This is a genomic window from Flavobacterium panacis (assembly GCF_024649945.1).
GTDB lineage: Bacteria > Bacteroidota > Bacteroidia > Flavobacteriales > Flavobacteriaceae > Flavobacterium > Flavobacterium panacis.
In genome coordinates this window covers 230,014-287,684 of the sequence record NZ_JANKMS010000007.1, presented here as the reverse complement: position 1 = coordinate 287,684, position 57,671 = coordinate 230,014, and the positions used below count along the sequence as shown (strand labels likewise).

Sequence of the window (57,671 nt, the reverse complement as noted above, 5' to 3'; positions counted from 1 at the left end):
GAAAATCAGATTGGTACAATTTTTCATTAAAGACCAAAACACCGCAAGTTCCTGGTCCGCCTAAAAATTTATGAGGCGAAAAGAATATTGCATCCAATTGTTCTTCTGGATCTTTAGGATGCATATCAATTTTGACATAAGGCGCAGACGCAGCAAAATCTACAAAACACAATCCAGCGTTTTGATGCATGATTTTAGCCAATTCATGATAGGGCGTAATAATTCCAGTAACATTGGAACAAGCCGTAAACGAACCAATTTTTAAACTTCTGTCTGCATATTTTTTAAGTGCTTTTGAAAGTGCTTTTGGATCGACTAAATTATTTTCGTCAGGTGGCAAAATCACTACTTCGGCATTCGTTTCGTACCAAGGAACCTGATTCGAATGATGCTCCATGTGTGTGATGAAAACTACAGGTCTGTCTTCTTCATAAGAAGTTCTCAAACCCATAATACGTTGCAGTTTTGATAAAGCAGCGGTCATTCCTGTTCCTGTAGTAACCAAAACATCCGACTCATTTGCATTTACGTGTTTTTTAATACTTTCTCTGGCGTATTGATAAGCATAAGTTGAAGCTTTTCCAGTCTGACTGGAAAATGAATGCGTATTGGCAATCATTGGACCCATTTTGTTGAGCATGATATCCTCGATCGGAACGTATAATCTTCCGCTGGCCACCCAATCTGCATAAACTAGATTCTGTTCGCCATAAACCGATTCAAAAGTATGATCAATTCCTACTGTATTTTCTCTAAATTTAGAGAAGTAACACTCTAACTCAATTGGTTCTGTTGTTGTCTCAATAGCATTCATTTCCTTATCCTTTTTAATTAACTAATATTCTATTATTGTTTTTTATCAAATTTTATTTCCTAAAAGCGATTTTAAAGTCGATTGTAATTCTTCTCCTTGAAGATTTTTAGCCACAATTATTCCGTTTGAATCGACTAGATAATTACTCGGAATTGCTCGAATTCCATACAATTTCGCAACGGCACTGTTCCAGAAAAGCAAATCAGAAACATGCTGCCATGATAAATGATCATCCTGAATTCCTTTAATCCAGTTTTCTTTCTTTTTATCTAAGGAGATTCCGATAATGTTGAATCCTTTATCATGAAATTCTTTATAGGCTGCCACAATATTTGGATTTTCTCTTCGGCAAGGTCCACACCATGAAGCCCAAAAATCAACTAAAGTGTAGCCTTTCAGATTTTCATAAAAATGGATTGGTTTTCCCTGCGGATCGTTGGCCGTAAAATCGGGTGCTTTTTTTCCAACTGCTAATCCGTCCAAAACAAGAGCCAAATCTTTTAGTTCTTTCACATAAGTGGTATTTTGAAGCGTTTTATCCAGTAAAGTGATGTTTTCTCTAATTTGTTCTGGTGATAATCTGTACGACCAATTTCTGTACAACACATAAGCAGCAACAATAGATTTCGGATTTTCTGTAATGAATTTACTGATTTCGATATCTTTTGATTTCTTGTAAGCCTCAAATAAATCTTGAGAAACAGAACCTTCAACTACAGAATTGCTGTAATATTTCTTCGGATTTAATTTCACTGTAATTGGGCCTTTTTCAAGAAAAATAAACAACGGACTACTTGCTGTATTGACACTTAAACCATATAAATCTGGCGTCTTAACTTTAGTTTTAAAACTAAAATTCCCATCTTTCACTTTTACCGAATCAATTGTGGTAAACATTTTATTGTGAAATTTTTGCAGATAAACATATTGAGCGACCGTATCCACAACAGTTCCTTTCAACTGTAAATTATTTTCCTGAGCCTGAATCTGAAAAGCTCCAAGAAGTAGCGCAAAACCTAGTAATATTTTTTTCATTTTATTTTGATTTTTAGTTTAGGATTGGACAAAAGAATTCCCGAGACCAATATTAAAAATGGTCTTTAGACATTACTGTTTTAAAAAAATTATTGGAAAATTTAGTGTCTTTACATTCGAAAGAAAGCAAGACTATTTTCTTCGAACATTAAATTCAAAAGTTCGTAACCGGCGTATAAAATGGATTCTGTTTTCATTTCAATAAATAAAAGTTTAGACTTAGATGAACTTATTCAGATTACGAGGAAATCTTTTCTTATCTGTCCGCTTAAACGGAAGGATGTAGCACCTTATTCGGCAACAGGTTGCTAAGACGTCAATGGGCCTATTCCCTCGGTCTTTCTGGATAAGTATCATTCAGAACTTTTCTGTGGTACAAATATATATATTAATTCTATCAAATTAGTAGTATTTAATAATATTTTTTAGAAAATAATTTGACAAAAGCCCAAAACGCTCCTTAAACCCACTTAAAAACAAGCGTTTAGATTCAAAATATATTATTTACTTTTTTAAATTTTAAAACAAAAATTCGCATAAAAAAACTCATTTCGTTTTGGAAATGAGTTTAAAATCTGTCGTTCTAACTTATTTATTTTTTCTCTTTTTAGCACTTTCTGTCTGCAGTTTCACACTGTCTTTTTGGACTCCTTTTGCCGGCGTGTAAGTTGAACCATCTTGTACGCTTTCACCTGGTCCGCTTCCTCTGCCTGCTGTACTTAGAGAATCTGTATTTCCATTTGCAGCGGTTGGAGTTTGTGTGGTTGTAATATTGGTTGAAGTTGTCGAAGTATCTTGAACTGTTGCTGTACTATCTTCGGGAACGATATTAGTTTCGATTTTATCACTATAACCATCGTTCTTTTTACAAGACGACAATCCCATTAAAACGGCAAAAAGTATGATATTAAATTTCAATAAAGCTTTCATAATAAATGTTTTAAATTTTCACAAAAGCTAAGTTCTTACTTCTAAAACGGTTTATTTTATAGTATTTCTATTAATTCTTACATAACCGCAATTTGAGTTTATTGTAAATGAAAAAAGCCCGTAAATCGAAATTTACAGGCTTTCTTCACTAATAAAGTAATTTAAAAAGTAACTAATTTAACTCCTAAGGTAAACCATCTTGATGGCAGAGGCACTGCTCCTACTTCAAAATAAGTGGCATTAAATATATTCTGTGCATCAAAAAAGATCGTGAATTTATTAATGGACTGACTTACTCTAAAATCATTGATCCAGTAAGAAGGTCCCGTAATTCTTTCGTTAAAACGTGTTGCAAACAAAATAGAGAAATCTTTGTATTGATAATCTATTGTATTGGTAATTTGATGTTTTAAAGACGAAATAAGATATTTAGAATAGATTTCTGTTCTTGAACTTTTAAACTCAGAATCTAAATAAGTGTAAGCTAACAGAATGTTTAATCTAGAATCTTTAGAGAAATCAAATCTGTAAGTACCACGTAAATTGATTCCGTTAGTATTTAAATCTCCCGTGTTTTGACTTTGCCAAGGCTGTGTTGTCAGATTACGCATCCAATCGATATAATTGTCAATTTTTCTGTAGAAATAATTCGCGTTGAAGCTTAAAGCTTTTTTATTGTATTTAAAACCAATTTCACTTTGAAAAGCATTTTCAGAATCTAAATCGGTATTTCCAATGTTTCCTGTTTGTTTCAAATACAAATCTGTAAACGATGGAATTCTTTGGCTTGTACCAATATTACCAATAATTTTAAAGGCATCTGTAATGGCATAACTGGCATCGATTCCTGGATAAATCTGCCATTTGTAATCTGAATTGTAATTCAAATACGTTCCAATATTTACGTCTAATTTATCTGTAAAACTCGTTCTGTATTCTGCATACACTCCTAGATTTTCGCGATCGTGATCTCCAATATTTGAAGAGTGAATGTTTTCGTTTCTAAATTCTGCTCCAAAACCAATTTCACCTTTAGACAATTTCACGGTAGAGTTTAATTCTCCCGCAATAGAATTGGTATAATGCTGACTTCTACCTACGGCCAAATTTGAGTTTCCTAAGTAACGATAATCATCATAATTGTATCTGTACGTTACTCTTGGCATAATTTTCCAGTTTTCTGTAATCGCATGTTTTGACTGAATGTTAGCAAAAGTCGTTTGAATAATTTCTGTCGAATTAATATCGCCAGGCGCTGCGTAAAATCCGTTAGCACCAAAACCATTGTTTATATAACCTGCAGAACCTAAAATCTCATTAGAATCGTTGATTTGAACATTTCCTTGGTAGAAAATTTTATTGTTTTCAAATGCCGTATTATAGCGATATCCGTTGCTTTTGTCATGCGAAGCAAAAATTAAATGCTGTTGTTTTTCTTTACCTAAAACAGCTCCAGCTTGAACTCCAGTTCCGTAAAAAGTATCGCCAGTATCGCGAGTATCTTTTTCAAAATTTGAACCTGCATATGTGCTTACTAAAAATCCAGAATCTGTTGGTTTTTTAGTGATAATATTGATTGCTCCTGTTAAACTATTGATTCCGTAAATTCTTGCAGCCGGTCCGCGAACTACTTCAATTCTTTCAATAACTTCAATCGGAAGAGGCAGATTCAACATATTATGAGCGGTTTGAGAATCTATAACTTTTGCTCCGTTCAATAAAACCACAGTCTGCTCAAAACTTCCTCCATCCACACTAATATCAGCCTGCGTTCCAAACGGTCCTCTTTGTCTGATGTCTACTCCATTTGCATATTGTAATACTTCCTGTAAAGTTCTTCCTGGAAGTTTTTTTATAGTTTCACTCGAAATCACATACACATTTCTATTTTGTTTCGAGATCGGGGTATTAAAACGGTTTTCATTAATGATTACCTCGTTCATTTCGTTTATCGAATCCTTTTTGGACTGTGCATAAACGTTAGAACAAATTACTGCAAGAGCAGCAAAGTAGATTTTTTTCATTTGGTCAATTTTTTTTGGCAAAAGTAGTACCTTGCCGTACTAATCAAGTATACCAGTTTTGTAATTATGAATAGTCCGGTTGAAATTCCTTTTAAAAGCTTTATTCAGCTTAAGTTTGAAGAAAATACGGCGCTTTATCTTCAAATTGTTTTTGAATTTATCAAAGCCATTCAAACAGGTTTTCTTCCTGAAGGAACCAAACTTCCTGGTACAAGGATTCTTTGTAAAGTTCTTGAAGTGAATCGCAACACCTTGATTAAAGCTTTTCAGGATTTAGAGTCACAAGGCTGGATTGAAACACTTCCGAATAAAGGGACTTTTATTTTATCACAACAAAAGCAAAAAAACAAAGCTGAAATTTCGATTTTAAAAGAACCTAATCAATCAGCACTCGATATTGGGTTTACTTTTCAACGTTCTACTATTCTTGAAAACCCAATCGAAATCAGCAATCTCCCTTATCAATTTAATGACGGAATGCCCGATTTAAGATTGGTACAAACAGATGTTTTGGCACGATTGTATGTTTCCAAATTAAAAAGACATAAAACCTCTAAAACCTACGAACAGATTCAGCTTCGATCACATTCGAATTTTAAAACTCAATTTGCTAATTATTTAAATCTTACTCGAGGAATTCGAATTTCGACTTCCAATCTCTTAACAGCGAGCAGTCACGAAATTGCCTTATATCTGGTTACAAAAGTGCTTATTAATGCAGGAGATAAAGTAGTTGTGGCTTCGCCTGGATATTATATGTCGAATATGACATTAACGAATACTGGTGCTCAAATTATTTCTATTCCGGTAAATGAAGATGGAATTGATACTAAAAAATTAAAAGAAATCTGCGAAAATTCTAAAATCAGAATCTTATATCTTACCTCCAATTATCATTATCCAACAACGATTCTCATGAGTGCCAAAAAGAGAATTGAAGTTTTGGAATTAGCTAATCAATACGGTTTTGTCATTCTGGAAGACGATTATGATTTTGATTTTCATTATGACCATAATCCAGTTTTACCTTTGGCTGCTTTCGATACCAATCAACGTGTGGTTTACATTGGTTCTTTTGGAAAATCACTTCCTTCTGGTTTCAGCTATGGTTTTGTTGCCGCTCCAGCCGAATTTATCAAAGAATTAGAAAAACATCAAAACATTCTCGAACCCGGAATTGATGTCATGAAAGAACAAGTTTTAACCGAATGGATTTCTGAAGGTGAAGCCCATCGTCTTTCTAAAAAAAATAAAAAAATCTACAAAGAACGTCGGGATTACTTTGTTTCATTACTTAACGAAAATTTGAAAGGTAAAATTAGATTTAAAGTACCACCAAGAGGACTCGCAATTTGGGTAGAATGGCTTGCCGATTTTAATCTTATCAAGTTTCAGAAAGAATGTCTGAATAACGGATTATTTTTACCCAAAACCATTTTATATCAAACCAAAGATTTAACTGCCACACGTTTAGGATTTGGACATTTAGAAAATGAAGAAATGGAAAAAGCTGTCTCCATTTTAAAGCAATCTTTAGAGGCCATCCTGTAACACAAAAACGTTACTTACTGATAATTATATAATTAGAAAATTTAATAGTATAAAGAGCTCCCGATTTTTGGATTTAACTTTGAAATACGTTAGACCTCAAATCCTAAATCTTATGCCATTTTATGTCATTTTACAATTGATATTTATTTCAATTACCGCGACATCAGCTATGACGTGGTTTAGCTATGCAATATCAAAAAGTTTTAGGGAATTGTATAAAGAGCCTGTACTATTAATATACGCCATTGACAAATTGAAAATAGATCACTCGGCACGATCAAAAAAAACTTGGGGCTGGTTAACACATTACATAATCGGTTTTTTGTTTGTACTTGGGTATCACATTATTTGGGTAAAGAATATATTACCAATTTCGCCATTAAGTGCTCTCCTACTAGGAGTAGTTAGTGGTTTAATTGGTATCTTCAGCTGGATAATTATTTTCAAAATGACCCGTCATCAACCCCCGATTGATTTTAAGGGCTATTACATTCAGCTGTTCTTTGCCCATATAATTTTCGCCATCGTCGCAACTGCCGTCTATTCTCTTATGCTAATATTATAAAAACAAAAGCTATGTCATTATCTAAATACAATCAGAAAAGAGATTTTAAGCAAACACGCGAGCCAAAAGGAAAGGTTGAAAAATCGGCTGATGCATTAATTTTTGTGGTTCAAAAACACGCTGCTTCTCATCTTCATTATGATTTTAGATTAGAAATGAATGGCGTTCTCAAAAGTTGGGCAGTTCCAAAAGGTCCCTCTATGGATCCAGAAATAAAACGTCTTGCCATGATGGTCGAAGATCATCCGTACAGTTATAAAGATTTTGAAGGAACAATTCCGGAAGGAAATTATGGTGCTGGAAATGTGATTGTCTGGGATAACGGAACATACACTTCTGATGAAAAAACAGCTTCACCAGAAAAACAATTATCAGCTGATTTAAAGAAAGGACGTTTGAGTTTTATTTTAAAAGGAAAAAAACTCAAAGGAGAATTTTCATTGGTAAAACTCCACGAAAAACAAGAAAACGCTTGGCTTTTAATTAAAAAAGACGACCAATATGCCATTACAGATCTAGATATTTTAGAAAAGAATAAATCGGTTATTTCTAAAAGAACTTTGGAAGAATTGGAAGCTAAAGCGGAAAAAATAGCTTCTAAAAATGAAGAGGATAAAGACGTAAAAAAAAAGTCTAAACCGAAAATCGTAAAAGCGTCTTTCTTAAAACCCATGCTGGCCAAAACGACAGAAAAGCCTTTTGATGATGACGAATGGATTTTTGAAAACAAATACGATGGTTACCGAACCATTTCGATTATAAATCCAGATCAGATCGAATTATTCAGTCGAAACCAAATTTCATTTAATATTAATTTCAAACCCATTGCAGACGAATTAAAAAAAATAGATCACACTGTAATTTTGGATGGTGAAGTGGTTGTTGAAAATGATTCTGGAAGAGCCGATTTTCAGATGCTTCAAAACTATATTAAAACCGGAATTGGAAACCTAAAATACTATGTTTTTGATTTACTACATCTGGACGGAAACGATATAACAGAACTGTCTTTACTGGAAAGAAAAGAACTCTTAAAAATCTTATTCAATAAATATTCTTTTTCCAATGTTTTCTATTCGGAACATACTATTGGAAACGGAATTCAACAATTTGAAAAGGCCCGAAAAAACAATAGCGAAGGTATTATCGCCAAAAAAGCAAACAGTTCATATACCGTAGGAAACCGAAGTAGTAATTGGTTGAAAATTAAAATTTCGAATGAAGAAGAAGCCATTATCATCGGAATTACCGAACCTAAAAATTCCCGAAAATATTTTGGCGCGATTTTGCTCGGACAATACAACGGAAACGAATTGCAATACATTGGAAAATGCGGAACTGGTTTTACAGAATCGATTCTGCAAGAACTTCATACCAAATTGAAACCTCTTTTTATAGAGCAATCTCCTGTAAAAGAAAAAGTTCCGTTACGAGATAAAATTCAATGGGTAAAACCGAAAATGGTTTGTCAGGTTAAATATTCAGAATGGACACAGGATCATCATTTGCGACATCCCGTTTATCTTGGATTGAGAGTTGATAAAAAAGCGTCTGAAGTGAATTTCAATGGAAATATCAATAGCAATGACAATAAAAATGCTAATCTCAGCAAAATGAAACACTCAAAAGAGCATAAAACCGAAAATGATTACGATTTAAAAATTGGAAAAACGACGTTGCATCTAACTAATCAGAACAAGGTATATTTTCCTAAAGATGGAATTACCAAAGGTGATGTTGTACAATACTACAATGAGGTTTCATCACTGATTTTGCCTTATTTAAAAGATCGTCCGGAATCTATGAATCGTTTTCCTAATGGAATTGATGCGCCGAGTTTTTATCAGAAGGATGTTGACGTTGACAAAGTTCCGAAATGGCTTAAAACCAAGAAAATTTTCTCTGAATCAAATAATGCAGATATTGATTATCTGATTTGTAATGACAAAGAAACTTTACTTTATATGGCAAATCTGGGTTGTATCGAAATGAATCCTTGGAACTCGACTATAAAACATATTCAAAATCCAGATTGGCTGGTAATAGATTTAGATCCATCAGGTAATGACTTTAGTCCAGTAATAGCAACAGCTTTGGTTGTAAAAGAAGTTTTAGACGAGTTAGAAACAGAATGTTTATGCAAAACTTCTGGAGCTTCTGGATTGCATATCTACATTCCGCTTGGTGCGCAATACGATTATGAGTCTATCAAAATTTTAGGCGAGTTAATCGCGCAGGAAGTGCATTCCAGAATTCCCGATATCACTTCTATGGAAAGAAGCATCAAAAAAAGAAAAAACAAACTATATATTGATTTTCTACAAAACCGAAGAGGACAAACTTTGGCTGCACCTTATTCTGTTCGTCCAAAACCTGGGGCTACCGTTTCAACACCATTAGAATGGAATGAAGTCAATGAAAAATTACATCCTTCACACTTTAAGATTCAAAATGTATTGAAACGTTTTGAGAAAAAAGGAGATTTATGGAAACCTGTTTTATCCAAAGGAGCTAACATCAAAAAAATTATCCTGAAATTGGAAGAAAGACAACACGAAGTTTAAGAGGATTTCTTTGTTTTAGATTTGTTCTCTAAACTCGCTTTTAACATTTCCATCAAATCGTCGCTTTGTTTGTGTACGACTTTCAATTTTGGTGAAGCTTTCTGAGTTTTCCCTTTGGCTTTCTTTTTAATAATATCCAAAAGTTTGGCGGTATATTCGTCTTTAAAACCAGTAATATCAAATTTCTCGGTAAGCTGATCGATCAGTTTTTCGGCCATATCCATTTCTTTAGTAGCTTTTTTAGAGATAGGCGGTAATTTTAATTCGCTTGTACTTCTAATTTCCTGTTCAAATCGAATTCGGTTTAAAACAATTACATTTTTGTAAGGTTTTAGAATCGCAAGACTTTCTTTATTTCTTAAAACAAATCTGGTCACACCGACTTTTCCGGAAGCTTGAAGTGCATCACGAAGTAATCCGTACGCATTCATAGCGCCTTTGTCTGGTTCTAGATAATACGGTTGTTCGTAATAAATGCTTTGAATTTCTTTTTCGAGAACAAAACTTTCAATAGCGATAGTTTTGGTTTTTATGGCATCTGCAGCTTCAAAATCGCTATCGTCTAGGATTACATATTTATCATCGATTTTATAACCTTTTACGATATTTGCAAAATCAACTTCTTTTCCCGTATTTTCATTAACACGTTTGAATTTGATATTGGCATGATCTTTTTTGTCCAGCATGTCCATATCAAGACTGCTTTCTTCTACTGCTGAAAAGATTTTTATCGGAATATTAATTAATCCAAAACTTACCGAACCTGTCCAAATTGATCTCATGGTTTCTTGTTTTTTAATTGAACTCTAAATTTAGTTCAACTAAAAAAAGTAACTCTTACAAAATCAATCCATTATTTTATAATTTTTAAAGCTTTTTTATTTTTCGCTAATAATAAATATTCAGGACGATCCTCGTTTTAGAAGAGTCAATAATCTTTTCTAATTTCTTGAAAAAAGCTTCACTTACCATTGGACAGCCTTTACTGTTTGAAATATAATAATCTTGTTCTTCATTGGGAACTGCAGAATAAGAATGCAAAACAATTGCCCTTTTTTCGGCATTGTTATTAGTTTCATTCAAACCGTGTAATTTATACGATTTTCCAAACATACCCACATAAGATTTACCAACGGTATAACTGCCCAAAGAAGTACACTTGGACTCTGGCTCGTTACTGAACTTTAATTCTCCTCTTACATTCGTTTCAGAACCGGAACCATTAGCAACCAATCCCTGATCCAGAATTTTATTGTTTTCTAAATCGTAAATGAAAAATCTGTTTTTGCCGGATTTGATTCTCATATCAATTAAAAAAGCAATTTTAGTATTGTAGGTTGTATTTTTATAAATTACATTTTTTACTTCTTCCAGTTTCGAATTAAAGCGTTCCATCTCCGAATTCACTACTGGAATTTCTGTTTTATTCTCATTTGGAATCCCAAAAAAACCAATATATAAAAGCAAAGTCAAACCAAAAATTTTCATGATCATTGTTTTAGAAATTAACAGCACAAAATTACTAGTCCATCAAAAAACAAATCACCATTAAAAATCTGAAAAACAACACTTTAAGACATATATTAAAACAAAAAAGACAGATAAAATATCTGTCTTTTTTGTTTTCAAGTTTCAAGTTAACTCATAACTTAAAATTATTTACCAGCCCTTTACAGCGCCACCTTTAAATTCCTGCTCTGCTGCTTTTTCTACTTCAGGAGATTGAAAAGCTTGTAAAAACTGTTTTACTTTTTCTTCGTTTTTATTGTCTTCACGGCTCACCACCAAATTCACGTACGGAGATTCTTTATCTTCAACAAACAAAGCATCACGCGAAGGCACAAGTCCTGCAGCAGAAGCAAATGTATTATTGATGATCGCAATAGAAACATTTTCATCATCTAAAGCACGAGGCAATTGAGGCGCTTCTAATTCTAAAATTTTTAAATTTTTAGGATTACTAACAATGTCTGTAACTTTTGGAAGCAGACCAACTCCATCTTTCAATTTCAATAAACCATTTTTCTGCAAAAGCAACAAAGAACGTCCACCGTTTGTTGGATCATTTGGGATAATGATTGTGCTTTCGTCTTTTAGCTCCGCAAGTGTTTTTATTTTTTTAGAATAAGCCGCAATTGGATACACAAATGTTTTTCCGATAATCGCTAATTTATAACCTCTTTGTTTAGATTGTTCGTCTAAATAAGGTTTATGTTGAAAAGCATTCGCATCAATATCTCCTTGACTTAAAGCTTCGTTTGGAATCACATAATCATTGAAAGAAACCAATTCTACTTCTAATCCGTATTTTTCTTTGGCAACTTTTTTTGCTGCTTCCGCCACTTTTAATTCAGGACCAGAAGCTACTCCTACTTTAATAAAATGAGGATCATTGTTTTTTTTGTTTCCACAGTTTGATAAAACAAGTGCCAAAGCCAAAACTCCAGCCGTTTTTATACTATTTAATTTCATATTTTTTTAATTGTAAATTGTTAATTATTAATTGTCAATTGATTATCTATGATCGAATCGTTTTGATAATTTGTCTCCCACAAACTGAATTATGAATACCAGAATAACCAATAAAGCCAAAACCGAGTTCATTGTCACGGCATCATAACCAATATATCCGTATTGATAACCAACCTGTCCTAAACCACCTGCTCCAACGGCTCCACCCATTGCAGAATATCCCACAAGAGTGATTAAAGTAATAGAGGCTGCATTGATTAAAGAAGGTAATGCTTCTGGCAATAATACTTTGTAAACGATTTGAAATGGTGTTGCTCCTAAAGCTCTTGCCGCTTCAATTAATCCTGAAGGAAGACTTAATAAGCTGTTTTCGACCAAACGGGCAATAAATGGCGCTGCACCAATACTTAACGGAACCAAAGCGGCACTTACACCAATTGAAGTTCCTACAATGGCACGTGTAAACGGAATCATCCAAACGATCAAAATAATGAATGGAATAGAACGAAAAACATTGACCAAAACTGACAAAATTCTATTTAAAACAGGCTGTTCTAAAATTTGATTTTTACGAGTTAGGAAAAGCAAAATTCCCGTTGGAAGCCCCAATAAAAAACCAAAGAAGCCCGATACAAAAGTCATCACAATGGTTTCCCATGTTCCTTTTAATAATAAATCTATAAGAGTATCAGACATAACCTATAATTTCTGTTTTAATGTGTTTTGAATTAAAATATTGAATTGCGGCATCATAATTTTCGCGTTTTCCTGAAAGTTCAATCAACATTACACCAAAATTAACTTCGCCTGCCTGATCCATTTGTGCACTTACAATTTTGAAATCGGTATCAAAAAGTCTTGAAACCTCTGAAATAACAGGCTCATTCACCGATTTTCCAGTCATTTCCAGTTTCAATAACGGATTTAAATTTCCGTTATCTTCTTTTTCTAATTTTTCCTGATAAACAGACGGCACTTCAATATGCAGTGAAGAAGAAATAAATTCTCTAGTCAATTCGTGTTTTGGATCTGCAAAGATTTCGCCCACACTTCCCTGCTCTATCAATTTTCCGTGACTGATTACCGCCACTTCATCACAAATAGATTTTACCACTTCCATTTGATGCGTAATCAATAATACAGTAATATTGAGACGTTTGTTAATGTCTTTCAACAAATTCAGAATAGATCTTGTAGTAGCTGGATCCAACGCACTGGTTGCTTCATCACACAACAATACTTTCGGGTTATTAGCCAAAGTTCTCGCAATGGCCACTCTTTGTTTTTGTCCTCCCGAAAGACTTGCCGGATAATCGTTTGCTTTTTCGGCTAAACCAACCAATTGCAATAATTCTAAAACTCTAGTTTTAATTTCAGCTTTTGAAGTTCCTGCCAATTCTAACGGAAAAGCCACATTATCGAAAACCGTTCTCGAAGAAAGTAAATTGAAATGCTGAAAAATCATTCCGATTTGTCTTCTTTCTATTGCCAATTCAGCATTTGATAATTGCATTAAAGCTTTACCATCTACAATAATTTCTCCTGAAGTTGGTCTTTCCAATAAATTCACGCAACGAATTAAAGTACTTTTTCCAGCCCCGGAAGTTCCAATTACACCAAAAATTTTTCCCGGAGGAACTCTTAACGAGACATCAGACAAAGCCTGGACAATTCTGTCTTTCTGATGAAAAGTTTTGGTTACATTTTTTAATTCAATCATTCTCTAATTAAGATTTAAAAACAAAAAAGCCTTTCAACTATTCATGAAAGGCTTTCAAGATAAATTATATCATTTTATATATAAGCCAGCTCAATACATTTCATAACAACATCACAGCACATCATGCTGCAGTTATCATAATTCTTCATTTTCTGGTTATCGTTTTTCATAGCTGGTGCAAATTTAAGCAGTTATTTTCAATTTTATAATAAAAATTATCAAAACTTTTATTACCCTATCAATCTAATAGGTTTTTAAAATAGAAATAAAAAAAAACCAAATTCCAGTTTTAGAGCCTGGAATTTGGATTTTAAAGTATTGGTATTTCAAACTTAATTATTCTGTTCAGCAATTGTAGATTTATTCAGTTTTACAATTCTGATCTTTTTATTGGTATTATCCGATAGAAAAATCAAATCATTCAACTGTGCTGTACTAACAATAGTTCCAAATGTATTTTTACCTAAAATATCCGAAGCATTTACAACCGCTTTATACTGCATTTTAATAAAATCTTCTTTCGGATATAATTTTAAATAAGAGTTACTTCCTATATTTTCTGAAGTTACAGCCCATTCAGAACTAAAATTCACTGCAATTGGTTTTACATCTAAAAACTGTACTTTTTGAGGCTCAATAGGAGTTGTTAATGAAGCTTCGGCATTGGTTTTAATGTTTGCAATGTTATAATACAAATAACTCTTGGCGTCTCTTCCTGCCACAACTAGATTTCCATCAACAATATCCATTGAATACACTTCTGTCCATCCGTTTAAAGTGTTCAATTTAGCGATAGGTTTTAAATTCCAATCGCTTGTTTCTATAATTTGAGAAGCGTCAAGTACTTTTATACTCTTTTCTTTTTCTTTTACGAAAACCAATCCGTCTTTTGCTACAACTCCAAAAACGTGCACAAAAGTGTTCCACCACTGGCCGTTTCCAACCGTACTGATTCCTGCATTTGTCATTTCATCAAAAACAAATAATCTCGATTCTGTACTTCCCAAATAGATGCGTCCTTTATCAACAGACACCGAAGTTAAACTCGTCAACGGAATTGTTGTACTTCCTTTTACATATTCTTTAATGGTTTTAATGTGATGAAAAGTAACAGCATTAAAAACTTCTAAAACATTTCCGTTCACAACATACAATTTCTCATTTGAAATGGCTATTCCTTTTGGATCAAATGCTTCGCTACTTCCAGGAATATCTGCTGTTGTAAGTGTTGCTACATCTGTTGGATAATAATAGGTATAATCTTTAGAAACTATATCGTCTTTGCTGCAATTGGTAAAAAAGCAAAGAACAAAAATTAAGGGCAAAATATGTTTCATCTCTATTTTATGTTTTAATTCCATTTTCCTTCGCCTTTATATTTCAGCAAAAATGGATTTTTTGGATTAATGGTAAATACTGGTTTTTTATAAGTTCCTTTTACGTAAGCCGTTTTCGCATACGTTTTTAAGATCTCTGGATCTGTAAACGGAAGATCATTTAAGTAAATCAAGTATTTATAAAAATCTGTAAGCATTTCCTGTTGGCCTCCACCCTCGCCACTGTTTGCTAAATTGCTGCTGTGACTAAAACCAATATGATGCGAATATTCGTGAGACCAAACCGACATTTCTCCTAACCAATGTCCAGTTACATAACCTGATTCCCATTGTGATGCTAGATTTCCTCCGCCCCATGCAGAATCTCCTCCAACCATAGCCATCCAAACCGTTCTTTTATCTAGATAATTCCAGTATATTTTTTCGATTTCTTCTTTAGAATAATAATCGTAAACCCCGTTGGCATCATCGGCATTTCCGTGCCAGTTTATGGCACCGTTTATGGCAGTTCCAGCTGTCGCCGCTTGCTCTTGTTTGTATTTGTCAAAATTGGTAAAAGTGCTATAATACAAAGGATGACTCAAAGCATAAGAATAATTGATAATCATTGTAATCGCTTCTTTTGCCAAAGCCGGATTCATCGGAAGATATTTACCCAATTCATTAATGTGATAACCATCATGGAACTGAACTAAATGCGTAGATTTTATCTTTTTAATTTTTTGAAACAAAGGATCATCACATTCCACAGAAAACTCAATTGTTCCAGAAGAAAATCCTTCAATTTTGTCAATCGTTACTGTGTTTCCAGTTTCTAACAAATAATCGTTTTTCTTATCTGCCAAAGGTAATTTATGAAACGAACGATGAAAAGCAGGTATTTTAGAAAAACTATAAATCACAAAGCGTTTATCGTAATTAGGCAGTTTCGCATAAATTTTGACATTTGAAAGTCCAACTGGTAAATAAAGCGAAACCTGAACAGAATCTTTTCCTTTTTGTATAACCTGAAGTGGTTCGTTTACTCGAAACCATCGATCGTTTTTATCATACATTCGGGCAGGATCTTCATTATCTTCAAACATCGTCATCGGATGGTTTTCTGCAGACAAAGCCGTGGCATCAATGCTTTGCAGATAATTGGGTTTGTACGAATCTCCTTCGTCACTGCAACCCAAAATGATACTTGACAATAGCGCAAGCAAAAAGAAGTGAGTGTTTTTTCTCATTTTTAAGTAAGTAGGTTTGGGGTTAAATATGCTGCAAAACTATAAATATGCTTGATAAAAACAAGCATATTGCAAGAAAAATACGAACATAAAGTTTACAAATAGTAAATTTTTGTAAACCCCTACTACACTTAAAAATCAGATTTTAAAGTTACTATCGAGTCAAATCTAAAGTTTTAATTTCGCGCAAATCAGAATCGAACTGAACAAAACTTGCCGGAAAATCCTGTTTGATTTTTCCTACTTTTACTTGTAAACCAATCGCTGAAGCAACTCTTGTTGTCGCCATTTTTACAGCTTCGTCTATCGAAACATTTAGATGATGGTAAGCGTTTTGTACTGCTTCTGTCATCGATATTGTTGCTCCTGCCAGATTACCATCTTCATTTCTATAAAAGCCATCTACTAAATGTGCATCAAAATTCTCCCATTTAAAATTGGCTACTTTTCGTCCTAGAAATGTGGCGTCACTGATTAGGAAGAATTTCTCTTTTTTTAATCTGTAAGCGACTTTTGCAGCGGCATAATCACAATGAACACCATCTAAAATTACAGGCGCATACACTTCATCATTTTCAAAAACAGCTCCAACCAAACCTGGCTCACGATGCCCAAATTGTGTCATGGCATTAAACAAATGCGTTACCAGATTTATTCCTTTTGCAAAATAAGGCTGTGCTTCTTTGTGTGTAATAGTCGAATGTCCAATCGAAATGGTTATTCCGCTTGCTATCAGCATATCCAACTGTTTTTCTGTAAAACACTCGGGAGCAATCGTGATGACTTTGATAATATCTTTTCCTTTTTCGATAATTTCTTGAAGTTCTTCGTTGGTTGGTTTTCTAACTTGATCAATGCTATGTGCACCTCGTCTTAACGGATTTAAAAACGGTCCTTCCAAATGCATTCCAATTACACCATTATGATGCTTTTTCATGTAATCACGAATAGCTTCAATTCCTTTTAAAATAGTTTCTTTTGAAGAGGAGATCAAACAAGGTAAAACATGAGTTGTGCCATATTTCATGCTTGCATCATAAATATCCTGAATGGTTTCTTCGTTTGGCGTCTGGCTGAAATAGAATTTTTCTCCACCATTAATTTGAATATCGATAAATCCTGCCGAAATATGATTGCCTCCCAAATCAATTTTATCGATATCGTTTGGGACTTCTTTTTGTACCGAAATAATTGTTCCGTTTTCTACAATTACAACTCCATTTTCAATTATTTCCTCACCTGTATGTACAACAGCATTGACAATCGCTTGTTTCATGTTCTAGTTTTTTTTCAAATTTAAAAAAGAAGTTCGATTTTTCAGTAAATAAAAAAGCTTCAGAAAAAAATCTGAAGCTTTAAAAAAAAAATAAACGCTGAAAATTAAATATTATGCAAACAGGTACAGAATGCATATTTTTTTAAAATCAATCTGGATTTGCCAATATTTTATACAATTCGGCATTCGAAAGATAAAACTGGTTTTCTAGACTAATCTGAGATAATTTAGCACTCACCAGATTGTTTTCTCTTGAGTTGATTAAGAAAATGGAACTTTCTCCGAATGAAAATAGTTTTTCTTCTGAGTTCAGCATTGTCATATAATCTTTTACCAGATTATCGATTACCATTTTTTGTTTTCTCAAAGAAGCAATTTCGGTCTGCTGTGCTTTAATTTTATTTTTAAGTTCTAATCGTTGTTGTCCGATATCAAACTGTAAATCCTGAATTTTAATCTTAGCCATTTTTAAATTTCCTCTTTCTTTTCTTAAGAAAATTGGAAAGCTAAAATCAATATTAAACTTATAATCGTCTGCGTTGAATGTATTCCAGTAATTTGGATCTGAAATATAATTATAACCTACATTTACTTTTGGAAGTAATGAATTGGCTTTTAATTGACGGTTTACTTCCAAAATATCCATCTTAGTTTCCAAAGACTGAATTTTAGGATGTGAATCTAACGATTCTACATCAACCATCATGGCATCTGTTCGCAATGTTTCTTCTATGGTCTGACCTAAATTTTGTTCTGGTTTTACTACATCTCCTAATTCAACCGGAACATTTTCAATCCATAAATAATTGGCCAGATTTAGTTTTGCTTTCGCCAGTTTCAGATTTCCGTTTTCAACATTCAGTTCTCGATTTCTCACTGTAATTTTAGCTTCAACACTATCAATTGCTGGCGAGTCTCCAGATTCTATTAATTTTTTGACTCCTGTAAAACGAGTACTTGCAAAACCTAAATAGCTTTTATAAAGCTCTGCTTCGTTATAGCTTTTTCTCCATTCAAAATACGCTTCACTTGCTTTCGCTAAAACGGCAATCGCTCTTAGTTTTCGTTCTGCATCACTTAGTTTTAGCTGCAATTTTCCTTCTCTCACATCAGCCATACGCTGATTGATAAACATTCCCTGACCCAAAGCCACACTTAAACCAAGCGAAGCCAAACCTGCTTGAGGTGTACGATTTTGTGGGTTATAATATTCCCCGTCTGTATCGTCAAAACCAGCTTTTACTTCAATTCCGTACCAAGTTGGAATTTTAAAACTACTGTTTAACAACGAATAATATTCTGTTCCTTTAAATTCTTTCTTACTGTAATCTACTTCAATTTTCGGGTCAAATCCGCCTCGGGCTGCCATTAATTTAGCCTGAGCATTACTCACTTCAAGATTGGCTTGTTTTACGAGTGGATGGTATTTTTTTACATATCCTAAAAACTCGCTGAAAGTAAGCTCTTCTTGATTAAAGTTTTGACTTTGAAGCGAAGAAAAACTCAATAGAAATAAGAAAGAAAACAATTTTACAAGATTTCTCATTTTATTTTTTCTCCTTTCCTTTTGCTTCTTTTTCTCCTGAATTATAATAATTTGGTGGGAATCCATTCAGGTTTCGCCAAATCTCGTACCAAACCGAAACGGTTTCTAATAAAGCAATACTTTGTGCTCCGGCTCCAATACTTAACTCTTTTGGCCAGTTACGATCTTCTCCGTCTGGAGAAACCAAAATTCTGTATTTCCCATTCGGACTAATAAAGTTTTCTATCGCTACGACTTTACCTCCATAAGTTCCGTAAGACAATCCAGGCCATCCTGAGAACACAATTCTAGGCCAACCATCAAACCAGACACGAACTTTTGCACCACGATGTACCAGTGGCAAATCGATTGGATCTACATAAGTCTCAACTCCAATATCATATTGAGAAGGCATAATACTTACAATAGAAGTTCCTTCTTTAATCGTTTCTCCAATACCAGCCAATAAAGCACGGTTAATATAACCGCTCTGAGGTGCTGTAATGTAGTACAAACCGTTTCTTAATTTATAATTGGTGTATTGGTTTTCTAGTTTATTTACTTGCGCTTCTGTATCGTATTGCGTGCTTAAAGCTGTAAATTTATCACTTCTAGATTTTGAAATTTTCTCTGTATACTCAGCCGTAATTCTGTTGATTTCTACTTTCGCATTAATCAATTCGTTTCTGCTGCTTAACAGTTTATTTTCCTGCGTAATAATATACGCTTCAGATTCTTGCAGTTTTAATCTTTTCTGCTCGACATCTGTCATTGGCTTCAAGCCCTCTTTATTCAATGCAGTCGAACGGTCAAATTGCGTTTTTGCGATTCTTAATTGCGTTCTAACGGCAACCAAATCCATACTGTCGCTTTTGATTTTCAGCTGTGCCTGACGAATTTTGTTTTGAGCTTGTTGTAATTTTAATTGTCTTTCTGTATTAAGAGACTGCGCCTGAACATCAAGAGAACCTACTTTATCACTGTATGATTCTACTGCCATCTTTTTAGCATCTACCTGTTGTTTGGTATTGTTAACCAAATTTGGATCCAAGTAATCTTCTTTAATCTCAGAAATAAAAAGAATTGTATCTCCTTTTTTTACATAATCACCTTCTTTTACAAACCATTTTTCGATTCGACCTGCAATAGCATTATGTACTGTTTGTGGTCTTTGATCTGGTTTTAAAGTCGTTACAGAACCATTTCCCGAGATATTTTGCGTCCAAGGCAGAAAAAGACAGCCCACACAAAAAATCAAGAAACCGATTATGACTTTATTTAAAATTCTATAATGAGGTCTACGAGCAACACTTGTAATCGACTTGTATTTGCCCGGAGTTATAAGTACGTTATTATCTTTAGATATATTGAGCATGATTAAAGCTTTATGTCGTTAATAATTTTTCCGTCATCGATGGTTATCATACGGCTGCATTTGCTCTTCCAGATATCGCTTTTAGAAGTTACAATTACAGTCCAGTCATTTTCTTCGGAAAGTAAAAAATCAACAATTTTATTCGAAGTCAATTCGTCCATTTTATCAACAGGATCTTCTAAGAATAAGATATTTGGTTTACCCACAATACTTCTTGCCAAAAGAATTTTTTGAACATCAGAAGCAGAAAGTTCACGACCTCCGGGATGAATTTGATTCTCTAATCCATTCTCGAAAGTTTTAATATATGGCGTAAGGCCAACATTATCTAAAGCCCATTTTAAATCGTCGCTATTTAGTTTTTCGTTTCCAAAAACAATATTTTCTCTAATTGTTCCTGCAAACAAAGTATCACCTTGCAGATAAGTTCCTGCTTGTGCTCTATAAGTATCTTCGGTAAGGCGGTTCATGTAATTATCCGTTACATACATAGCGCCGCTTTCTGGTTCTAAAACGCCAGACAATAATCGCAACAAAGTACTTTTTCCTGCCCCGTTTGTTCCTGTAAGAATGATTTTTTCTCCTTGAGAAATTTTCAGATTAATATTCTTAAGCGACTTTTTGTTGTGTTCTGGATAATTGTAATTGATACTTTCTGTTTCAATATTGATTCCTTTCTCCGTTTTGTCTGACGTCTCTGGAATACATGAAATTTCCATATCTGTAACCTGACCAATTTTTTCAACAGAAGTCAATACATCGTAAAAAGATTCTAATCCGAAGATGATTTTTTCTACTGAGTTGATCAATAATACAATTACGATTTCAGCTGCTACGAACTGCCCTATGTTCATTTGGTGGTGAATTACCAGAAAACCACCGATCGATAATAAGGCAGCAGTAACAATTACTTTAAAAATAGTCAGCTGAATATATTGTTTCTTCATTACCTGAAAGTGTTTTTCACGGTAATTTACATAGTTACTTACATATTTGTCATTTCTTTCCAAAGCATATTCGAAAGCACTTTTTCTACGGAAACTTTCACGATTACGTGCAATTTCCTGAAGCCAAGCCGCCACTTTATATTTAAACTTCGATTCGTTCAAACTTGTTTCTAAACCGTCTTTGTACGAAAATTTAAAAATGACATATAAAATCACAATAAAAAGAAGTCCGATTACCATAAAGAAAGAATGGTAAAGCACTAATAAAATAATTCCCAGACCAACTTGAAGGAATGCTGTACAGAAATCCAGAAGCAGTTTTGCTGTTCCTTTTTGCACCATTAAAGTATCGAAGAATCGATTGGCTTTTTCTGGCGCGTACTCAGAGTACATTTCTTTAAATTTGATTAAAGGCATTCTGTACGCAAATTCAAAAGAAGAACGCACAAAAATTCTCTGTTGCAGGTTTTCTACAATTCGCAGTTGCAGAATCGTCAGAATACCTCCAAAACCAACTCCAACTGTAACCAGGATCACAAGAACAATCCAGGAAACGCTTAGTTGTCCACTTTGAATAAAATTAATAATTGCCTGAATTCCTAAAGGCAGAGACAGGTTTACTAAACCTGCGAACGCAGCATAGAAGATAATTTGATATACATCACGTTTATCTAGCTGCAATAAGTTGTAAAATCGTTTAAATGGTGTCATGAATTTAGATATAAATACAAGATTATTACATAGAATAAATATACGGCAAAAACCGCACTTAAGATCAAGATTTTCGTCCTAATCCTTAAAAAACAAGTATTTATGAGTTCACCCGAGGAGGCGGTATATCTATTTTACCGTGAAAACCAAATGAGAAGATCGTATTGTCAATATATTTTTTTCCTTCAGATTCTATTAAGAAATAGAAATTAGGCATCAATGATTCTGATGAGACCAAATATTCCATTAAAGGAATTCCTTTTCCTAATTTGGCAGTTTTGGTTTCTTTTGTTTTATAATCATCCAGTTCTTCTGGAATTCCGTCACATTTGAAGATTTTTTTCAGGAAATTACAAGTAATCCCTTTGACCGTGTACGTTTCGGCATTAGCATTGATGATTCGGCTTACGCCATTTGAGATGTTTAAACTGCTGATCAAAAAGTAGCCGACTAGTAACACCTGAAGGCATTTACATAAAAAGCTATTTTTAATTTTATTCAACATATTCTAAAAAACAAAAGTTACATCTTCTCCAAAATCATTATTAAAAGACATCTATCACTACATTATTAATTTTCTGTCTTCTATTTTGCCTTCAAATTTATTTCTTAGTCTAAAAAACCACGCCGATTTTAGTCAAAACCTCAGTGATTTAGAGCTATTATCCAAATTTTTCTGAGCGCGCAATTTAGAGCCAATTTTTTTCTAGAACATTAAAATAACATTAGAATTTAGAATCGTTCAAAACTTTACAAAGAAATTAACAAGGCATTCTTACACTTTGAAATGTTATCGGAATTATATAACAACCTACCATAATTCTATAACTCGTAAAGAGATCTGAAATCTACTTTTGGATATCGAAAATTCGATGAAGTTTAATACAGCAAATTTTAAAAGTGTTACCCGATATAGAAACCCGATTTACAAACCATTTAATAAATGATCTCAATATGATTTATGCCAAAAATGATTTGACCCGATTTTTAGATGCTCAAAACAAATTGTACTTAACAGCCTATTCTGAACTTAAAAAAGGTAAAAAACAAACCAATTGGATGTGGTTTATTTTTCCGCAGATCCAAGGATTAGGTAAAAGTGCTCTTTCTGATTATTATGCTGTTGCCGATTTGAAAGAAGCAACTGAATTTTTAAATCATCCGATTTTGGCGAAACATTTAATTGAAATTTCAAAATTGTTGCTGACTTTTAAAAAGAAATCTGCTGAAGGTATTCTAGGCGAACTTGACGCCAGAAAACTGCACTCGTCTATGAGTTTATTTGTTCAGGTAGAAAATGCTAATCCAGTATTTCAGGAAGTTTTAGATACTTTCTTCTACGGACACTTAGATCAAATGACTTTAAATTTTACTCAAAAAACTGTAATCCTGCCAGAAACAGTACTTTCTTAATATTCTTAGAAAAAAAGGGAACGTCTATAACCGTTCCCTTTTTTGATTTAGTTCTATTTCAGATAATTTAGTTCAATTTTCTTACCTTAAGTCAAGAACATAAGTTCTTCACACCCATTACATTTGAGCATTATTAATCTAAAACTCATATGTAATTTATGAAATCATCAACCTATCTTAAAGTATTACTTTTTATTGCTGGACTAATCGGCTTTTCAATTGGCGTTGCACTTTTGTTTTTTCCCATTGCTTTTGAAGCTTCTGCAGAAATTCATCTCAATAAAAATGATTTTAATCTGTTAAGTGAAATCCGTTCTTCAGGAGGAACACTTATCGTTTTCGGAACTGTAATTTTAATGGGGGCTTTTAAACCTTCACTTACTAAGATTTCTTTGCAGACTGCAATTCTGTTATATTTTGCTTATGGATTTTCTCGATTGTATTCGATAATTGTTGATGGAATACCAAGTCAAACTATTCTAAATGCAGCCATTTCTGAAATCGTAATTGGAGCTATTTGCACTATTTTTTATTTCAAAAACAAAGAATAAAATTTAAGCATATGGAAAATATTTTAATGAACTAGATTCTCTATTTCTGAAAAATCCTTTTCCTAATTCTACTTAGAGATTCTGGCGTAATACTCAAATAACTGGCAATGTAAACCAGCGGTATTCGGTTTAAAAAATTAGGGTTCGATTTCATGAATTTCAGATAACGCTCTTTGGGATTGTAATTGTTTAATAAGGCAATATATCGTTCAGCTTTTCTATAATCTGAAACCATAATCAATGACGTAATATGTTCCAAAATCGGACTTTTTAACTGCATCTCTAATTCTTTTTCCCGAGTGCCGCTCACTAAAATAGTATCTTCTAAACATTGAATATTGAACTCTGAAGGTTTTCCGTCCAAATAACTGGAATAGATAACCAAAGGCATTTCTTCAATAAAAAATCCAGTAGTTTTTTCTTCACCATCAATACTTTTAAATTGTCTCAAACAACCTTTTAAAACCAAATAACATTTATCACTAATCTGCCCCTCCAACACCACAAACGCTCCTTTTTTAAAAGTTTCAATTGTAGTATTTTCTATAATTAAATCAATATCTTCAGGTTTGAATCTGTTGAATTGTTCTAGAAATTTTCGAAGCAGATCGTTCATTATTAAAGTTGGAAGTTTTTTATTTTAAAAGTAACAAAACATTTTAAGGTATTGAATTTGAGCTGCAAACTTTTTAAAAAATTATACTTTCAATCTATTTTTCATCTTATAATTATTGTATTTTTGGACCAGTAAATAGATTTCATTTCTAAATCAAATACAGTCCAGATGCTTCGTCCATGGCCCTTAGAAATTCAGCTTGACAAAAAATCAGATAAAGCGATTTACCTTCAAATTGCCGATGCCGTAATTGATGCGATTAAAACAGGAAAATTAATTAGTGGCAACGCTCTTCCTGGAAGCAGGCAATTGGCAGAATTATTAAAAGTAAACAGAAATACGGTCGTTGAAGCTCTAGACGTTTTGATTGCCGAAGGCTGGCTTATCTCTGTTGACCGAAAAGGAACTTTTGTTACTGAATCACTTCCTAAATTTTCTCTTAAGTCAGAAAATAAACAAGAACAACAATCTTTTATTGAAGAACCCAAAAGTCATTTAATTTTTGATGATGGGCTTCCCGACAGCCGATTGGCGCCAATGAACGATCTCGCAAGGGCATATCGTGAATTGTTCAGCCGAAAATCACGCTGGCAGATTATGGGTTACAGTAGTGAACTGGGAAATCTCGAATTTAGAAAATCAATTACTCAAATGCTGAATTTTAAACGTGGCATGAGTATTTCGCACGATCAAATTTGTATTACGCGAGGCAGTCAAATGGCGATGTATCTAGCTTCGCATTGTATTTTAAAATCGGGGGATTATGTTTTGGTTGAAAATCCTGGTTACAAACCTGCTTGGGAAGCTTTTGAAAATGCTGGCGCAATTCTACTTCCTGTCAATGTAGAACCAGACGGATTGGATATCGACCAAGTCGAAAAATACCTGCAGCACAAAAACATAAAAGCCATCTACGTTACACCTCATCATCAATTTCCGACTACAGTAACTTTGTCTTTAAAAAAGAGATTAAAATTGATTGAACTTTCTAATCAATATCATTTTACAATTATTGAAGACGATTATGATAATGAGTTTCATTTTGGGCAACGACCAATACTTCCGATTTCAAGTTATTCCGCTCTTAAGAATTACATTTATATTGGCACTTTCAGCAAAATTGTCGCGCCTGCCTTACGTATCGGATATTTAGCGAGTTCGCATGAGAACATTCAAAAAATTGGAAATCATAGAAAAATCATCGATGTTCAGGGCGATAATATTATGGAAGAAGCAATTTTAAACCTCATCAATGAAGGTAAAATAAAGCGTCATCTTAAAAGAGCCAATTTAGTTTATAGAAGTAAAAGAGATTATTTTGAAAGTGTCTTAAATCAATATCTTCAAGACAAAATCACGTTTACAAAACCAGAAGGCGGACTTGCCTTTTGGATTGTTCCAAATTCAGAAGTTAATGTTCTGGAAATTTTTGAAAAACTAAAGTCTCAAGGCGTTCAGATTATGAGTCCAAACCGATTTAGTTTTGATGAAACGATTAAAGGTTTCCGTTTGGGTTACGCTTCTCTTTCTGAAAAACAAATTGAAGAAGGAATAAAAGCGCTTGCAAAATTGTTATAAAAAAACCTTCGACTTCGGTCAGGGTGACACACAGTTTTTCCGGCTGAGCGAAGTCGAAGCCTTTTTTTCTACCACATAGAAACATAGATTTTATATTTATTGAAAGGATAAAAATAGAATGACTGGTCATTACACATAGCTATGTGCATTAATGAAAGTGAAACGCCTTTTTAAAGTATTTGAAAAACTATGTTTCTATGTGTTTAAAATAAATCAATTACAGTTTTCCATTTCAATAATAGAAAAACCATTTTCTCTAACTTGATTTTCTACTTCTATCGGTGCTCTATCAATATGACAAAAACGACATTCTTTAGAAGATAAGGCTTGCCCTTCTTGATCTACACTTTTCAGATATAATTTTCCGTATTCATAAACTTGTTCTGCATCGTTAACATTTTCGTCTACTAAAATATCAAAGTGCATAATTTTTCCATCTTTGCGGGTTACATAAGTATCCCAAACTGCTATTTTCATTTTTTTTAAGGTGCTAAGATTCTATCCCAATAGTTATCGGGACTAAGTTTTTCTCTCTGCAAATTTATTCTGGTTTTGAAAATAGTGAATCATCCAGTTTTTTCATTTTTTAAGAGGTACTGGTCCAGTTGAAATTGTTCTCTGAAATTTTATGTTCTGATTTATAAAACAATTGCCTCCATCTTTAGATGGAGGTATATAAAATTAGCTTAAGAATGGCTTTAGCCTAAACTACACCTATTTGGCTAAAGCCCAACTTGAATAGCTTAACTAAAAATCCCCTAGTTGCAACTAAGGGCTATGGAAAAATTCAATGACTACTATTTGCCTAACACAATTTATATTGTTCTATTTCATTTAATTAAATCATTTCATCTGGACCACATTTAATTATAAAAACTGGATCAAAAACACCTTCCAGATTAGGCTTAATTTTGTGGTATGAAAAACGATATTATTTTTAATTTGATTAAAGTCCATCAGCGGATTGAAAATGCTTGCGTATTGGCTGGAAGAAATCCCGCTGATGTGCAGCTTTTATTGGCTACTAAAACTGTTCCGGCAGAACAAATACGAATTGCAATTGAAGCTGGCGAAACTTTGATGGGCGAAAATAAAATGCAGGAATTGCGGGATAAAAATGATATTTTAAAAAATCTTCCTGTTGAACGGCATTTTATTGGTCATCTTCAAACCAATAAAGTAAAAGATGTTTTAAAATATGTGACTTGCATTCAATCTTTGGATCGAATAAATCTGGCTGATGAATTGCACAAACAGCTTCAAAACCAAAATAGAAAATTAGATGTTTTTGTTCAGGTGAATACTTCTTATGAAGAAAGTAAATTCGGATTGGCGCCAGAGGATGTTTTGTCTTTCATCAAAAAAATAAAAACATACGAAACCTTAAATATTAAGGGGTTAATGAGCATCGGACTTTTGGATGTTGAAAAAGAAAAAATGATTCCGTCTTTACGACTTTTGAGAACCGTTCGAGATGAAATTTACGCTGAAGGAATTGAAGGTTTAGAAGATTTAAAACTTTCGATGGGAATGTCACAAGATCTAGAACTGGCAATTGCCGAAGGTTCTAATATGGTGAGAATTGGCACTTCAATCTTTGGAAATCGTTTTATAGGAAAAGAGATCTGGAATGAAAACATTGCAGAATAAAACTTAATTTTGCACCAAATAAAAACGCAGATGAACCTGAATGATCTTACTGTAATTGATACTGAAAAAATAGCTTTAGATGATTTGTTTTTTAGCGAAGAAAATAAAGCTTCGTTGCTTCAAATTATCAAAGAGCATCAATATATTGACGAACTAAAAAAATACAATCTTAAAGTTGACAACAAGATTTTACTACACGGAAGTTCTGGCTGTGGTAAAACCACAACAGCAAAAGCAATTGCTCATACTTTAAACAAAAAGATTATCATTATTAACCTCAGCACAATTATTGACGCAAGAATTGGGGAAACTTCTAAAAATCTAAAAGCAATTTTCGACAAAGCAATTCGCGAAAGAGCTGTTCTATTTTTGGATGAATTTGACCAAATTGGTAAAAGCCGTGACAGCGACGATAAAGATGTAGGCGAAATGAGACGCTTGGTTAATACGATAATTCAACAAATGGATTATTTTCCTGCAGATAGTTTATTAATTTGCGCGACGAATCATTACGAAATAATTGACAGCGCTTTATTAAGAAGATTTCAGCTTCGTTTGAAATATGAAATGCCTTCTGAGAGTTATCTGGATATTTATTACGACAAAATTTTAAGTGAATTTCCTGAGCAATTTCAAAACATAGAAAGACGTTATTCTATTTCTTACGCCGAAGCTTTAGATTACATCCATACTTCTATGAAAAAACAAATTATCGCTTCTTTAGATATTCAACAATAAATCAAAAAACCCGCTGTAAATACAACGGGTTTTTCTTTTTGGAGTTTTATATAATAGAAATGAATAGTGTACTAAATTATAATCCTCTTGTCAACCATCCTCTTTTGTTAGCTGTTGCTATCGCATAAGGCGCAATCCAGAATAAACTGAAAGTGTAGAAAACACTATAAGAATAAGCCCAGAAAGACTCAGACAAGTTGTATCTTTTTGCATAAAACAACATAGAGAAACTTGAGAAAATTAAGATTCCTAAAAATGTTGAACTTAAAAATAATATCGGGTGAACTGCAATAAAATAGAACATAAATAAGATAAACGGATAAGTCATCGCAATTTTAAAGAATTGGTTCAAAAACAACATTCTTGCACCAAATTTTGACTCTTTTCTAAAATCTGTGAAAACATATTTTGCCATCATCAAATTCTCACGAACGTTACTTCTCGCCCATCTGATGAACATTTTGTATAATCCTTTATATTCTTCAGGAACATTAGTCAATACCACTGCATTTCTTTGAAATCTAACTTCAAAACCTTGTTTCAAAATCATATTAGTCAAAGCACGGTCTTCTCCAATATCTGATGGTTGTCCCATGAAAGTCTGGTTAATCCATTCTGGAAGACAGTTAAAAACAGCATCTCTTTTGTAAGCTGCCAAAGCTCCAGGTGTACATAATACAGAACCTAGTTGACTTTCTACAGAGCGTTGAAATTCAAAACTCATTACAAAACTTACATTCAGCATTTTTGGTAAAATAGCAGATTTGTTGTTTAAAACCTGAACGTTTCCTGCAACCGCTCCACATTTTTTGTTCACTACAAACGGACTAACTAAATTTCTTAAAGTGTCTTTTTTCACAATAGAATCACTATCTACTGTTACAAAGATTTCACCAGTTCCTAATTTGAATCCTCTGTATAATGCCTGACGTTTTCCTTGGTTTTTTGGTTGTTGAAAAATCGTTACACGATCTCCTAATTTTGCTTTTGCTTGCTCCATCCAGTACCAAGTATCATCTTTACTTCCATCGTCGATAGCCAAAAGCTGTAATTTTTCTGCTGGATAATCACTATCTGCAAGACTCAATAAAGTGTCCCAAACTAATTTTCCTTCATTATAAGCCGGAACGATAATCGTACAAGTCGGCAATAATTCGTCAGATACAGATTCGATTGGTTTATATCTTAAATACAAATAAGAGCTGTACAAGAAAACTCCCGTCTGATAGAAGAACAAAAGTGTTGTGATGATTAAAAATGGTAATCCCCAGGTTGATGCGATTCTTTCAAAATGAAATTGTTCGAAATCGTCCTGTAATAAAAATACAGAACAAACACCTGCAATCATCAATAAAAATGTGGCAATGATAATGGTTAATCCAATTGGACTAGTTGGTCTTGTTACATGTATTTGTTTTGCTTTTTCATTAGTTCTAAAAAAAGAACCACTTAATGATTTTTCGCTGATAGCTGAACTATTGTTCGCATAAAATTGTTCTGAGATAATTGTTTCGCTTTCCATGCTTATACTCCTTTTTTGATTGCTTAATTATGGGCTTTTAGTAAAATCTTTCTTTTTCTGATTTATGTATCTCATCTGAGAGAAACAATAAAAAAACAAACACATCAAGATTTTGTCATAAACACAATTTGCAAGTGGCGTGCCAATACGTTTTGAAGCTGTTATAGAGCTATTTATAAAAAAACGTTTCAAAAAGAGTGTGTAATTATTTTACACTTTGTGGATAGTGTATACAGTAAACATGTAACTTTTGGGATTAAAAAGACTCCATTTTAAAGGACTTTTAAGAGATTGGGTTCTCTCCTTAATTGCTATTTTTTTCAAAATAACCAGTGAATTATTTAAAACGTAAATAGTAAAACAAAATTGTGCAGAAGATACCTAAAGTGTAATTTCATTCCTCATTTTGTTAGACGGTTAAAAACATTCTTTGTAAAAAAACAGGAAATCTGAACGAAAAAAGTTAAATTTAACGAAATAAATATAACCCTAAATTGATTTTATAAGAAAATGAATACAGAGCGCTATAATCTTTTGCTGGCTGATGATGATGATGATGACTGCCTTTTCTTTAAAGAAGCTCTCGACGAGACGTCAATAAATGCAATACTTTATGTGGTGCACGATGGTGTACAATTGATGGATTATTTAAAATCAAATACGACAACTAATTTCCCTGATGTACTTTTCCTTGATTTAAACATGCCAAGAAAAAACGGATTAGAATGCCTGGCAGAAATTAAAGCAGATGAAAAACTACAAAAATTGCCCGTTATTATCTTCTCAACCTCTTTGGATAGTGAGATTGTAAATAATCTGTATAAAAATGGCGCTTCTTTTTATATTCGAAAACCTGGTGATTTTTCCAAGTTAAAGAGAGTTATTGAAATAGCGCTGACGACTGCATCGGAGAACAATTTCAAACAGCCCGAAAGAGCTAACTTCATATTACAACCCTAAATCTGCCTTCTAATGAACCGCAATAAAAAGGAGCATTATTTTCTTTCCGATGGAGGAGAAATGGGAAGCTTAATACGTTCCGCAGATTGGAGTAAAACACCTTTGGGTGATCCCGAAAAATGGCCGCAGAGTTTAAAAACAATGACCGCCATGATGCTCGGCAATCCTTTTGGAATGTACATTGCCTGGGGAAAAAACTATATACAATTATATAATGATGCTTTTCGTCCTATTTTAGGTGCTTCCAAACATCCTGAAGCTTTAGGCGGAAGTTCTCAAAATACATTTGCTGAAATCTGGGATACAATTGGTCCTATGTTTACAGATGTTATGAAAGGTAAAGCAGTGAGTTTTCCTGATTTTAAAGTACCGCTTCATCGAAACGGTTATACAGAAGATTGTTTTTTTGATTTTTCGTATAGTCCAATAAAAATAGAAGATGGCTCTATTGGCGGTATCTTAGTGACTGTAATAGAAACTACAGAAAAGAAAATCGTTGCAGATGCCCTTCAGGAAAGTAATGCACGATTTGTCAATAATATTATGCAGGCTCCAGTGGCGATGTGCATTTTTAGAGGAGAAAATCATATTGTTGAAATTGCCAACGAGCAGATGATTCAGCTATGGGGAACAACTGAAAAAAGCATTATTAACAAACCCATTTTTGAAACACTTCCTGAATTAAAAAAATTAGGTCTTGATGAAATTCTTCATACTGTTTTTACAAATGGTAAAAAAATTATGACCAACGAAAATTTTGTTCAATTAAACCGAAACGGCCAAACCGAAAATACCTATGTCAATTTTGTTTATGAAGCTCTTAGAGAAGCTGACGGAACCATTTCGGGCGTTGCTGCAATTGCAACCGAAGTCACAGCTCAGGTTCTGGCACGTTCTAAAGTAGAAGAAAGCGAACAGAAAATCAGACAGCTGGTAGAAAATGCTCCTTTTCCTATTGGAGTATATGTAGGTAAAGAAATGCGTATTGAACTAGCCAATGAATCTATTATAAAAATTTGGGGAAAAGGTCCCGACGTAATTGGAAAAACCTATACCGAAATTCTTCCAGAATTAAAAGATGCTCCTATTTTTAAACAAGTTCAAACCGTTTACGAAACAGGACAATCTTTTCATTCTCAAAACACCCGAATTGATATTCTGGTTGATAATGTATTAAAGACCTCTTATTTCAATTACAGTTTTACGCCTCTTTACGATACAAATGGAAAAGTTTACGGTGTAATGAATACTGCTGTAGAAATCACGGATTTATTCTTGGCTAAACAAAAAATCGAAGAAAGCGACAAGCGTTTTAGAGATACCGTTCGACAAGCTCCTGTAGGAATTGCAATTCTTCGTGGTCCTGATTATGTAGCTGAAATGGCCAACGAAGCGTATCTTAAATTAATCGATCGAGAAGAGAAATCGTTTGTTGGAAAACCTTTATATGAATCTCTTCCAGAAGTAAAAGAAGTAGTTCGTGACTTATTAGACGGTGTATTAAATACAGGAATTCCCTTTCATGGAAATGAAGTTCCAGTTCCCATTAATCGCTATGGAAGAATCGAAATTTGTTATTTTGATTTTCTTTATAACCCATTAAAAGAAGAAAACGGAACCATTTCTGGAATTTTAGTAACTGTTACAGAAGTAAGCGAAAAGGTCGAAGCCCGAAAAAAAATAGAACTTAATGAAGATCGTCTTAAAATTGTTGTCGAAGCCAGTGAATTGGGAACTTGGGAATTGAATGTAAAAACCCGAAACCCAATTTATTCTCAAAGATATCTCGAAATTATCGGCGGCTATAAAGAAAAGATCAATTTAACTCACGAAGAATTACTGGCGCATCTGCATCCAGATGATTTACATATTAGAAATAAAGGTTTCAAAGAAGCTATAAGTTCTGGCTTTTTAAATTATGAAGTACGTGTAATCTGGAAAGATCAATCTATCCATTGGGTTGAAGGCAAAGGAAAAGTCTTTTACGATGAAAATCAGGAGCCAGAAAAACTTATTGGAACCATTCGTGATATTACCGAAGAGAAAAAATATAAACAGAAAATAGAAGAAAGCGAAAAGAAACTGCGCAATCTTATTATGCAGTCGCCTGTGCCAAAAGCAATTTTGAGAGGTGATGACTTTGTTGTTGAAATGGCCAATTTTGTTCTACTGAATAATATTTGGAAAAAAGAAGAAACAGAAGTACAAGGAAAAAAATTATTCGAAATATTCCCTGAGCTCAAAACACAGCCTTATGGCAAAATACTAAAAGAAGTCTATAAAACTGGAATTATATATTCGGAATCAGAATCACTTCTCTTTATTGAAGATGAAAATGACGGCCGAGAATTTTATGTTGATCTTGAATTTGCACCACTTCGCGAAAGTGACAATTCAATTTCAGGAGTTAGAATGACCTTGATTGACGTTACCGAAAAAGTAGAAGCCAGAAAAAAAATCGAAGAAAGCGAAATGCGTTTCCGTTCTCTTACCGAAAGTATTCCGCAGTTAATTTGGGAAACCGATGCAGAAGGTGGCGCTTTATTTACTTCAGGAAAATGGCTTGAATATACTGGAATCCAACCTGGCGTTGAAGGTGCTTGGGAAGCCATGATACATCCAGAAGATTTTCAAGAAAACGTTAGAATCTGGCAAAATGCACTTCTTACTGGAGAAATGTATCGATGCGATGTTAGAATGCGAAGAAAAGACGGCAGTTATAGATGGCACACTGTCATTGGAGAACCTGTTTTCAATATTGATAATAAAATTATAAAATGGGTTGGCGCTTTTACCGATATTCATACTGAAAAAGCCTTTACACACGAACTCGAACAACAGGTTACAGCTCGAACAAGAGAATTAATTCAGATGAATGAATCGCTTAGAAAAAGTGAAGAGCGTTATCATTTAATGGTAGAAGAAATTCAGGAATATGCCATTCTATACCTCAACCGAGATGGTATTATCGAAAATTGGAATGTTGGTGCTGAAAAAATAAAAGGTTATAAAGCAGAAGAAATTATCGGAAAATATTTTTCTGTTTTTTATACCAAAGAAGATCAAGAAAGAAACCTTCCTGAAGAACTTTTACAGCGTGCAAGAGAAAAAGGAAAAGCAATTCACGAAGGCTGGCGTACACGCAAAAACGGAAATTTATTCTGGGCAAGCGTTGTCATTACAGCTGTTCACAATAAACAAGGTGAAGTTATTGGTTTCTCAAAAGTGACACACGATTTAACCGATAAGAAAAGAGCAGACGACACCTTAAAGTTGAATGCTATGGAACTGGAGCAGAAAAACAATGAACTTGAAGAAATGAACAAAGAGTTACAGTCCTTTGCTTATATTTCAAGTCATGATTTACAGGAGCCACTTCGAAAAATTCAGACTTTCGCTTCGCAGATTATAGAAAAGGAAGCTGTTAATTTATCAGAAAATGGATTAGATAAATTTAGAAGAATGCAAAATGCCGCTCAGCGAATGCAGACTTTGATTAACGATTTGCTCTCTTATTCGAGAACTAATATTCAGGAACGTGTTTTTGTAAAAACAGATCTTGTACAAATTATTGAAGAAGTAAAAGAAGATTTAAAAGAAGAACTAGAACAAAAAAATGCTCTAATTGAAGTAAACGAAACATCAGAAGTAGATATTATTCCGTTTCAGTTCAAGCAATTATTGTATAATTTGATAAGCAATTCACTAAAGTTTTCAGATCCTGAAACTCCGATTAAAATTATAATCAAAAGTGAAACTAAGACTGGAAAAGATTTCAATATTGAAAAATTATTGTCTTATAAAAACTATTGTCACATTCAAGTTTCGGACAACGGAATTGGTTTTGAATCACAATACAACAAAAAGATATTTGAAGTCTTTCAACGTTTACACGGAAGAGACCGCTACAACGGAACTGGAATTGGTCTTGCAATCGTAAAAAAAATTGTAGAAAACCATAACGGCTTTATTACAGCTTCGGGCGTACAAAACAAAGGAGCTTCTTTTGATATTTATATTCCAGTCAACTAAAAAATTCAAAATCCCATAAAAAAAAACGGAAATAGCTTTATAAGTTATTTCCGTTTCTAGTTTTAGTTCAAAACAAATTGAAATTATCTGGTATAAACTGTTATAATACCAGTTGTTTTGTCTTTCAATTTTAATTCTTTGTTGGTAAGATTCATGATATCACTGGTTGAACTTACATTCCCAATAGTAATTGTTAAATCATTGTGAGATCTTACATAAGTTCCTGTTGTTTCTACTAAGGCACAATCAGAACCATTATAATCTCCTATAACTGCTGCATTACTTAATCTTAAATCTAAATAATCTCTACTACATCCAGGTGCATTTTGTGGTGCATCAACTAACACCTCTGTCCCATCAGTCGAAACTGTTCCTGTTTTACTTAGGTTATATTTTCCTTGTATCGGAATTATTGTTTCTCCTTCATTATCGTCGCTACTGCATGATGCGGCAAATAATCCTAAGCTTAAGGCTGATACGAATAATAATTTTCTTGTTTTCATGTGGATTGTTTTTTGCGTTTGTATTTAATTTTAATACTGCTAAATTAAATGTATCATCTTACAAAAAATTCCACGATTTCAGATAAATATTACATAAATCGCATTTTAACTTTACTTTTTCAGGTATTTGTTTAAAATATATTGCGTTACAGGTCTTAATGCTCTCCCATTCTCAGGATGATTGCCATGTGTATTAAAAAACTCAACACTATCTCCCACCTTTGCATACCAAACAATAGCTTTTTCATTTTTGAAGAAAACAGTTGTATCACAAACCTTAATTCTTCGAAGATTTATAATTCTTTCATCGTAAGGCTCAGGTGAATTAAATGTGCCTATTCCTTCTATTTTCAAATCACAACTCACTTCTTCATAATGATCACCAGACCATTGTATACATTCTTTTTTAGGTAAGACTAAATAAATGATTAATCCTAAACCAAGAAAAACCGCTCCGATTGCTAGATATCTAAATATATTAGATTTTGGATTATCCATATTAACAAAAGTTGTTATAGTTGTTGGAAGTTGTTCTATTTCATCACTTTCAGTTGGTTCAGATTCTTCTCTTTCGATTTGAGCCGATTCTTCGGCATCAGGAATTGTTTCTGAATCAATATTACTTTCGCCTTCTTCATTATGGCCTAAACTTTCATTACAAATTTCTATATCGGGAATAATTGGGCTCCTTAGTTCTTCTATTAATTTCAAATCTTCTGGATCAATTTGCCTTCTAAACTTGTTAAAAGGTCTAAACTGGAAATCAACAAGAATAGCTGCAAGATCGACAACCTCAATTTTATCGGGATCGGTTTCTCCTTTTAGAAAAGTTTCAATAGGTCGAAATTGATTTGTATTGCTTTTAAATTTATTCTTTGTATTTAGATCAAAAGGAAATCCTAGCAAAGTATTAAATACTACTTTATCATCTGTAGAAACTGGTTTCGTTTCAAATATCTCCCAACATAATTTATTTAGTTTCCCTCTTGTTGGAGCATTTAAATAAACATGATCATCACCGTTTTTAACTTCTTCATATTTTTTTTTAACGGCATTCTTGTATAAATCTTCAATAGTATAGTTACTCATAGGCTTTATTTTTTTTGGAATTATAAGGAATTTCAAGGAATAATAAGGATTCCAAAAAACTAGTTCGGAAATCCCGGAATTCCGTATCACTACAGCTCTAAACCTCATATAACTTTGCCTCAACAAAATTAGTTAATGTTTTGATCTGCAGGTCAAAAACAAATGTACAAAACTAGTTAAGTAACCAAGTGCGGAAAACCGTAAAACGGAGTTTATCCGGGAAGTATAAATAAAGTTTTATAGTTCTACGCACTTCACTTCCCAAACAAAATTTGGTATTGCCATTTAAAATCAACCTGGAAAAGTTCCGGACAGCAATACCCATGTTCAACTTTTAAATCATAAAAAAAATGAAAACATTATATCTATTGGGAGCGTGCGCGCTATTGTCAACTACATTATTCTCTTGTACTGCTGACGAATTTGAGACAACAACAAACAAAACTGAGGTAAAAAATGATACTATTCCGTTAAAAGGAGCACAAGCAACTGGGCCAGAAGATGATCCTGTTAATCTTCCGCCACCTCCAAAAAAATAAAAAATAAAATTTGTTGTTTTCAATAAATGACTAAATTCGGGGAAAGTAAGATATATGTTACGATCCCCGTTTTTTTATTTTTTTATTTTCCTCCTTTTTACTTCTTGTGAGAAAAAAACAGATGCTTTAATTCCACCCGATTACAGCAGAAAAGAAACCATAAAACTACAACAAAAAGCCGCAGAAGAATTTCAAAAGAGCCATTACAACAGTTCTTTTTACTATTTCAACAAATCAAAAATTGCATTTGAATATTTAAAAGATAGTACAAGTGTTGCCTATAATTTGATTCAAATGGCTAACATACAACAAATAAATGGCGACTATTACGGAAGTAAAGAGACATTAACAGAAGCACTTCCATATGTAAAAAATGATAACAATTTTAAGTCCGCAATTAACAACCTCTTCGGAATTGCAGACAAAGAACTTGCAATTTATGATGATGCAATATTTTATTACAATCAGGCAATAAAGGATTCCAAAGATCAGCTGACCAAACAATCTCCTTTAAACAATATTGCTGTACTTTACATCAAGCAAAAAAAATATGATAAGGCTATTGTAATTCTGAAAGGAATTTTAAAAACTAAAGAATTTGATACATTTTTAAAAAGCAAGGCAAGAGTAATTGACAATCTTGGATTCGCTTATTTTAAAAAAGGTTCAAATGAAAAAGGTCTTCAACTCATGCTTGAAAGTCTAAAACTGAGAAAACAAATTAACGATTCTTATGGAAGCATAGTAAGTTATACTCGCTTAGCAGAATATTATGCAAAAACCGATAATAAAACATCCAATCAATATGCAAAAAAAGCTTATGAAATAGCAACCCAACTTAATAGTGTAGACGAACGATTGGAAGCATTATCCCTTTTAATTTCAAATAATGCTGGATTGCAATATGCTCAAAATTATATCACTATAAATGACAGCATTATCAAAGTTAGAAACAACTTTAAAAATAAGTTTGCTAAAATCAAATACGATTCTAAAAAAGAAAAAGACGAAAACCAGAAACTTCGTTTAAAAAATGCTGAAAACCAGCTCTCGATTCAGCGCGGGCAATATCAGCAATATTTATTCATCACTATTTCTCTATTTTTGGGTGTGCTCATTTTTTATCTCAGAAAATATTACCGAAATAAAAACCGTACTGAAAAATTACAAACGGCTTACGATACCGAAACCAGAATTGCCAAAGACATTCATGATGAATTGGCAAATGATGTTTTTAACACCATAACTTTTACACAGACACAGCCTTTGGAGATTGAAAGCACAAGAGAAACGCTGGTTCAAAAACTTGATCATATTTATGCTCGTGTCCGTGGCATTTCAAAAGAAAACAATAGTATTGATATTAAAACAAATTATGCACTCCATTTAAAAGAGATGCTTTCAACTTATAATAGTGAGAATAGAAATGTTATTATTAACAACATCGAAAAAGTAAATTGGGATTTGATTGAGGAAATTAAAAAAGTTACGATTTATAGAGTTTTACAGGAATTAATGGTCAATATGAAAAAGCATAGTGAAGCATTGGTAGTTGTAGTAAAGTTTGGCGGCGACGGAAAAACAATTTTTATTGACTACACAGATAACGGAAAAGGCACTCAAAAAGATAAAATTGTAAAAAATGGTTTGCTAAATATGGAAAACCGTATTTTGTCTAGTAAAGGAACTATTACTTTTGACACTGAACCAGATAAAGGTTTTAGAGTAAAAATAACAATGCCTAAATAAAAGCCTATGTTTAAAAAAGTAATAATAGCCGAGGATTTTGAAGAATTCAATTTAGCTGTTAAACAAACCTTGAATGATTTTAATATTGACAATTTTCAACACGCAAAATATTGTGACGATGCTTTTCTTAAGATAAGAAAAGCCATTCAGGACAATGAGCCATACGATTTATTAATTAGTGATCTTTCGTTTAAAAAAGATCATCGTGACGTAAAAATTGAAAGTGGTGACGAACTTATTCAAAAAGTTCGTGAACTTCAGCCTGATATTAAAATCATTGCCTATTCTGTTGAGGATAAAAATCTTCGTATAAAATCACTTTTTGAAGATTCTGAAATTAATGCCTTTGTACTCAAAAGCCGAAACAGTATTGAAGATCTCAAAAAAGCGATTAAAATAATTTCGACTTCCGATGAGAAATTTATTTCTTCCGAGGTTGCTTCTGCACTTCAGGAAAAAGGCAACTACGAAATAGATGATGTCGATATTCAAATTTTAAAATATTTATCTGTGGGAACATCTCAGGATGAAATTATAGAAATTTTTAAAAACTCTAATGTGAAACCCAATAGCAAAAGTGCCATGGAAAAAAGATTGGCAAAACTAAAAGACTTTTTTAAAGCCAATAATACTGTTCATTTGGTTTCAATTACAAAAGATATGGGAATTATCTAAGTTCCTTTTCACTCCATTTTAAAGCTCCTTCGGGAGCTTTTTTTTATTGCTAGAATTTAAAATTACAGATTATGGATTTCCGTAAAATACTGGTTTTGATTGGTTCTACTTTTGGATTGTAAAAATTAATTAAATATTAAAATTATGAAAAAAGCAGCTATTTTATTTAGTCTATTCTTCTTAATCTTAGGAGGAAGCATTGAAGCCCAAAGTGGTCATTACAAAGGAGGAAAAGGAAGTTCTCATAAAGGAGGAAAGTACAAAAACTCAAGTACTAATAATCATTATAAAAAAAGAAAATAACCATCCCCAACTTCGACTGACATGAAAATTAAAGATGCGTCGAGAGAAGTTTCAACAACCAGAAAATCTTTAATCAACTAAATCTAAAAAATAATGGGCTTTCGATTTCAAAAAAGAATCAAACTTGGAGGAGGACTTGGATTAAACATAAGTAAATCCGGAATTTCTCCGAGTTTTAGAACCAAAATGGGAACCTTTAGTAAAAATGGATATTCTACAAAAACAGGTATTCCGGGGATTCGATACCAAAACAGCGGATGTCTTATCTTGTTTGTCTTTACAGGACTCCTTACATTTTTAATCTACAAATTTTAAATAACTCAAAAATGAAACATAAAAAAATCATAACAATTTCTATTTCCTTATTGATGTTGACAGGCATTATAATTTCTTGTTCAGATTCAGCAGACTCAGCAGAAACAAGTTCTAATTCTAATTCAGGATCAAATTGTCCGACTAAAACTTGTGGTGATTTTGCAACTAGAGCACAGGCACAAGCCGCTTATAATAGTAACAAAAAGTGCTACAAAAATCTAGACGCGGATGGAGATGGAATTGCATGCGAAAATTTAAAATAAACAAACCAAAAACATGATAACACTAGAACTAAAAAGCCATTTTTTAAGATTATATCAAATGGCATTATCAGACGATCAATTTGATGTATTAGAACTTCAAATGTTATATCATTTTGCAGACGAAAGAGGAATTCCGAAAGAGGAGCTCGATAAACTTTTTCTAAATCCTGTCAATACCGATTTTATTGTTCCTGAAGCTTTAAATACCAAAATTGAATATCTCTACGATCTTACAAGAATTATTTGGGCCGATGGAAAAATTACCGATGACGAGTTAAATATGCTGAGAAAGTATTGCAGAAAATTTGATTTCATTGAAGAAAACATCAATGACTTATCTGACTATCTTATTGATTGTGTTCAGAAAAACATTGGAAAAGAAGAAATTATTAGTCAATTAAACACTTAAATTATGAAACCACTATCGCAATTATTTAGTTTAAAAAAATCTGAAGATTCTTCCTTTAAAATTTTAGAAGAAAATGAAGAAGATAGAGAACAAATTAGAATTACGTATTACCAGAGCGGTTTTGCCGCATCGGTAAAAGCTACAGGAAAACCTATTGTTTTAAAAGCATGTCTTCAAAATTTATACATGAGTTTTGAAGATCAATGCCGAAAACAAAAAATGGAACAAGACAGGCTGAAACAACCATATCGTGAAGAACAGGAAAAGAACAGAACCGAATTGAAAAAGTCTGAAACTGCCATTGGAATTTTTGAAAAAAAAGAACAAAACATCAACGAAAACATCGATCAAATCAAAAACGAAATTATCGAAGTAAAACGTAATCCAGATAAATTCGGGATTGAAGAAGGAAAAGGTCTTAAAGCTCAATTTTATATTGGTCTGATTCTTTTGCTGCCCATTACTTTATATGTTTTAGTGTTCTACATTTCTGCTTCTTATTCTGCATTTTTCAAGGAATTTTCAAATGATAGTTTAACAGCTGCAATCTTTGACGCTGATGCATTTACAAACGCTTTTAAAGCAAGCTGGCTTGAAGGAGTTTTGGTTACAACTATTCCTTTCGTTTTTATGGGATTAGGTTATGTAATACATATGGTTCAAAAAGGAAAAGGAATAAAAAACATCTTCAGACTTGTGGCACTTTTCGCCATTACTTTTTTATTTGATTCACTTTTAGCTTATATCATTGAAAAAAAAATATATGAGTTCAATAAAACAACCGAATCGTCTCCTTATAACCTAAACATCGCTTTGGGCGAACCAGAATTCTGGATGATCATTTTTGCAGGTTTTGTCGTGTACATTATCTGGGGACTTGTATTTGATTTTGTAATGAAAGAATTTGAAAACATTGATAAAATCAGAGCTTTTATACGAGGAAAAAAAGAAAATTTACTTAACCTAGAAAAACTCAAAACGGATTATGTAAACAAAATCAATGGTTTTAAAGAACAAATCGTGACTATAAATGGTAAAATATCAGAACTTCAATTGAAAATTGATGGCTTTGTTTTCCCAGTTAAAGAATACCTTCATTATCATCATCAGTATAAAGAAGGATGGTTTCAGGCAATTAACACAGAAATAGCTTTGCCTCATAAAGAAAAAGTAGAATTACTTGAAAATTGCGAAAACTTATCAGAAGAACATTTAGGAAGATTAAATCTAATTGACCCAGATTTTCAGCATTTAGTATATTTTAAAAACTAATATTATGAAAAATACTTTACTCAAAATTTTGGTGTCATTACTACTGATTTTATTTTTTTCATGTAAGGAAGAAACAAAGAAAGAAGAAAGCCAAAATACTATTAAAACTTCTGTTTCAGAAAACTACAACATTAGTATTCTAGTAGATTTATCAGATAGAATAAGTCTTAAAAAAAATCCAAATCCTACTATGGAAATATACCAAAGAGATTTAGGATATATAAAATCGGCTTCTGAAGCTTTTACAGAGCATTTAAAATCTAAAAGAATGAGACAGATTGATGATAAAATGCAATTGTTCTTTAATCCCGAACCTGAAAATCCTAAAATTAACTCCATTTCGAAAGAATTGAGAATCAATGTTACTAAAGACAATGCCTCGAAACAATTTCTGAATTCTATAAACAATACTTATTCTTCAAAAACAGAGGTTATTTATGAATCAGCAATTAAAGATGATAAATATATTGGTTCGGATATTTGGAATTTTTTTGATAGTAAAGTGCAAGATCAATGTGTGGACAAGGATTTTAGAAACATCTTGATTATCTTAACAGATGGATATATGTTTTATGAAGGAACTCAGATTAAAGATAAAAATTTATCGAGTTATTTAACACCTCAACTAATCAAACAAAATGGTCTAAATACTAAAGACTGGAAGAAAAAATTTGAAAAGGAAAATTTTGGTTTCATTAAAATTGATACCGATTTATCAAGTCTTGAAGTCTTGGTTTTAGGAATAAATCCAAGCAAAAATAATCCGTTTGAAGAAAAAATTATAAAAGCCTATTGGACCAAATGGCTTTCTGAAATGAAAATAAAACATTTCGAAATTAAAAATGCAGACCTGCCATCCAATATGGATAAAATCATAAAAAATTTTATTCTAAAAAAAGAATAAAAAGCAAAAACCATGTCTTATAAAGAGGAACTTCATTGTCCTCTTTTTTCCGTTTAAATCCATCTCAAAAAAATTATAATTTAAAAATTCTGTACCATTACGGATTTCCATAAAATATTGGTTTTGATTGATTTTACATTTGAATATTAATTTAAACTACAGACTTATGGAAATGAATATTCAACTAAAATCATTAGCAGATAAAATCAATCAGCTAAAAAGTAAAATTGAAACAGAAGAATCTACTAAACATGCTTTTGTTCTACCATTTATAAACATTCTTGGATATGATGCATTTAATCCGCTAGAAGTTGTGCCTGAATTTACAGCAGATCTAGGCTTAAAAAAAGGTGAAAAAGTTGATTATGCCATTTTTCAAAATGGAGAACCTATTATAATTGTAGAGTGCAAAAGCTGGAAAGAAAAGCTAACAGTTCATAACTCGCAATTATTCCGTTATTTTCATGTTACAAAAACCCGATTTGCACTTTTAACAAACGGAATAAATTATCAGTTCTTTACTGATTTAGATGATCAAAACAAGATGGATGAAAAACCATTTTTAGAATTTGACATCTGTAATCTAAAAGAAAATACGATAAACGAAATTGCAAAATTTCATAAAGCCAATTTTGACGTCGATAATATTGTCAGCAATGCCAGCTCTCTAAAATATATTAAAGAAATTAAAAAGCTTATTAATGCTGAATTAGAAAGTCCTTCAAACGATTTTACAAAATTATTTGCAAGTAAAATTTACACAGGAAGACTGACTGAAAAAGTGGTTGATGAATTTAAAGATTTGGTTCAAAAATCAGTTAGTCAATTCATTAATGATAAAATTAATGATCGTTTGAATGCAGCTTTAACTAAAGAAACTATTAAACAACAAGATGAAGAAATAAATATTGCTGAAGATGATAATAAAATTGTTACAACCGAAGAAGAACTTGATGGTTATCGTATCGTAGTTGCTATTTTGCGTCGCAAATTACCAATCAGCAGAATCGTATATCGTGATACGCAATCGTATTTTGGCATATTACTGGATGACAACAATCGAAAACCACTCTGCAGACTTCATTTAAATGGAGGAAAAAAATATCTAAGCCTTTTCAATAATAATAAAAGTGAAAGCAAAATCGCAATATCTTCTATTGACGATATTTATCAATATGAAAAAGAATTACTGGAAACTATCGCTCTTTACGAAACAGAATTAAATCCCGTATAAGTACCTATTTCAAAAAACTTAATTCTAGTTAGATTTATCATTTTAACTAAAACTTTCTAAATCTCAAACTAACTCCCCAATCGCCTATGCAGAAAAACTACCTCATCTTACTTTTTTTAGTAACATTTTATTCCTGTAAAAAAGCTGCTGCTCCGCCAACTTTACCAGAAGTAAATTCATTTTACAAAACGACAATTACAGCAGATGATCGCAAAACGATTACACCTGAAGAGTCAAAAACCTATCACGTAAATACGACTTATAAGTACGAATACAGAACAGGAAATCCAGGACATTATGAATATAATTATGATGTAAAAGGAATTAACATTAAAGGAGATTCTGTTTTTGGAAATATTAATACGGAAGGAAAATACGGCGCTGGAATATTGAAAATAGACAGTATTGGCGAAATCGAGATTAACACCGAATGGGTCTCACACGGAAAACTTAAAGCACTTGATAAAAAAGGGAACGAATACCAACTAATTGTCCAATAAAAAATAAACAGATGAAATATACTTTACTTCTACTTTTTGTTTGTGCAACTTCATTTCGAGCGCCAGAAACCAATGTATATATCTGTGGTTCTACTGGTGCAAAAAAATACCATTACAATGAAAATTGTCGCGGTTTACGATCTTGTAGTCATGAAACGGTAAAAACATCAATAAAAAAAGCTCAAGGCCTAGGCTTGACACTTTGTGGATGGGAAGATTAATAATCTTCCCTTTTTTTATTTAATTATTTGATAATAATCACTTTACAATAAATTCACATTAGTTTTCTTAATTTGAAATAAAACTAATCGTTATGAAATTCTTTAATCTAAAATTCCTGGTATCATTCAAAGAATGGCTTTTTTTAAGAGCTATGCAATCTTCTTTCCTACACTAATAAACAGTATAAAAATAAAGGAAAGTCTTATTGAATGAATAAAATTGAAAACTCATTTTTGAACAAAAACCAATTTGGGGAAGATTTCTTGTGGGGTGTTTCAACCGCCGCTTTCCAAATTGAGGGAGCACATGATTCTGACGGAAAAGGTTCTTCTATCTGGGATGTTTTTACTTCTCAAAAAGGAAAAATAAAAAACGGACATCATGCCCTAACTGCCTGTGATTTCTACAATTCTTATCAAGATGATATTGATCTGATTCGCGAATTAAATATTCCAAATTTCAGATTCTCCATCAGTTGGCCACGCATTATGCCAACCGGAATTCATCCTGTAAATCAGGCGGGAATTGATTATTACAACAAAATTATAGATTCGCTTCTGGCTTCTGGAATCGAACCTTGGATAACACTTTATCATTGGGATTTACCACACGAACTCGAATTAAAAGGAGGCTGGACCAACCGTGAATCGGTTTCCTGGTTTTCAGAATATGTAGAAGTTTGTGTGCAGCATTTCGGCGACCGCGTAAAAAACTGGATGGTGATCAACGAACCTTCAGTTTTTACTGGCGCTGGTTACTTTTTGGGTATTCATGCTCCTGGTAAAAAGGGAATTACAAATTACCTAAAAGCGATGCATCACGTGACTTTGGCAACTGCTGCTGGTGCAAAAATTATCCGAAACAAGATACCAAATGCGCATATCGGAACGACATTTTCTTGTACACATATCGAACCTGCGACAGAAAACAAAAAAGATGTTGAAGCTGCCAAACGTGTCGATACGTTATTAAACAGAACTTTCATTGAACCGATCTTAGGATTAGGTTATCCGCAAAAAGATCTTCCTGTTTTAAAAAAACTAAACAGTTATATTTTAGAAGATGATCTCAATAATCTTGCATTTGATTTTGACTTTATAGGTCTGCAATGTTATACCAGAGAAATCGTTAAATCAGCAATGTTGATTCCGTACATTGGTGCCGAATTAGTAAGTGCCGAAAAACGAAATGTAATTTCGACTGAAATGGGCTGGGAAGTTTATCCTCCAGCATTATATCATGTCCTTAAAAAGTTTAATGAATACGAAGGTATCCGAAAAATCATTATTACAGAAAATGGTGCTGCATTTCCCGATACAGTGACCAACGGAAAAGTATTCGATATCAAGAGAACACATTATATTCAGGATCACTTAGAACAAATTTTAAAAGCCAAAAAAGACGGTTTAAACGTTGAAGGATACTTTGTCTGGAGTTTGACCGATAACTTTGAATGGGCTGAAGGCTACAACGCTCGTTTCGGATTAATTCACGTCGATTTTGAAACTCAGAAACGAACCATTAAAAATTCTGGATTGTGGTTTAAGGACTTTTTATCTTAAGAGTTTATTTAACCGCAAAGAACGCAAGGATTTTTTTTCTAAGATAATCTACACAAACCGCAAAGTTCGCAAAGCTATACTAACTTAAAGCTTTCGAACTTTGCGGTTTTTCTTTGTGTCGTTGCGTTTAAATTCTTAACGGAGTCTATATTTATAATTCTGTTTCAAGATTCCGATATGAACTTTCCCATTCTTTTTTAAGTGCGCTGTCAAAAGAATATATCTTTCCTCTGGATACTTTACTTCATAATTAAATATCGTGTCATTAACCTTAACCTGAAGCAGGTGTTTCCCCTCACCAGATACCGACAATGAAGCTGTTTCATAAGTTGGCATCGCTTCTGTTGCTTTTAAGGTAATATCTTTAACTTTCTCTTTATCCAGAAGTACTTCGAGTTTCAAATTGTCTAGTTTCTTATCTGTTGGTTGTTCAAATGAGACAACATATTTTTTACAACCGAAAGTGGTTAAAACAATTAATAATAGTACAAGTTTTTTCATGAGAGTTGTTTTTTTACTAGATGACTTTGAAATCAAAATCATTTTTAATTTTTATAAATATAACTAATTTTATTAGAATCAAACTGTCGGAAAAAAGCAAGTTTTTAGGCTTTTAAAATCAGTAGTTTCAGTGGCAAAATTTTGTCAAAAAAAAGATGAAAAAATCACTTATTTCGCTGATTTTTATTAGGTTTAACGGATTTTTTTTCTTATCTTTATAGTGTAAATAACAGTAAATATATGCCGAAAAACACACTTTTTAAAAGCCCAAATTTCACTTCAAAAAATTATTCTTTTTACCGCTTTATGCATTTTATTTTTAAAAATGCTTTTCCATTTAATCTTTTTTCTGCACAAAGTATAAACATGCAGAAGACACTAGAGCAACCGCTCCAACTGCAATCGTAATTATTCTACGAGGATACATTTTCTGAGCCACTTTTTTAGAAAATATATCTTTCAGATTTAACAAAAGACTTCCTTTTTTAGGAACCTCTTTTGACTCTTCATGTTCATTATTCACCAAAACTTTTTTTTCTATGCCAACATTTTCTACAATTACATTCGATCCGATACTTTTAATTTGTTTTGCTTCTTCAATTCTACACTTCTCGTTAAATTTTTTAAAAGGTCGAGGCTGAAAATCGACCATTATTGCTGCAAGATTTATAGCATCAATATTTGACGGATCGGTTTCTCCTTTAAAAAAGGTTTCTATTGGTCTAAACTTATCTTTTTGTTCCTTAAACTTATTCTTTTTGGTATGATCAAAATCTAAGCACAATAAATTTTTAAACACATTTAAATCATCTTGGGTCGGATTGTTTTCGAAAATAATCCAGCACAAATCGCGAAGTTTTCCGCGGGAAGGACTGTACAAATAATCGAAGTACTCGCCTTCTTTTTCGATCTCGTATTTAATTTTAATCGCCTTTTTATATTCTTCTAATGTATTACTCATTTTGTCTTTTTTAGGAACGTCTTTTGACCCTTTATGTATCATTTTTCACCAAAACTTTTTTTATATGCCTTTATTTTCGACTTCTACAATTAAACCGCTATCAGCAATTTCAATTTCTGTTCCAATTCTATACTTTTTCTATATTTTTTTCATCTCCACGACCAACTTTTGTCAGACTTATTGCATCTATAATAAGAGAGATTGGTTTAGAATTAAATAACATTTAATAAAAAATAAGGCATTGCATTTTTATTTTATTGGGAATTCGTGGGAATCCCAGGAAAACGCAGGAATTCCGGGAATCCCTTATCTACAGTGATCTAAAACTGCCTTTCCTTTGCATCAGAAATTAGTTCAAGTTTTGTCTGCAGACTAAAACAAAAATATGAAACTGGTTCTAATTTACATTGTGGAAAACCGTAAGACCGACTTTATTCGGGAAGTATAAATTACGTCTTACAGTTCTACACTCTACTTCCCCAAAAACAATTTTTGGTATCGCAATTACAAGATCCGAATCAATTCCGGACAGCCATACCTATGTCTAATTTCTAAATTAAATTAAAATGAAAAAACTAATACTTTTTATCGCTTTTGCGCTAATATTCACGATATTTTCTTGTACTCCTGATGAGTATGAGACACAAACAGGTACTAAAATCGAAAAGATTAAAAAACCTATTCACGCAGGTGATGATAAGCCTGATGGTCCTGGTGATGGTACAAAACCACCATTGAAACCATAAGTTTAATAAATATATTTTTAGTATCTAATTAATTACTATTTTCGGGGAAAGTAAATTTGTATGTTACGGTCCCCGTTTTTTTATTTTATTCTCTTTCTTTCTTTTTTTTCCTGTAAAGAAAAAAAGACTATTAATTCTAATACGGAAGAAGTACGAAAAGAGGCCCTTATTTTGCGGGACAGAGCAGATGAAAACTATCAAAAAGAAAACTTTAACACCGCTTTTTATGAATTTAATAAATCAAAAGCGCTTTTCGAAACTTTAAAAGACAGTGCCAACATAAGTTATGTTCTTATTCAAATGGCTAGTATCCAGCAAGTCAATGGAGATTACTATGGTAGTAAAGAAACCGTAACTGAAGCATTACCTTATGCTAAATCATTACCTCATATTAAAAAGAAAGATCACATCAGCTGTATAAACAATACGTTAGGAATTGCTGATAAAGAACTTTCTCTTTATGATGATGCTATTTTTTACTATAAAGAATCTGTTAAAGAATCTGAAAGTCCTGAAGGTGAACAAGCACCTCTAAGCAATATTGCAGCAGTTTACATTCATCAAAAAAAGTACAATGAAGCAATTAAACTCTTAGAATCTATTTTAGATGAAAAATTTATAAAGGATAAATCCAAAGAACGTTCTAAAGCCAGAATGCAAGATAATTTGGGCTATGCTTATTTTAACACTGGAATGGATGAAAAGGGATTTCATTTAATGGATAATGCTCTCCAATTAAAAAACGAAATTAAAGATGGTTATGGAAGCATAGAAAGTTATCTTCATCTTGCCGATTATTACTCAAAGAAAGACATTAAGAAATCAGACGAAAATGCTCTTTTGGCATACAAGACAGCCACAAAACTTAATAGTGTCGATGAAAGATTAGAAGCGTTGCAAATTTTAATTTCAAACGACAACAGTTCAAATACTACCAATTATGTTCAAAGATATTTTACATTAAATGACAGTATTATTAAAGTTCGAAATAACTTCAAAAATAAGTTTGCTAAAATCAAATACGATTCTAAAAAAGAAAAAGACGAAAACGAAAAACTTCGTTTAGAAAAAGCAGAAAATCAATTATCTCTTGACAGAGCCAAATATATGCGTATTGTATTTGTCATTGTTTTTTTCTTTTTAGTTGTTTTAATTGCAATTCTAATTCGTTATTACAAAAACAAAAACAAGGCTATAGAATTAAAAACATCATACGACACCGAAACAAGAATTGCAAAAAAAATTCATGATGAATTGGCTAATGATGTTTTTCAGGTTATTGCTTTTGCCGAATCTCAGCCTTTATCTACTGAAAATACCAAAGAGAATTTACTTCAAAAATTAGATGACATTTACGGTCGTGTAAGAGGAATTTCGAGAGAAAACAATAGCATCGATACTGGAATAAATTTCACCCATAGTATAAAAGAAATGCTTTCGGCGTACAATACACGTGAAAGAAATATTATGGTGACCAATATCGAACAAATAAATTGGGAAGCTATCGATGAGATGAAAAAGATTACCATTAGCCGTATTTTACAGGAATTAATGGTCAACATGAAAAAACACAGCGAAGCAAATTTGGTAGTTATAAAATTTGATAGTGATTTAAAATCAATTTTTATAAATTATACCGACAATGGTAAAGGCTGCGAAAAAAATACCATTATAAAAAATGGTCTTCAAAACATGGCAAACCGAATCTTGGCTGTTAATGGATCAATTGATATTGACACAGAACCTAACAAAGGATTTAAGGTAAAAATAGCAATGCCTGAGCAAACATAAACTAAATTTCAATTCTTGATTAAAAATAAAAAGCCTTTCAGAATAATCCGAAAGGCTTTTCTCTTCAAAAAACAATAAAATTATAACCTTTTAAGCTATAATGTTTCATTTAAAACGGCAACTGCTTCTTTCCAGTTGTTCACTCTCAAGTGATGGGTTTGATTTATATTATGAAATGCGGTAAACATAATAGGTTTACCGATACAATAATCCAGATTTTTACAATGATCGTCAATTAAATAATCTGTTTTGATAATGGATTTACTGCCGCATAAAACGATATTTTCCCATTGAATAAAAGGAAAATGTTCGCCAAGCCAAGCTACTTTTTCAGCAAGAGAAAGCGGAAATTCTATGGCTGCAGAAACGATATAAATCTCAAAATTTTTCTGTAATTCCCGTACACTTTCAACAGCATCGGCCATTACCGGTAATGTTCTGAAAAAATTTTCTTTTTTTACGATATCAAGCATCAATTCTCTTCCGTTAAAAGCTTCTTCTTCGCTTAATCCTTGAATACTCTCTTTTGTTAAATGAGTTCCGTACGCTTTGTTGTAATGCTCTATTATCTGTAATTCAACATCAGCTAATACGCCATCCATGTCGATTGCAATTGTTTTCTTTTTCATTGTAAAATTATTTTGCGGTAAAATTATGCAAAAATTGCAATAAGTCGCAAATAATTACAGTTTTTAACTTATTTTTGCGGTATAAAACTGCAATTAAAATGAGAAAAGAAGAACGCCAGCAGACTATTTTAGAATATTTATCTAAAGAACACCGCGTAACATCCATAGAGTTAAGCGAATACTTGAGTGTTTCAGAAGATACGATTAGAAGAGATTTAAAAGAACTCTCCGATCAGGGACTTTTAAAAGCGGTTCGTGGCGGTGCAGTTGCGCCTTCTCCAATGCCACTTCATTATAGAAAAAGAGAAAAGCATGATTTAGAAAACAAAAAGATTATTGCCGAAAAAGCCATTTCGTATCTAAAAGACGGACAAGTAGTTTTTATTGATGGAGGGACAACTTCTTTAGCTTTAGTAGCGAGTTTTCCGCATGATTTAAAATTGACTGTAATTACAAATAGTTTTCCAGTTGCCGTTTTAGTGGAAGATTTACCAAATATCGAATTGATTTTTGCAGGAGGAAAAATGTGTAAAACCTCCTTTACCACTGCCAGTATGGAATCTTTGGACTTTTTCAGAAATTTCAGAGCCGATATCTGTATTTTAGGAACTTGCGGTATTCATCACGAACGTGGTCTTACTGGAATTTTATATGATGATGCACAAATCAAAAGAAATATGATTCAGAATTCGAATTTTATACTCGCTTTAGGTTCTAGTGAAAAAATTGATACAGGAGAGACTTATTTTGTTTCTCATTTAAAAGACATTGATGTTTTGGTCACTAATATTTCACCAGATGAGGAAATATTAAAACCATACAAAAAACAAGTAACGGTTCTTTAATCGAAATAAATAGCTTGTATGAAAGTATTCTTTTAATTCTATGATTATTTAAGAATTAAATCTGTGAAATCTGCTATAATCTTTTAAAATCTGCGTGAAAAAGGAATACGTAAAAAGATTTCACGCAGATTTTAAAAGATTTCAGCAGATCAAATTAGATTTTATAAGTTAAAATTAAAAAACTAAATTTTACTCTGTTTCTACATGTTAACAATAAAAAAAGCCTTTCAGAATTTTACTTCCGAAAGACTTTTTCTCTACAAATTAATTGGCAAAATTATTTCCATCCGCCGCCCAAGTCTCTGTAGACGTGAACTGCAGCATTCAATTGTTCTTTTTTGGTATCAATTAATTCTAATTTAGCTTCTAGTGCATCTCTTTGTGTCATTAAAACCTCAAAATAATCTACTCTAGCCGATTTAAACAAATCGTTTGACACATCGATAGACGTATTCAAAGCATCAACTTGTTTTGATTTAAGATCGTAACCTTTTTGAAGATTCTCAATCTTAGACATCTGATTTGAAACTTCTAAATAAGCATTTAAAACTGTACGATCATAATTGTATAAGGCTTGAATTTGTCTTGCATTTGCACTCGCAAATTCTGCTTTAATCGCATTTCTATTAATCAAAGGTGCAACAAGATCTCCCGCCAATGAATACAATAAAGATTCTGGCATTGTAAACAAATAAGAAGGTTTAAACGCATTTACTCCAATCGCAGCCGTAATGTCTAAAGAAGGATAAAACTCAGCACGAGCAACTTTCACATCTAATTTTGAAGCTACCAATTCTAATTCTGCTTGTTTAATATCTGGACGATTCTCTAACAATTGAGACGGAATTCCAGAACTTACAGCGGCAGGTAAAAGACTTAAGAAATTAGTATTGCTTGTTCTTTTAATTTCCTGCGGATATCTACCCAACAAAAAGTTGATTTTGTTTTCGGTTTCTTTTATTTGCTGTAAGATGTCAAACTCCATACTTTGTGAAGTCAAAACCTCTGCTTCAAATTTCTTAACTCCCAATTCTGTTGCTCTTGCTGCTTGTTTTTGAACTTTTACAATTTCTAAAGCGTTAGTTTGCAATTTGATGGTTTGTTTTACAATATCCAACTGATTGTCTAAAGCCATTAATTCATAATAAGAATCGGCAACTTCAGCAATAAGGTTTGTAATCACAAAGTTTTTACCTTCAACAGTTGCTAAATATCTGTTTAAAGCTGCTTTTTTAGAATTACGCAGTTTTTTCCAGATATCTACTTCCCAATTTGCATAAGCTGAAATGGTAAAATCTCCTAATGGATCTGGAGTTTCAACACCTGGTTTGATTTCAGTTGTAGCATCACCCGCACCTTGACTTGTATATCTACCCACTTTTTCTACTCCAGCTCCAGCACGTAAACCAGCAGTTGGTAATAAAAGACCTTTTTTTACACGAATATCATTCTTTGCGATTTCGATTTCCTGCAAAGTGATATTTAGTTCTTGATTATTTTTAAGAGCAACATCAATTAAATCTACTAGATTTTGATCTTTAAAGTAATCTTTCCAGTTTAATGCTGCTGTATTATTGCTTGCATCCTGCATTTGAGCTGTTTGCCCAAACGAATTAGGAACTGGTGTACTTGTAGTCACTGCTGCCTCAGGTGCAGGAGTTTTACACCCTGCAACTGCTAGACATACAGCTAATGCAATACTATATTGATATGATTTAACTTTATACATGATTGTTATCAATTTCTTCTGTTAATGGATTTTCTTCTTCATGTTTTACCAGTTTGTGTTTTTCCGCAATCTTAGCGAATATGAAATACAATCCAGGTATTACAAAAACCCCGCATATTGTTCCGATAAGCATACCTCCGGCTGCTGCAGTACCAATGGTTCTATTTCCAATTTTACCAGGTCCAGTAGCGAATGCAAGCGGTAATAAACCTGCAATGAAAGCAAATGAAGTCATCAAAATTGGACGGAACCTTGCTTTTGCTCCTTCCATTGCCGCATCTAAAACAGATTTTCCTGCTGCGTGTCTCTGAATCGCAAACTCTACAATCAGTACGGCATTCTTACCTAATAAACCGATAAGCATTACCATCGCAACCTGAGCATAAATGTTGTTTTCTAATCCTGTTAATTTCAATAAAAAGAACGCTCCAAAAATACCTGCAGGCAACGAAAGAATTACAGATAATGGCAAAATAAAACTTTCATACTGCGCCGCTAATACTAAGTAAACGAATCCTAAACAGATTAAGAATACCCAAATAGCCTGATTACCTTGTGCTACCTCATCGGCAGAAATACCTGCCCAGTCAATATCATATCCTCTTGGTAATTTTTCAGCCGCTATTCTCTGAATCACTTTAATTGCTGTACCAGAACTATATCCTGGAGCTGGCGAACCACTAATTTGTGTTGAGGTATACATGTTATGACGTGTGATTTCTGAAAGTCCGTATACTTTTTCTAACTTCATAAAAGCAGAAAACGGTACCATTTCATCACGATCATTTTTTACATATAACTTTAAGATATCATCTGGTTGTGCACGATATTCTGGCGAAGCCTGAACGATTACTTTATAGTTGATACCGAATTTAATAAAACTGATTTCGTAGTTACTTCCCACCAAAGTTGACAAAGTATTCATAGCGTTTTCGATAGAAACACCTTTTTGTTGTGCCAAATCGTTGTCTACTTTCATCATGTATTGAGGGAAACTAGAGCTGTAAAAACTAAATACGTTTGACAATTCTGGTTGTTTGTTCAATTCAGCCACAAAGTCGTTATTCACCTGCTCCATTCTTTTGTAATCAACAGAACCAGTTTTATCTAACAAACGAAGCTCAAATCCTCCTGCAGCTCCATATCCAGGTACAGCTGGTGGTTGGAAAAATTCGATATTAGCTCCTGTAATATCCTTACATTTTTCCTCCATTTCGTGCATGATTTCCAAAACAGATTCTTTTCTATCACTCCAATCTTTCAAGTTAACCAAACATGTTCCTGAGTTTGCTCCTGTACCTTCAGATAAAATCTCATAACCTGCTAATGAAGAAACCGATTTTACTCCATCAATATCTTCTGCAATTTTTTGAACGCGCTCTGCAATATTATTTGTTCTTTCTAAAGAAGAACCCGGCGGTGTCTGAATTACAGCATAAAACATTCCCTGATCCTCATTCGGAATAAATCCAGAAGGAACTGAACTACTGATCAACCATGTTCCAGCACAGAAAACCAAAAGAGCCACAATTGTAACTACTCTTCTGTTTACAATTTTAGCCAATAGGTTTTGGTATTTTCCTTGTGCTAAATTGAATTTTTCGTTGAAGGCATCAATAAATCTATTTGCTGGTGTTTTCTTTTTAGGCACTCCGTGATTGTTTTTCAACATCATTGCACAAAGCGCTGGCGTCAAGGTCAAAGCCACAATACCGGAAAGAATAATAGCAGTTGCCATTGTTACAGAAAACTGTCTGTAGAATACTCCAACAGGTCCTGACATAAATGCTACCGGAATAAATACTGCCGCCATAAGAAAGGTAATGGCAATAATTGCCCCCGCGATTTCATGCATTGCTTTCTTAGTTGCTTTGAATGGCGACAGATGTTCTTCTTCCATCTTGGCATGGACGGCCTCGATAACTACGATCGCATCATCGACCACGACCCCAATTGCCAATACTAGAGCAAATAAAGTAATTAAGTTCAACGAAATATCGAAGAAAGTCATGAACACAAACGTTCCTACCAACGATACTGGTACTGCAATTGCCGGAATAACTGTCGAACGCCAGTCTCCTAAGAAAAGGAATACCACTAAACCTACCAGAATAAATGCCTCAACTAAAGTATGGATTACTTTTTCGATAGAAGCGTCAAGGAATTTAGAAACGTCATACGAGATTTCGTAATCCATTCCTTTTGGAAATCTTTGTTTGATTTTTTCCAGTTTTGCTTTTACTTCTTCGATAACCTGATTCGCGTTACTTCCAAAAGATTGTTTCAATACGATTGCGGCTGATGGTCTTCCGTTCAAATTAGAATAGATATCATACATCGAGCTTCCAAATTCAACTTTGGCAACATCTTTCAATCGTAAAAGTTCTCCGTTTGGATTTGCTTTTACTACAATGTTCTCGTATTGTTCTTTGGTTGTAAAACGTCCAGAATATTTCAATACATACTCAAATGCTTGAGAACGTTTACCAGAACTTTCTCCTGTTTTACCTGGAGAAGCCTCCAAACTCTGACTAGATAATGCTTCCATTACTTCATCAGCAGAAATTTTATACGCTAACATACGATCTGGTTTCAACCAAATACGCATAGCATATTCACGTGTCCCTAAGATATCTCCAGAACCAATACCATTTACCCTTTTTAATTCTGAAAGTACGTTGATATCGGCGTAGTTGTACAAGAATTTCATATCGGTATTTTTGTCTGTACTGTAAAGGTTCACGTACATCAACATACTTGGTACTTCTCGTGTAATTTTGATACCTTCTCTAATTACCAAAGGAGGTAATTTATTAGTAACCGAAGCCACACGGTTCTGAACGTTAATTGCAGCTTGATTCGGATCTGTTCCTAAGTTAAAAACAACTTTAATTGTTGCCTCACCATCGTTTCCAGCATCAGAAGCCATATATTTCATTCCTGGAACCCCATTTAAGGCTCTTTCTAAAGGAATAACAACTGCCTTAACCATTAGCTCACCATTAGATCCTGGGTAATCTGCAGTAACATTCACCATTGGAGGCGAAATTGTAGGGAACTGGGTAATTGGTAAACTCAATACCGACAAAACCCCTAGAAAGACAATAATCAACGATATTACTATCGACAGAACAGGTCTTTGAATAAATTTATTAAACATTTTTGTATTTTTTAATGATTAAAACCCAGTAAACCTATTCTGCTTTTAAACGTAAATGATTTATAACCTCTTTTGGAGATTCGTAATCAAATTTAATTTTGTCATTTTCTTTTACTTTCTGAACGCCTTCAAGTAAGATTTTATCATTTTCAGTAAGACCGCTTTTGATTACGTACAAATCAGGAATTTCACCTGTAATCGTAATTTCTCTAGAGCTTACTTTGTTGTTCTTATCTACAACAAAAACATATTTCTTATCCTGAATTTCGTAAGTTGCTTTTTGCGGAATTACAATAGCATTTTTTAACGGAACGTTCATTTGAACTTGTCCTGTTTCTCCGTTTCTAAGTAACTTACTAGAATTAGGGAATCTTGCTCTAAAAGCAATATTTCCAGTTTCGTTGTTGAATTCACTTTCTATAACTTCAACATTTCCTTTGTCTTTGAAAATATCTCCGTTAGCCAAAACTAAGTTCACTTTGTTATCTGCACGATCTTTAATATTCGTTTCATAACTAATGTATTCTGGTTCAGAAACATTGAAGTAAGCAAACATTTGACTGTTGTCTGAAAGACTTGTCAACAATTCACCTTCATCTATTAAACTTCCTAGTTTTAAAGGAATTCTGTCGATG

General features: G+C 32.9%; 52 protein-coding genes and 1 riboswitch (2 of these 53 only partly in view). Of the genes, 25 read left to right on the top strand and 27 right to left on the bottom strand.

From position 1 onward, the window contains the following. The 4 genes from NQQ59_RS16335 to NQQ59_RS16320 all read right to left on the bottom strand — a co-directional run. Positions 1-814, bottom strand: partial view of an aminotransferase class V-fold PLP-dependent enzyme gene (locus tag NQQ59_RS16335; RefSeq protein WP_144218697.1) — the 5' portion only. 659 nt of this gene lie to the left of the window's left edge; the window shows 814 of its 1,473 coding nt (coding positions 1-814); the start codon lies at positions 812-814; its stop codon lies beyond the left edge, outside the window. A gap of 45 nt (positions 815-859) precedes the next feature. Then, on the bottom strand, positions 860-1,849 hold the full coding sequence (locus tag NQQ59_RS16330; RefSeq protein ID WP_144218696.1) for a TlpA disulfide reductase family protein: 990 nt from the start codon (positions 1,847-1,849) through the stop codon (positions 860-862). A 253-nt stretch (positions 1,850-2,102) separates the two neighbouring features. After that, positions 2,103-2,202: riboswitch (SAM riboswitch) on the bottom strand. Positions 2,203-2,437: 235 nt separating this feature from the next. Then, positions 2,438-2,779 (bottom strand): hypothetical protein, encoded by a 342-nt coding sequence (locus NQQ59_RS16325; protein ID WP_144218695.1) that lies wholly within the window; start codon positions 2,777-2,779, stop codon positions 2,438-2,440. 161 nt (positions 2,780-2,940) lie between these two features. Further along, positions 2,941-4,803: a TonB-dependent receptor plug domain-containing protein gene (locus tag NQQ59_RS16320; RefSeq protein ID WP_144218694.1), complete on the bottom strand. Its 1,863-nt coding sequence runs from the start codon at positions 4,801-4,803 to the stop codon at positions 2,941-2,943. Between the two features lie 66 nt (positions 4,804-4,869). On the opposite strand from NQQ59_RS16320, the gene NQQ59_RS16315 reads away from it, so the two are divergent. Both NQQ59_RS16315 and ligD read left to right on the top strand, forming a co-directional pair. Continuing rightward, the gene (locus NQQ59_RS16315) at positions 4,870-6,354 is read left to right on the top strand and encodes an aminotransferase-like domain-containing protein (protein ID WP_144218693.1); all 1,485 of its coding nucleotides are present in this window, start codon (positions 4,870-4,872) and stop codon (positions 6,352-6,354) included. Positions 6,355-6,930: 576 nt separating this feature from the next. Next, positions 6,931-9,483 (top strand): DNA ligase D, encoded by a 2,553-nt coding sequence (ligD, locus tag NQQ59_RS16310; protein WP_144218691.1) that lies wholly within the window; start codon positions 6,931-6,933, stop codon positions 9,481-9,483. Here the strand turns inward: ligD and ku are convergent. The 12 genes from ku to NQQ59_RS16250 all read right to left on the bottom strand — a co-directional run bounded on the left by ku (position 9,480) and on the right by NQQ59_RS16250 (position 22,535). After that, the gene (gene ku / locus NQQ59_RS16305; protein WP_144218688.1) at positions 9,480-10,265 is read right to left on the bottom strand and encodes a non-homologous end joining protein Ku; all 786 of its coding nucleotides are present in this window, start codon (positions 10,263-10,265) and stop codon (positions 9,480-9,482) included. The genes ligD and ku overlap by 4 nt on opposite strands. Before the next feature lie 106 nt (positions 10,266-10,371). Then, the gene (locus NQQ59_RS16300) at positions 10,372-10,971 is read right to left on the bottom strand and encodes a murein L,D-transpeptidase catalytic domain-containing protein (protein WP_144218686.1); all 600 of its coding nucleotides are present in this window, start codon (positions 10,969-10,971) and stop codon (positions 10,372-10,374) included. Between the two features lie 171 nt (positions 10,972-11,142). After that, positions 11,143-11,955, bottom strand: coding sequence for a methionine ABC transporter substrate-binding lipoprotein MetQ (gene metQ / locus NQQ59_RS16295; protein ID WP_144218684.1), 813 nt, complete (start codon positions 11,953-11,955; stop codon positions 11,143-11,145). A gap of 42 nt (positions 11,956-11,997) precedes the next feature. Continuing rightward, positions 11,998-12,651 (bottom strand): methionine ABC transporter permease MetI, encoded by a 654-nt coding sequence (locus tag NQQ59_RS16290; RefSeq protein WP_144218682.1) that lies wholly within the window; start codon positions 12,649-12,651, stop codon positions 11,998-12,000. Beyond that, on the bottom strand, positions 12,644-13,675 hold the full coding sequence (gene metN, locus NQQ59_RS16285) for a methionine ABC transporter ATP-binding protein MetN (RefSeq protein WP_144218680.1): 1,032 nt from the start codon (positions 13,673-13,675) through the stop codon (positions 12,644-12,646). The genes NQQ59_RS16290 and metN overlap by 8 nt, the downstream gene beginning before the upstream one ends. A gap of 332 nt (positions 13,676-14,007) precedes the next feature. Next, positions 14,008-15,012, bottom strand: a complete 1,005-nt coding sequence (locus NQQ59_RS16280; RefSeq protein WP_257698391.1) for an NHL repeat-containing protein — start codon at positions 15,010-15,012, stop codon at positions 14,008-14,010. Positions 15,013-15,026: 14 nt separating this feature from the next. Continuing rightward, a complete protein-coding gene (locus NQQ59_RS16275; RefSeq protein WP_144218676.1) occupies positions 15,027-16,241 on the bottom strand; it encodes a hypothetical protein in 1,215 nt (404 codons plus the stop codon). 154 nt (positions 16,242-16,395) lie between these two features. Then, on the bottom strand, positions 16,396-17,517 hold the full coding sequence (nagA, locus tag NQQ59_RS16270) for an N-acetylglucosamine-6-phosphate deacetylase (RefSeq protein WP_144218674.1): 1,122 nt from the start codon (positions 17,515-17,517) through the stop codon (positions 16,396-16,398). A 148-nt stretch (positions 17,518-17,665) separates the two neighbouring features. Further along, complete coding sequence (locus NQQ59_RS16265; RefSeq protein WP_144218672.1) at positions 17,666-19,063, bottom strand: TolC family protein; 1,398 nt, start codon at positions 19,061-19,063, stop codon at positions 17,666-17,668. A 1-nt stretch (position 19,064) separates the two neighbouring features. After that, positions 19,065-20,417 (bottom strand): HlyD family secretion protein, encoded by a 1,353-nt coding sequence (locus NQQ59_RS16260; protein ID WP_144218670.1) that lies wholly within the window; start codon positions 20,415-20,417, stop codon positions 19,065-19,067. A gap of 2 nt (positions 20,418-20,419) precedes the next feature. Beyond that, complete coding sequence (locus tag NQQ59_RS16255) at positions 20,420-22,075, bottom strand: peptidase domain-containing ABC transporter (RefSeq protein WP_144218668.1); 1,656 nt, start codon at positions 22,073-22,075, stop codon at positions 20,420-20,422. Positions 22,076-22,175: 100 nt separating this feature from the next. After that, on the bottom strand, positions 22,176-22,535 hold the full coding sequence (locus NQQ59_RS16250) for a hypothetical protein (protein ID WP_257698390.1): 360 nt from the start codon (positions 22,533-22,535) through the stop codon (positions 22,176-22,178). 494 nt (positions 22,536-23,029) lie between these two features. Here NQQ59_RS16250 and NQQ59_RS16245 point away from each other — a divergent pair, with 494 nt between their 5' ends. Beyond that, positions 23,030-23,488, top strand: coding sequence for a DUF1810 domain-containing protein (locus NQQ59_RS16245; protein WP_144219828.1), 459 nt, complete (start codon positions 23,030-23,032; stop codon positions 23,486-23,488). Between the two features lie 158 nt (positions 23,489-23,646). After that, on the top strand, positions 23,647-24,039 hold the full coding sequence (locus NQQ59_RS16240; protein WP_144218664.1) for a DUF4345 domain-containing protein: 393 nt from the start codon (positions 23,647-23,649) through the stop codon (positions 24,037-24,039). 40 nt (positions 24,040-24,079) lie between these two features. Here NQQ59_RS16240 and NQQ59_RS16235 read toward each other — a convergent pair whose 3' ends face one another. After that, a complete protein-coding gene (locus tag NQQ59_RS16235) occupies positions 24,080-24,655 on the bottom strand; it encodes a Crp/Fnr family transcriptional regulator (RefSeq protein WP_144218662.1) in 576 nt (191 codons plus the stop codon). A gap of 168 nt (positions 24,656-24,823) precedes the next feature. Between NQQ59_RS16235 and pdxR the strand changes: the two genes are divergently transcribed. Further along, positions 24,824-26,233, top strand: a complete 1,410-nt coding sequence (gene pdxR / locus NQQ59_RS16230; RefSeq protein WP_144218660.1) for a MocR-like pyridoxine biosynthesis transcription factor PdxR — start codon at positions 24,824-24,826, stop codon at positions 26,231-26,233. A 213-nt stretch (positions 26,234-26,446) separates the two neighbouring features. Here the strand turns inward: pdxR and NQQ59_RS16225 are convergent, their stop codons facing one another. Beyond that, a complete protein-coding gene (locus NQQ59_RS16225) occupies positions 26,447-26,710 on the bottom strand; it encodes a DUF2024 family protein (RefSeq protein WP_144218658.1) in 264 nt (87 codons plus the stop codon). Positions 26,711-27,151: 441 nt separating this feature from the next. Here NQQ59_RS16225 and NQQ59_RS16220 point away from each other — a divergent pair, with 441 nt between their 5' ends. Next, positions 27,152-27,883 (top strand): YggS family pyridoxal phosphate-dependent enzyme, encoded by a 732-nt coding sequence (locus tag NQQ59_RS16220; RefSeq protein WP_144218656.1) that lies wholly within the window; start codon positions 27,152-27,154, stop codon positions 27,881-27,883. 30 nt (positions 27,884-27,913) lie between these two features. Beyond that, positions 27,914-28,621: an AAA family ATPase gene (locus tag NQQ59_RS16215; protein ID WP_144218654.1), complete on the top strand. Its 708-nt coding sequence runs from the start codon at positions 27,914-27,916 to the stop codon at positions 28,619-28,621. Between the two features lie 76 nt (positions 28,622-28,697). Here NQQ59_RS16215 and NQQ59_RS16210 read toward each other — a convergent pair whose 3' ends face one another. Further along, complete coding sequence (locus NQQ59_RS16210; RefSeq protein ID WP_144218652.1) at positions 28,698-30,143, bottom strand: glycosyltransferase; 1,446 nt, start codon at positions 30,141-30,143, stop codon at positions 28,698-28,700. Positions 30,144-30,653: 510 nt separating this feature from the next. Here NQQ59_RS16210 and NQQ59_RS16205 point away from each other — a divergent pair. Together NQQ59_RS16205 and NQQ59_RS16200 are read left to right on the top strand one after the other, a co-directional pair. Then, positions 30,654-31,103 (top strand): response regulator, encoded by a 450-nt coding sequence (locus tag NQQ59_RS16205; protein WP_144218649.1) that lies wholly within the window; start codon positions 30,654-30,656, stop codon positions 31,101-31,103. A 12-nt stretch (positions 31,104-31,115) separates the two neighbouring features. Continuing rightward, positions 31,116-35,135 (top strand): PAS domain S-box protein, encoded by a 4,020-nt coding sequence (locus NQQ59_RS16200; RefSeq protein WP_144218647.1) that lies wholly within the window; start codon positions 31,116-31,118, stop codon positions 35,133-35,135. Between the two features lie 83 nt (positions 35,136-35,218). Here NQQ59_RS16200 and NQQ59_RS16195 read toward each other — a convergent pair whose 3' ends face one another. Next, the gene (locus tag NQQ59_RS16195; protein ID WP_144218645.1) at positions 35,219-35,638 is read right to left on the bottom strand and encodes a lipocalin family protein; all 420 of its coding nucleotides are present in this window, start codon (positions 35,636-35,638) and stop codon (positions 35,219-35,221) included. A gap of 111 nt (positions 35,639-35,749) precedes the next feature. Further along, positions 35,750-36,727: a hypothetical protein gene (locus NQQ59_RS16190; protein ID WP_144218643.1), complete on the bottom strand. Its 978-nt coding sequence runs from the start codon at positions 36,725-36,727 to the stop codon at positions 35,750-35,752. 350 nt (positions 36,728-37,077) lie between these two features. On the opposite strand from NQQ59_RS16190, the gene NQQ59_RS16185 reads away from it, so the two are divergent. The 13 genes from NQQ59_RS16185 (at position 37,078) to NQQ59_RS16125 (ending at position 46,674) form a co-directional block, all read left to right on the top strand. Further along, the gene (locus NQQ59_RS16185; RefSeq protein ID WP_144218641.1) at positions 37,078-37,266 is read left to right on the top strand and encodes a hypothetical protein; all 189 of its coding nucleotides are present in this window, start codon (positions 37,078-37,080) and stop codon (positions 37,264-37,266) included. A gap of 54 nt (positions 37,267-37,320) precedes the next feature. After that, entirely contained in the window at positions 37,321-39,015 is a 1,695-nt protein-coding gene (locus tag NQQ59_RS16180) for a tetratricopeptide repeat-containing sensor histidine kinase (protein WP_144218639.1), read from the top strand. Positions 39,016-39,021: 6 nt separating this feature from the next. Next, entirely contained in the window at positions 39,022-39,690 is a 669-nt protein-coding gene (locus NQQ59_RS16175; protein ID WP_144218637.1) for a response regulator transcription factor, read from the top strand. Between the two features lie 144 nt (positions 39,691-39,834). Further along, complete coding sequence (locus tag NQQ59_RS16170; protein ID WP_186296632.1) at positions 39,835-39,993, top strand: hypothetical protein; 159 nt, start codon at positions 39,835-39,837, stop codon at positions 39,991-39,993. A gap of 93 nt (positions 39,994-40,086) precedes the next feature. Further along, positions 40,087-40,308 (top strand): DUF4236 domain-containing protein, encoded by a 222-nt coding sequence (locus NQQ59_RS16165; RefSeq protein WP_144218635.1) that lies wholly within the window; start codon positions 40,087-40,089, stop codon positions 40,306-40,308. An 11-nt stretch (positions 40,309-40,319) separates the two neighbouring features. After that, positions 40,320-40,571: an excalibur calcium-binding domain-containing protein gene (locus NQQ59_RS16160; protein ID WP_144218633.1), complete on the top strand. Its 252-nt coding sequence runs from the start codon at positions 40,320-40,322 to the stop codon at positions 40,569-40,571. Between the two features lie 13 nt (positions 40,572-40,584). Further along, complete coding sequence (locus NQQ59_RS16155) at positions 40,585-40,980, top strand: tellurite resistance TerB family protein (RefSeq protein ID WP_144218631.1); 396 nt, start codon at positions 40,585-40,587, stop codon at positions 40,978-40,980. A 3-nt stretch (positions 40,981-40,983) separates the two neighbouring features. Then, complete coding sequence (locus NQQ59_RS16150; RefSeq protein ID WP_144218629.1) at positions 40,984-42,252, top strand: ABC transporter permease; 1,269 nt, start codon at positions 40,984-40,986, stop codon at positions 42,250-42,252. 4 nt (positions 42,253-42,256) lie between these two features. Continuing rightward, on the top strand, positions 42,257-43,156 hold the full coding sequence (locus tag NQQ59_RS16145; RefSeq protein WP_144218627.1) for a hypothetical protein: 900 nt from the start codon (positions 42,257-42,259) through the stop codon (positions 43,154-43,156). Positions 43,157-43,322: 166 nt separating this feature from the next. Continuing rightward, complete coding sequence (locus NQQ59_RS16140) at positions 43,323-44,390, top strand: type I restriction endonuclease (protein WP_144218625.1); 1,068 nt, start codon at positions 43,323-43,325, stop codon at positions 44,388-44,390. 86 nt (positions 44,391-44,476) lie between these two features. Beyond that, positions 44,477-44,890: a hypothetical protein gene (locus tag NQQ59_RS16135; RefSeq protein WP_144218623.1), complete on the top strand. Its 414-nt coding sequence runs from the start codon at positions 44,477-44,479 to the stop codon at positions 44,888-44,890. Positions 44,891-44,901: 11 nt separating this feature from the next. Beyond that, the gene (locus tag NQQ59_RS16130) at positions 44,902-45,111 is read left to right on the top strand and encodes a hypothetical protein (RefSeq protein WP_144218621.1); all 210 of its coding nucleotides are present in this window, start codon (positions 44,902-44,904) and stop codon (positions 45,109-45,111) included. A gap of 210 nt (positions 45,112-45,321) precedes the next feature. Then, the gene (locus tag NQQ59_RS16125) at positions 45,322-46,674 is read left to right on the top strand and encodes a GH1 family beta-glucosidase (RefSeq protein WP_144218618.1); all 1,353 of its coding nucleotides are present in this window, start codon (positions 45,322-45,324) and stop codon (positions 46,672-46,674) included. A gap of 135 nt (positions 46,675-46,809) precedes the next feature. Here the strand turns inward: NQQ59_RS16125 and NQQ59_RS16120 are convergent, their stop codons facing one another. Together NQQ59_RS16120 and NQQ59_RS16115 are read right to left on the bottom strand one after the other, a co-directional pair. Further along, a complete protein-coding gene (locus NQQ59_RS16120) occupies positions 46,810-47,175 on the bottom strand; it encodes a hypothetical protein (protein ID WP_144218616.1) in 366 nt (121 codons plus the stop codon). A gap of 337 nt (positions 47,176-47,512) precedes the next feature. Continuing rightward, positions 47,513-48,136 (bottom strand): hypothetical protein, encoded by a 624-nt coding sequence (locus NQQ59_RS16115; RefSeq protein WP_144218614.1) that lies wholly within the window; start codon positions 48,134-48,136, stop codon positions 47,513-47,515. A gap of 566 nt (positions 48,137-48,702) precedes the next feature. Between NQQ59_RS16115 and NQQ59_RS16110 the strand changes: the two genes are divergently transcribed. Together NQQ59_RS16110 and NQQ59_RS16105 are read left to right on the top strand one after the other, a co-directional pair. Further along, complete coding sequence (locus NQQ59_RS16110) at positions 48,703-48,882, top strand: hypothetical protein (protein WP_144218612.1); 180 nt, start codon at positions 48,703-48,705, stop codon at positions 48,880-48,882. 171 nt (positions 48,883-49,053) lie between these two features. After that, positions 49,054-50,673, top strand: a complete 1,620-nt coding sequence (locus NQQ59_RS16105; protein ID WP_307777151.1) for a tetratricopeptide repeat-containing sensor histidine kinase — start codon at positions 49,054-49,056, stop codon at positions 50,671-50,673. 95 nt (positions 50,674-50,768) lie between these two features. Here NQQ59_RS16105 and NQQ59_RS16100 read toward each other — a convergent pair whose 3' ends face one another. Continuing rightward, positions 50,769-51,302: a 5' nucleotidase, NT5C type gene (locus tag NQQ59_RS16100; protein ID WP_144218608.1), complete on the bottom strand. Its 534-nt coding sequence runs from the start codon at positions 51,300-51,302 to the stop codon at positions 50,769-50,771. Positions 51,303-51,400: 98 nt separating this feature from the next. Between NQQ59_RS16100 and NQQ59_RS16095 the strand changes: the two genes are divergently transcribed. Then, positions 51,401-52,147, top strand: coding sequence for a DeoR/GlpR family DNA-binding transcription regulator (locus tag NQQ59_RS16095; RefSeq protein ID WP_144218605.1), 747 nt, complete (start codon positions 51,401-51,403; stop codon positions 52,145-52,147). A 277-nt stretch (positions 52,148-52,424) separates the two neighbouring features. Here the strand turns inward: NQQ59_RS16095 and NQQ59_RS16090 are convergent, their stop codons facing one another. The 3 genes in view from NQQ59_RS16090 to NQQ59_RS16080 are tightly spaced (at most 34 nt apart) and all read right to left on the bottom strand, a layout consistent with a single transcriptional unit that may run on beyond the window. Next, positions 52,425-53,876, bottom strand: coding sequence for a TolC family protein (locus NQQ59_RS16090; RefSeq protein ID WP_144218603.1), 1,452 nt, complete (start codon positions 53,874-53,876; stop codon positions 52,425-52,427). Further along, a complete protein-coding gene (locus NQQ59_RS16085) occupies positions 53,869-57,036 on the bottom strand; it encodes an efflux RND transporter permease subunit (RefSeq protein ID WP_144218601.1) in 3,168 nt (1,055 codons plus the stop codon). Before NQQ59_RS16085 ends, NQQ59_RS16090 begins: the two co-directional genes overlap by 8 nt. A 34-nt stretch (positions 57,037-57,070) precedes the next feature. Next, positions 57,071-57,671 carry the 3' portion of an efflux RND transporter periplasmic adaptor subunit gene (locus NQQ59_RS16080; RefSeq protein WP_144218599.1) on the bottom strand. It continues 482 nt past the right edge of the window, so the window shows 601 of its 1,083 coding nt (coding positions 483-1,083); its start codon lies off the right edge, out of view; the stop codon is at positions 57,071-57,073.

Coding starts and splice junctions, on each gene's coding strand:
- NQQ59_RS16330 (WP_144218696.1), bottom strand. CDS start 1,849: ATGAAAAAAATATTACTAGGTTTTGCGCTACTTCTTGGAGCTTTTCAG.
- NQQ59_RS16325 (WP_144218695.1), bottom strand. CDS start 2,779: ATGAAAGCTTTATTGAAATTTAATATCATACTTTTTGCCGTTTTAATG.
- NQQ59_RS16320 (WP_144218694.1), bottom strand. CDS start 4,803: ATGAAAAAAATCTACTTTGCTGCTCTTGCAGTAATTTGTTCTAACGTT.
- NQQ59_RS16315 (WP_144218693.1), top strand. CDS start 4,870: ATGAATAGTCCGGTTGAAATTCCTTTTAAAAGCTTTATTCAGCTTAAG.
- ligD (WP_144218691.1), top strand. CDS start 6,931: ATGTCATTATCTAAATACAATCAGAAAAGAGATTTTAAGCAAACACGC.
- ku (WP_144218688.1), bottom strand. CDS start 10,265: ATGAGATCAATTTGGACAGGTTCGGTAAGTTTTGGATTAATTAATATT.
- NQQ59_RS16300 (WP_144218686.1), bottom strand. CDS start 10,971: ATGAAAATTTTTGGTTTGACTTTGCTTTTATATATTGGTTTTTTTGGG.
- metQ (WP_144218684.1), bottom strand. CDS start 11,955: ATGAAATTAAATAGTATAAAAACGGCTGGAGTTTTGGCTTTGGCACTT.
- NQQ59_RS16290 (WP_144218682.1), bottom strand. CDS start 12,651: ATGTCTGATACTCTTATAGATTTATTATTAAAAGGAACATGGGAAACC.
- metN (WP_144218680.1), bottom strand. CDS start 13,675: ATGATTGAATTAAAAAATGTAACCAAAACTTTTCATCAGAAAGACAGA.
- NQQ59_RS16280 (WP_257698391.1), bottom strand. CDS start 15,012: ATGAAACATATTTTGCCCTTAATTTTTGTTCTTTGCTTTTTTACCAAT.
- NQQ59_RS16275 (WP_144218676.1), bottom strand. CDS start 16,241: ATGAGAAAAAACACTCACTTCTTTTTGCTTGCGCTATTGTCAAGTATC.
- nagA (WP_144218674.1), bottom strand. CDS start 17,517: ATGAAACAAGCGATTGTCAATGCTGTTGTACATACAGGTGAGGAAATA.
- NQQ59_RS16265 (WP_144218672.1), bottom strand. CDS start 19,063: ATGAGAAATCTTGTAAAATTGTTTTCTTTCTTATTTCTATTGAGTTTT.
- NQQ59_RS16260 (WP_144218670.1), bottom strand. CDS start 20,417: ATGCTCAATATATCTAAAGATAATAACGTACTTATAACTCCGGGCAAA.
- NQQ59_RS16255 (WP_144218668.1), bottom strand. CDS start 22,075: ATGACACCATTTAAACGATTTTACAACTTATTGCAGCTAGATAAACGT.
- NQQ59_RS16245 (WP_144219828.1), top strand. CDS start 23,030: ATGATTTATGCCAAAAATGATTTGACCCGATTTTTAGATGCTCAAAAC.
- NQQ59_RS16240 (WP_144218664.1), top strand. CDS start 23,647: ATGAAATCATCAACCTATCTTAAAGTATTACTTTTTATTGCTGGACTA.
- NQQ59_RS16235 (WP_144218662.1), bottom strand. CDS start 24,655: ATGAACGATCTGCTTCGAAAATTTCTAGAACAATTCAACAGATTCAAA.
- pdxR (WP_144218660.1), top strand. CDS start 24,824: ATGCTTCGTCCATGGCCCTTAGAAATTCAGCTTGACAAAAAATCAGAT.
- NQQ59_RS16225 (WP_144218658.1), bottom strand. CDS start 26,710: ATGAAAATAGCAGTTTGGGATACTTATGTAACCCGCAAAGATGGAAAA.
- NQQ59_RS16220 (WP_144218656.1), top strand. CDS start 27,152: ATGAAAAACGATATTATTTTTAATTTGATTAAAGTCCATCAGCGGATT.
- NQQ59_RS16215 (WP_144218654.1), top strand. CDS start 27,914: ATGAACCTGAATGATCTTACTGTAATTGATACTGAAAAAATAGCTTTA.
- NQQ59_RS16210 (WP_144218652.1), bottom strand. CDS start 30,143: ATGGAAAGCGAAACAATTATCTCAGAACAATTTTATGCGAACAATAGT.
- NQQ59_RS16205 (WP_144218649.1), top strand. CDS start 30,654: ATGAATACAGAGCGCTATAATCTTTTGCTGGCTGATGATGATGATGAT.
- NQQ59_RS16200 (WP_144218647.1), top strand. CDS start 31,116: ATGAACCGCAATAAAAAGGAGCATTATTTTCTTTCCGATGGAGGAGAA.
- NQQ59_RS16195 (WP_144218645.1), bottom strand. CDS start 35,638: ATGAAAACAAGAAAATTATTATTCGTATCAGCCTTAAGCTTAGGATTA.
- NQQ59_RS16190 (WP_144218643.1), bottom strand. CDS start 36,727: ATGAGTAACTATACTATTGAAGATTTATACAAGAATGCCGTTAAAAAA.
- NQQ59_RS16185 (WP_144218641.1), top strand. CDS start 37,078: ATGAAAACATTATATCTATTGGGAGCGTGCGCGCTATTGTCAACTACA.
- NQQ59_RS16180 (WP_144218639.1), top strand. CDS start 37,321: ATGTTACGATCCCCGTTTTTTTATTTTTTTATTTTCCTCCTTTTTACT.
- NQQ59_RS16175 (WP_144218637.1), top strand. CDS start 39,022: ATGTTTAAAAAAGTAATAATAGCCGAGGATTTTGAAGAATTCAATTTA.
- NQQ59_RS16170 (WP_186296632.1), top strand. CDS start 39,835: ATGAAAAAAGCAGCTATTTTATTTAGTCTATTCTTCTTAATCTTAGGA.
- NQQ59_RS16165 (WP_144218635.1), top strand. CDS start 40,087: ATGGGCTTTCGATTTCAAAAAAGAATCAAACTTGGAGGAGGACTTGGA.
- NQQ59_RS16160 (WP_144218633.1), top strand. CDS start 40,320: ATGAAACATAAAAAAATCATAACAATTTCTATTTCCTTATTGATGTTG.
- NQQ59_RS16155 (WP_144218631.1), top strand. CDS start 40,585: ATGATAACACTAGAACTAAAAAGCCATTTTTTAAGATTATATCAAATG.
- NQQ59_RS16150 (WP_144218629.1), top strand. CDS start 40,984: ATGAAACCACTATCGCAATTATTTAGTTTAAAAAAATCTGAAGATTCT.
- NQQ59_RS16145 (WP_144218627.1), top strand. CDS start 42,257: ATGAAAAATACTTTACTCAAAATTTTGGTGTCATTACTACTGATTTTA.
- NQQ59_RS16140 (WP_144218625.1), top strand. CDS start 43,323: ATGGAAATGAATATTCAACTAAAATCATTAGCAGATAAAATCAATCAG.
- NQQ59_RS16135 (WP_144218623.1), top strand. CDS start 44,477: ATGCAGAAAAACTACCTCATCTTACTTTTTTTAGTAACATTTTATTCC.
- NQQ59_RS16130 (WP_144218621.1), top strand. CDS start 44,902: ATGAAATATACTTTACTTCTACTTTTTGTTTGTGCAACTTCATTTCGA.
- NQQ59_RS16125 (WP_144218618.1), top strand. CDS start 45,322: ATGAATAAAATTGAAAACTCATTTTTGAACAAAAACCAATTTGGGGAA.
- NQQ59_RS16120 (WP_144218616.1), bottom strand. CDS start 47,175: ATGAAAAAACTTGTACTATTATTAATTGTTTTAACCACTTTCGGTTGT.
- NQQ59_RS16115 (WP_144218614.1), bottom strand. CDS start 48,136: ATGAGTAATACATTAGAAGAATATAAAAAGGCGATTAAAATTAAATAC.
- NQQ59_RS16110 (WP_144218612.1), top strand. CDS start 48,703: ATGAAAAAACTAATACTTTTTATCGCTTTTGCGCTAATATTCACGATA.
- NQQ59_RS16100 (WP_144218608.1), bottom strand. CDS start 51,302: ATGAAAAAGAAAACAATTGCAATCGACATGGATGGCGTATTAGCTGAT.
- NQQ59_RS16095 (WP_144218605.1), top strand. CDS start 51,401: ATGAGAAAAGAAGAACGCCAGCAGACTATTTTAGAATATTTATCTAAA.
- NQQ59_RS16090 (WP_144218603.1), bottom strand. CDS start 53,876: ATGTATAAAGTTAAATCATATCAATATAGTATTGCATTAGCTGTATGT.
- NQQ59_RS16085 (WP_144218601.1), bottom strand. CDS start 57,036: ATGTTTAATAAATTTATTCAAAGACCTGTTCTGTCGATAGTAATATCG.